Annotated in this window: 49 protein-coding genes, 1 tRNA gene and 1 pseudogene (2 of these 51 cut by a window edge); 20 read left to right on the plus strand and 31 right to left on the minus strand. The window is 69.2% G+C overall.

All coding sequences use genetic code 11. The features are described 5' to 3' along the window. The 3 genes in view from AB0J02_RS05400 to AB0J02_RS05410 are tightly spaced (each overlapping or abutting the next) and all read right to left on the minus strand, a layout consistent with a single transcriptional unit that may run on beyond the window. Positions 1-62: the beginning of a putative T7SS-secreted protein gene (locus AB0J02_RS05400; RefSeq protein WP_363192255.1), read on the minus strand. The gene continues 1930 nt to the left of window position 1, outside the view; 62 of the gene's 1992 nt are visible here — the first part of the coding sequence; its start codon is at positions 60-62; its stop codon lies off the left edge, out of view. Then, positions 62-739, minus strand: a complete 678-nt coding sequence (locus tag AB0J02_RS05405) for a hypothetical protein (protein ID WP_363192256.1) — start codon at positions 737-739, stop codon at positions 62-64. Before AB0J02_RS05405 ends, AB0J02_RS05400 begins: the two co-directional genes overlap by 1 nt. Continuing rightward, positions 736-1203, minus strand: coding sequence for a hypothetical protein (locus AB0J02_RS05410; RefSeq protein ID WP_363192257.1), 468 nt, complete (start codon positions 1201-1203; stop codon positions 736-738). The genes AB0J02_RS05405 and AB0J02_RS05410 overlap by 4 nt, the downstream gene beginning before the upstream one ends. Positions 1204-2366: 1163 nt before the next feature. Between AB0J02_RS05410 and AB0J02_RS05415 the strand changes: the two genes are divergently transcribed. After that, positions 2367-3002 carry a DUF433 domain-containing protein gene (locus AB0J02_RS05415; RefSeq protein ID WP_363192258.1) on the plus strand — a complete coding sequence of 212 codons (636 nt, stop codon included), beginning with the start codon at positions 2367-2369 and terminating at the stop codon, positions 3000-3002. Then, on the plus strand, positions 3002-3442 hold the full coding sequence (locus tag AB0J02_RS05420; protein ID WP_363192259.1) for a DUF5615 family PIN-like protein: 441 nt from the start codon (positions 3002-3004) through the stop codon (positions 3440-3442). The genes AB0J02_RS05415 and AB0J02_RS05420 overlap by 1 nt, the downstream gene beginning before the upstream one ends. Positions 3443-3586: 144 nt before the next feature. Here AB0J02_RS05420 and AB0J02_RS05425 read toward each other — a convergent pair whose 3' ends face one another. Next, positions 3587-6667, minus strand: coding sequence for an N-6 DNA methylase (locus AB0J02_RS05425; RefSeq protein WP_363192260.1), 3081 nt, complete (start codon positions 6665-6667; stop codon positions 3587-3589). A gap of 464 nt (positions 6668-7131) precedes the next feature. Between AB0J02_RS05425 and AB0J02_RS05430 the strand changes: the two genes are divergently transcribed. Both AB0J02_RS05430 and AB0J02_RS05435 read left to right on the plus strand, forming a co-directional pair. After that, complete coding sequence (locus AB0J02_RS05430) at positions 7132-7965, plus strand: hypothetical protein (protein WP_363192261.1); 834 nt, start codon at positions 7132-7134, stop codon at positions 7963-7965. Between the two features lie 241 nt (positions 7966-8206). Then, entirely contained in the window at positions 8207-8770 is a 564-nt protein-coding gene (locus tag AB0J02_RS05435; protein ID WP_363192262.1) for an HD domain-containing protein, read from the plus strand. Here the strand turns inward: AB0J02_RS05435 and AB0J02_RS05440 are convergent. Beyond that, a complete protein-coding gene (locus tag AB0J02_RS05440; RefSeq protein ID WP_363192263.1) occupies positions 8758-9225 on the minus strand; it encodes an NUDIX domain-containing protein in 468 nt (155 codons plus the stop codon). The two genes, AB0J02_RS05435 and AB0J02_RS05440, sit on opposite strands and share 13 nt — an antisense overlap. After that, positions 9212-9985 (minus strand): XRE family transcriptional regulator, encoded by a 774-nt coding sequence (locus tag AB0J02_RS05445; protein WP_363192264.1) that lies wholly within the window; start codon positions 9983-9985, stop codon positions 9212-9214. Before AB0J02_RS05445 ends, AB0J02_RS05440 begins: the two co-directional genes overlap by 14 nt. Before the next feature lie 96 nt (positions 9986-10081). On the opposite strand from AB0J02_RS05445, the gene AB0J02_RS05450 reads away from it, so the two are divergent. The 5 genes from AB0J02_RS05450 (at position 10082) to AB0J02_RS05470 (ending at position 13597) form a co-directional block, all read left to right on the plus strand. After that, a complete protein-coding gene (locus AB0J02_RS05450; RefSeq protein ID WP_363192265.1) occupies positions 10082-10774 on the plus strand; it encodes a haloacid dehalogenase-like hydrolase in 693 nt (230 codons plus the stop codon). 107 nt (positions 10775-10881) lie between these two features. After that, positions 10882-11784 carry a radical SAM protein gene (locus tag AB0J02_RS05455; protein ID WP_363192266.1) on the plus strand — a complete coding sequence of 301 codons (903 nt, stop codon included), beginning with the start codon at positions 10882-10884 and terminating at the stop codon, positions 11782-11784. Beyond that, positions 11777-12418: a hypothetical protein gene (locus AB0J02_RS05460; protein ID WP_363192267.1), complete on the plus strand. Its 642-nt coding sequence runs from the start codon at positions 11777-11779 to the stop codon at positions 12416-12418. The genes AB0J02_RS05455 and AB0J02_RS05460 overlap by 8 nt, the downstream gene beginning before the upstream one ends. Further along, a complete protein-coding gene (locus tag AB0J02_RS05465; RefSeq protein WP_363192268.1) occupies positions 12336-12989 on the plus strand; it encodes a class I SAM-dependent methyltransferase in 654 nt (217 codons plus the stop codon). The genes AB0J02_RS05460 and AB0J02_RS05465 overlap by 83 nt, the downstream gene beginning before the upstream one ends. Before the next feature lie 20 nt (positions 12990-13009). Continuing rightward, the gene (locus AB0J02_RS05470; protein ID WP_361554298.1) at positions 13010-13597 is read left to right on the plus strand and encodes a class IV adenylate cyclase; all 588 of its coding nucleotides are present in this window, start codon (positions 13010-13012) and stop codon (positions 13595-13597) included. A 532-nt stretch (positions 13598-14129) separates the two neighbouring features. On the opposite strand, the gene AB0J02_RS05475 is transcribed toward AB0J02_RS05470, so the two are convergent. The 5 genes from AB0J02_RS05475 to AB0J02_RS05495 form a co-directional block, all read right to left on the minus strand. Next, a complete protein-coding gene (locus tag AB0J02_RS05475; protein WP_363192269.1) occupies positions 14130-15863 on the minus strand; it encodes a mobilization protein in 1734 nt (577 codons plus the stop codon). A 5-nt stretch (positions 15864-15868) separates the two neighbouring features. Further along, positions 15869-16423, minus strand: a complete 555-nt coding sequence (locus AB0J02_RS05480; RefSeq protein ID WP_363192270.1) for a MobC family plasmid mobilization relaxosome protein — start codon at positions 16421-16423, stop codon at positions 15869-15871. Between the two features lie 322 nt (positions 16424-16745). After that, complete coding sequence (locus tag AB0J02_RS05485; protein WP_363192271.1) at positions 16746-17603, minus strand: DUF2637 domain-containing protein; 858 nt, start codon at positions 17601-17603, stop codon at positions 16746-16748. Between the two features lie 423 nt (positions 17604-18026). After that, the gene (locus tag AB0J02_RS05490) at positions 18027-19349 is read right to left on the minus strand and encodes a DUF3631 domain-containing protein (protein WP_363192272.1); all 1323 of its coding nucleotides are present in this window, start codon (positions 19347-19349) and stop codon (positions 18027-18029) included. Between the two features lie 233 nt (positions 19350-19582). Beyond that, on the minus strand, positions 19583-19813 hold the full coding sequence (locus tag AB0J02_RS05495) for a hypothetical protein (RefSeq protein ID WP_363192610.1): 231 nt from the start codon (positions 19811-19813) through the stop codon (positions 19583-19585). A 94-nt stretch (positions 19814-19907) separates the two neighbouring features. Here AB0J02_RS05495 and AB0J02_RS05500 point away from each other — a divergent pair, with 94 nt between their 5' ends. Next, positions 19908-20597 carry a helix-turn-helix transcriptional regulator gene (locus AB0J02_RS05500; protein WP_363192273.1) on the plus strand — a complete coding sequence of 230 codons (690 nt, stop codon included), beginning with the start codon at positions 19908-19910 and terminating at the stop codon, positions 20595-20597. Further along, positions 20594-22232 (plus strand): annotated as a pseudogene (locus tag AB0J02_RS05505) (tyrosine-type recombinase/integrase). The gene AB0J02_RS05500 and the pseudogene AB0J02_RS05505 overlap by 4 nt, the downstream one beginning before the upstream one ends. A gap of 128 nt (positions 22233-22360) precedes the next feature. Here the strand turns inward: AB0J02_RS05505 and AB0J02_RS05510 are convergent. The 3 genes from AB0J02_RS05510 to AB0J02_RS05520 all read right to left on the minus strand — a co-directional run bounded on the left by AB0J02_RS05510 (position 22361) and on the right by AB0J02_RS05520 (position 25427). Next, positions 22361-22434: transfer RNA gene (locus tag AB0J02_RS05510), tRNA-Thr, on the minus strand. Positions 22435-22538: 104 nt separating this feature from the next. Further along, on the minus strand, positions 22539-24125 hold the full coding sequence (locus AB0J02_RS05515; RefSeq protein WP_363192274.1) for an alpha/beta hydrolase: 1587 nt from the start codon (positions 24123-24125) through the stop codon (positions 22539-22541). Between the two features lie 96 nt (positions 24126-24221). After that, positions 24222-25427, minus strand: coding sequence for a DNA polymerase III subunit delta' (locus tag AB0J02_RS05520; protein WP_363192275.1), 1206 nt, complete (start codon positions 25425-25427; stop codon positions 24222-24224). An 81-nt stretch (positions 25428-25508) separates the two neighbouring features. On the opposite strand from AB0J02_RS05520, the gene AB0J02_RS05525 reads away from it, so the two are divergent. Then, the gene (locus AB0J02_RS05525) at positions 25509-25991 is read left to right on the plus strand and encodes a GNAT family N-acetyltransferase (RefSeq protein WP_363192276.1); all 483 of its coding nucleotides are present in this window, start codon (positions 25509-25511) and stop codon (positions 25989-25991) included. Positions 25992-26045: 54 nt separating this feature from the next. Here AB0J02_RS05525 and tmk read toward each other — a convergent pair whose 3' ends face one another. Beyond that, positions 26046-29213 carry a dTMP kinase gene (gene tmk / locus AB0J02_RS05530; RefSeq protein WP_363192277.1) on the minus strand — a complete coding sequence of 1056 codons (3168 nt, stop codon included), beginning with the start codon at positions 29211-29213 and terminating at the stop codon, positions 26046-26048. A gap of 165 nt (positions 29214-29378) precedes the next feature. Next, positions 29379-32201, minus strand: coding sequence for a type I DNA topoisomerase (gene topA / locus AB0J02_RS05535; protein WP_363192278.1), 2823 nt, complete (start codon positions 32199-32201; stop codon positions 29379-29381). A 384-nt stretch (positions 32202-32585) separates the two neighbouring features. Here topA and AB0J02_RS05540 point away from each other — a divergent pair, with 384 nt between their 5' ends. The 3 genes from AB0J02_RS05540 (at position 32586) to AB0J02_RS05550 (ending at position 33960) form a co-directional block, all read left to right on the plus strand. After that, positions 32586-33077 carry a TM2 domain-containing protein gene (locus tag AB0J02_RS05540; RefSeq protein ID WP_363192279.1) on the plus strand — a complete coding sequence of 164 codons (492 nt, stop codon included), beginning with the start codon at positions 32586-32588 and terminating at the stop codon, positions 33075-33077. Positions 33078-33080: 3 nt separating this feature from the next. Then, a complete protein-coding gene (locus tag AB0J02_RS05545) occupies positions 33081-33476 on the plus strand; it encodes a DUF2752 domain-containing protein (protein ID WP_363192280.1) in 396 nt (131 codons plus the stop codon). 199 nt (positions 33477-33675) lie between these two features. Further along, positions 33676-33960 carry a TM2 domain-containing protein gene (locus AB0J02_RS05550; RefSeq protein WP_363192281.1) on the plus strand — a complete coding sequence of 95 codons (285 nt, stop codon included), beginning with the start codon at positions 33676-33678 and terminating at the stop codon, positions 33958-33960. Positions 33961-34090: 130 nt separating this feature from the next. Here the strand turns inward: AB0J02_RS05550 and AB0J02_RS05555 are convergent, their stop codons facing one another. From AB0J02_RS05555 to bldG, 6 genes are all read right to left on the minus strand, one after another. After that, on the minus strand, positions 34091-34288 hold the full coding sequence (locus tag AB0J02_RS05555) for a hypothetical protein (protein WP_363192282.1): 198 nt from the start codon (positions 34286-34288) through the stop codon (positions 34091-34093). Positions 34289-34395: 107 nt separating this feature from the next. Then, positions 34396-35919, minus strand: coding sequence for a methyltransferase (locus tag AB0J02_RS05560; RefSeq protein WP_363192283.1), 1524 nt, complete (start codon positions 35917-35919; stop codon positions 34396-34398). Positions 35920-36048: 129 nt separating this feature from the next. Further along, on the minus strand, positions 36049-36630 hold the full coding sequence (locus AB0J02_RS05565) for a small secreted protein (RefSeq protein ID WP_363192284.1): 582 nt from the start codon (positions 36628-36630) through the stop codon (positions 36049-36051). A 280-nt stretch (positions 36631-36910) separates the two neighbouring features. Further along, positions 36911-39310: a sodium-translocating pyrophosphatase gene (locus AB0J02_RS05570; RefSeq protein ID WP_363192285.1), complete on the minus strand. Its 2400-nt coding sequence runs from the start codon at positions 39308-39310 to the stop codon at positions 36911-36913. Positions 39311-39689: 379 nt separating this feature from the next. After that, positions 39690-40124, minus strand: coding sequence for an ATP-binding protein (locus AB0J02_RS05575; RefSeq protein WP_363192286.1), 435 nt, complete (start codon positions 40122-40124; stop codon positions 39690-39692). A gap of 135 nt (positions 40125-40259) precedes the next feature. Further along, positions 40260-40601, minus strand: coding sequence for an anti-sigma factor antagonist BldG (gene bldG / locus AB0J02_RS05580; protein ID WP_003975386.1), 342 nt, complete (start codon positions 40599-40601; stop codon positions 40260-40262). Between the two features lie 164 nt (positions 40602-40765). On the opposite strand from bldG, the gene AB0J02_RS05585 reads away from it, so the two are divergent. Then, the gene (locus tag AB0J02_RS05585; RefSeq protein WP_363192287.1) at positions 40766-43288 is read left to right on the plus strand and encodes a DEAD/DEAH box helicase; all 2523 of its coding nucleotides are present in this window, start codon (positions 40766-40768) and stop codon (positions 43286-43288) included. 248 nt (positions 43289-43536) lie between these two features. On the opposite strand, the gene AB0J02_RS05590 is transcribed toward AB0J02_RS05585, so the two are convergent. From AB0J02_RS05590 to ssd, 7 genes are all read right to left on the minus strand, one after another. Continuing rightward, positions 43537-43998 carry an Rv3654c family TadE-like protein gene (locus tag AB0J02_RS05590; RefSeq protein WP_363192288.1) on the minus strand — a complete coding sequence of 154 codons (462 nt, stop codon included), beginning with the start codon at positions 43996-43998 and terminating at the stop codon, positions 43537-43539. Next, entirely contained in the window at positions 43995-44357 is a 363-nt protein-coding gene (locus AB0J02_RS05595) for a TadE family type IV pilus minor pilin (protein WP_363192289.1), read from the minus strand. Before AB0J02_RS05595 ends, AB0J02_RS05590 begins: the two co-directional genes overlap by 4 nt. Further along, complete coding sequence (locus AB0J02_RS05600) at positions 44344-44577, minus strand: DUF4244 domain-containing protein (RefSeq protein WP_363192290.1); 234 nt, start codon at positions 44575-44577, stop codon at positions 44344-44346. The genes AB0J02_RS05595 and AB0J02_RS05600 overlap by 14 nt, the downstream gene beginning before the upstream one ends. Before the next feature lie 74 nt (positions 44578-44651). Further along, complete coding sequence (locus tag AB0J02_RS05605; protein WP_363192291.1) at positions 44652-45440, minus strand: type II secretion system F family protein; 789 nt, start codon at positions 45438-45440, stop codon at positions 44652-44654. Between the two features lie 166 nt (positions 45441-45606). Then, the gene (locus AB0J02_RS05610; protein ID WP_363192292.1) at positions 45607-46455 is read right to left on the minus strand and encodes a type II secretion system F family protein; all 849 of its coding nucleotides are present in this window, start codon (positions 46453-46455) and stop codon (positions 45607-45609) included. A gap of 11 nt (positions 46456-46466) precedes the next feature. Beyond that, positions 46467-47606: a TadA family conjugal transfer-associated ATPase gene (locus AB0J02_RS05615; protein ID WP_363192611.1), complete on the minus strand. Its 1140-nt coding sequence runs from the start codon at positions 47604-47606 to the stop codon at positions 46467-46469. Between the two features lie 133 nt (positions 47607-47739). Next, positions 47740-48825 carry a septum site-determining protein Ssd gene (gene ssd / locus AB0J02_RS05620; RefSeq protein ID WP_363192612.1) on the minus strand — a complete coding sequence of 362 codons (1086 nt, stop codon included), beginning with the start codon at positions 48823-48825 and terminating at the stop codon, positions 47740-47742. A gap of 616 nt (positions 48826-49441) precedes the next feature. On the opposite strand from ssd, the gene AB0J02_RS05625 reads away from it, so the two are divergent. Next, positions 49442-50254, plus strand: a complete 813-nt coding sequence (locus AB0J02_RS05625; RefSeq protein WP_363192613.1) for an HAD-IB family hydrolase — start codon at positions 49442-49444, stop codon at positions 50252-50254. Between the two features lie 376 nt (positions 50255-50630). Here the strand turns inward: AB0J02_RS05625 and AB0J02_RS05630 are convergent, their stop codons facing one another. After that, positions 50631-51455: an oxidoreductase gene (locus tag AB0J02_RS05630; protein ID WP_363192293.1), complete on the minus strand. Its 825-nt coding sequence runs from the start codon at positions 51453-51455 to the stop codon at positions 50631-50633. Between the two features lie 101 nt (positions 51456-51556). Between AB0J02_RS05630 and AB0J02_RS05635 the strand changes: the two genes are divergently transcribed. Next, positions 51557-52543: an ATP-binding protein gene (locus tag AB0J02_RS05635; protein WP_363192294.1), complete on the plus strand. Its 987-nt coding sequence runs from the start codon at positions 51557-51559 to the stop codon at positions 52541-52543. A gap of 6 nt (positions 52544-52549) precedes the next feature. On the opposite strand, the gene AB0J02_RS05640 is transcribed toward AB0J02_RS05635, so the two are convergent. Beyond that, entirely contained in the window at positions 52550-53845 is a 1296-nt protein-coding gene (locus AB0J02_RS05640; RefSeq protein WP_363192295.1) for a hypothetical protein, read from the minus strand. 332 nt (positions 53846-54177) lie between these two features. On the opposite strand from AB0J02_RS05640, the gene AB0J02_RS05645 reads away from it, so the two are divergent. Together AB0J02_RS05645 and acs are read left to right on the plus strand one after the other, a co-directional pair. Further along, positions 54178-56571: a SulP family inorganic anion transporter gene (locus tag AB0J02_RS05645; protein ID WP_363192296.1), complete on the plus strand. Its 2394-nt coding sequence runs from the start codon at positions 54178-54180 to the stop codon at positions 56569-56571. Between the two features lie 182 nt (positions 56572-56753). After that, positions 56754-57435, plus strand: partial view of an acetate--CoA ligase gene (gene acs / locus AB0J02_RS05650; protein ID WP_363192297.1) — the beginning only. Its footprint extends 1277 nt past the window's final position; 682 of the gene's 1959 nt are visible here — the first part of the coding sequence; the start codon lies at positions 56754-56756; its stop codon lies off the right edge, out of view.

The raw sequence follows: 57435 nt of genomic DNA on the forward strand, positions 1-57435 counted from the left end.
AGGTCCCCGCCGGCCTTCAGGCCGTCGTTGAGGCCGTCCTTGAGGTCGCCGATGATGCCCACTACTGCTCGCCCCCGGCCTGACCGCCCTGCTGCTGTTCTGCAGCCTCGGCACGCGCCTCGGGGGAGGGGCCGAACCGATTGTCGAGCCACTGGTTGTACTCGGCGTCCGACATACCGGCATCGCTGTGCAAGTTCTGCGGGTTCAGGCCGAACAACGCGGTACGGGAGGTCATGATGTCGCGGCCCGCGTCCTTGTAGCCCTGTTCGACCTTCTCGTTGGCCTGCTGCCACGACTCGGCGCTGTAATCCGGGCCGCCGAGCACACCCGAGGTGGCGATGTCTCCCCAGCCCTGCTTCGTGACCTCGTCCTCGGTGGCGTAAGGATTGCCGATAGCGGAGTTCAGCCCGATCTTCAGGGCGCCCTCCACGTAATGGTCGGCCTCGTAGTACGTACCCGCCGACAGACCCACACCCTCCGCGAACGTGTTCCCCTCGTTGATCAGCGAGCGCACGCCCCACTCCCAGCGCTCACAGAACGAGTGGACCTTTGCCGTCACGCCCTCATGGCCCAACTCAAGTCCCGACAGGGCGATATCACTGAAGCCCCGCCCGGCACCGGCCTCGCCGACCATCCCGAGTTCCTTCAGCTGACCCAGGGCTTCAGTCAGCCCTCTCGCGATGAGATCCAGGCCCTTGGCCTGCAGATCCCTCGCACTCTTGCCGCCCCCGTCGGTCACACCTGCTTCCCCTCGTCGTCGATGTCCACCGCAGCCTCGTCGGGCACGATGCCCTTCACGGGCGGGAACACCGTCCCTCCGCCCGGGGCGTCCGCGCAGTCCAGCGCGACCCCGCACGGCACCCCAGCCGCCGGCACCGCCACATCCAGCAACTTCGCGCCCAGCACCGTCTGATACACCCACTCACGGCCGTACTCGCCGCGCGCCTGCGCATACCGGGCCAGCGCGTACTCGTCCGAAAAAGCCAGAATGAACCGGATCCCGTTGAAGTCGGCCGCCAGCCAGCCCTGTTCACCGTCGGAACCCGGCTCCACACCGAGCGGCAACAGCACCGCGGTCCGCCGGAACTCACCCAGCAGTTCCGCGAACTCCCGCCGCCTCAAGGCCACGTCTAGTTCCTCAGCGGCCGGTTCGACAGCAGACAGCTCGGTCGCGGTCTGCGCCTCCGGCGGCTCATCGGTCACCGGTACGGCGGGTCCTTCCGGTGCCTGGGTGTCCGGCGGTCCGTCGCTCTGCACCGCGCCGGGACGCGTCTTGCCCGCAGCGGACCCGGCCATCTCCCCATACTCATCGAACACGGAACGGCAAAGCGGCTCCGGTGCCTCGCTGCTTCCCCCGCTTGACGGCATGCCCAGCATCCTCACACTCACGGCTTGCCGATCGCAACGAGAGAGAGCAAGGGCCGCACTGGATACCACCGGGGTGGTCGTTGAGCCTCGCCCGACGCCCGCTGAGTACATCTCAGAGCGCGCCCTACCGGCGGTACTCCTCGGAGTCAGCAGTGAGCTCAAGCCTCCTGGCCCTGCTCCTGTTCGGTCCGTACTCAAGATCTTCCAACCCTGCGCAGAAAGACTCTTTCGTAGGCGCTGGAACCCCTCGGTTCGCTCTGTCCTCGAAAACCCCGGAGCCGGACCACGCATGACCAGCCGTGCAGAGGGTGAAGATCCGTGGCCCGGTCCCAGCCGCCTTCCCCCTTGATACCGATCAGGTCGAGGACCACGGCTGGACGCGCTCAGCAGAGTCCTGGCCGAAAAGATGCAGACGGGCGCAGAGATCTCCACCCGGCTCCTGGCAGCGCTTCAATCCGCGCGTCAGGACGTCGAAGGAAGCCCCCTGCCCATGGAACGCCATGGCCGAGGCACAAGAGGAGTACGAGCGCCGCACTCAAGAGGTCATGGGTCTCACAACGTCCCGCCGCGGACAAGGACGAGACCTGCGGGACCTGGACCCGACACCCGCGCGGCGCGCGCCCAGCACCGTCGCACCCGCCAAAGCAAAAGCCCCAGATCACGGCGAGTGAGTTCTGGGGCTTCCACAGAGCCGCCTTCGGGATTCGAACCCGAGACCTACGCATTACGAGGGCCTGCAAGATCGTGACGATGCATACCGAACCGTGGCACTGAATACTGTTTTCGCTGGTCAGCGCCGCGCAGCCGAGAGCCACGTGCTCGTCCGGTCCGGCCCATACCAGCCTGTCCGCTCACGCACGGCTCACGCAGCAAGGGCGTTTCACCGCTTCGCCGTAGAGGATCTGGAGCATCTGTGCTCTCGTCGTTCTGTAGCGTTCCTACTCGGGGAACTGGGATGATGGCACCCCACAGCACGCGACCAGGATGGGAGGCAGCAGATGGCCTACTCGACCCGCATGGCTGCTGCCCTCTCGGGAGCGACGGTCGGCCAACTGCGCACGTGGAGGCAGGACCGTGGCAACGGGCCGATCCTCCAGCCCGAGCTGGCAGCCAGGCCGGCCCTGTACTCCTTCCGCGACGTACTCGCGCTGCGCGCGTTCGCCCACCTGCGCCAGGACGTCTCACTCCAGAAAATCCGCATAGCCCTGGCCACCCTGAAAAAGATCGGAGAGGTCGAGCACCTATCCAGGTACTCCCTGGTGGCCGAGGGCGACTCGATCGTCCTCGCAGGACACGATGACCATGGCACTGATCTGGTCCAACGCCCTGGCCAACGGGTGATCGCCACCATGGCTGACATTCTCGAAGAGTTCGCTCCCAGAGCTGGCGTTGTCGTCCCCCACCTGCTCCAGCCGAAGCTGCACGTCACTGTGGATCCAGAGACCCAGGGCGGACAACCCGTGATCACGGGCACTAGGACCCCCTTCGACACCGTCGCGGAGCTAATCGAGGACGGCATCCCGCCGGAGGAGATCGCTGACTACTACCCCGGTGTCACCGCTGACGCAGCACGTGACGCTGCTTCCTTCGCGCTCTACGTGGACAGCTACAGCACGGGAGCGCGCGCTGCCTGATGCGGATCCTCATCGACGAGAACGTCCCCGTACAGGTGCTGGAGATGCTCAGACGAATCCTGCCCGGACATGAGGTCAAGCACGTCAGCGAGATCAAATGGGCGGGCAAGAAGGATCTCGCATTGCTCCCCGATGCTGCGAGAAAAGGTTTCGACGCCTTCCTGACCAGGGACGCCCGACAGCTTGAGGACCCGTCGGAGACGGAGGCCATCAAGAAGTCGGGCATGCACCACATCCGCTTCAGCCAGGCGCACAAGGGCATGTCCGGCCTCGGCCTGGCTATGGGCGCGGTGGTAGCAGCCATGCCCTTGATCGTCGGCGAACTCAACGAAGTAGACACACAGCAGCTGATTCACATCAAGGGCTTGAACCCGGCGGGCAAGCACCGCTTCGAGTGTGTGGACCCGTCCGTTTTACCGCCGTCCTATTGGCCACGCTAGACGCAGGAAGTCTCCCCTCCCATGCCAGACGCCCGGCGGGAAGGCACGACAGCCACCCGACTCGGGGCAGGACAAGTGCCCCTTCGCCCCTTCTCCGTCGGGGGGTGGCGGATGAGGGGCCAAGGGTCGAAGGGCAGCGATTTTTCAGCCGATTAGTTCGGTGACCAATTGATCCAGCTCGTCGGCGTCGGTAGAGCTGAGAAGAAAGTCGCGCAGGGCTCTGCGGATCTGGATATAGCTCTTACCGCCCTCGAACTTCAGCTCCGCGATCCGCTGGGCCTCCGCCTCACCGATCTCCGCGATTCGTGCGTGCTTGGCGTCGGTCGGATCGAAGTCGGGGATGGGCAGCTCCCATACGGCCTTGTCGATGTGCCGCTCGTCCTTGCCGTAGGACATCAGGGGGCGTACGGCTTCGGTGAGGCGTGAGGTATTGAGCAGCGCAAGGAGATACATGCCCTCCTCCCGGGTGGCGACCGTAGCCCAGTACAGGCCGTGCTCAATGACTGCATTCGGATCGTCCACCAAGGCGGCGGACATGTGCATTCCTGAGGCGCCGTACACCACCCGTAGAGGGGCGCCGGGAAGCTGCTCGGTCAGCTTCTTCCGGAAGTTGAGCTGTTCAGCCAAGGAGAGGCGGGCGCTGGAGCGGTTGTCATCCCATAGGCGTTCGGCGTCGCGCCACCACTTGGCTAGGTCCGGGTATCGGTCGAGGTGGTCATGCTCACCATCCATGATGGTGTTCGTCCCCTCGATGGGCAGGACGACCTTGCCGGCACCCATGATCCTGTAGGGAACGACGTGCTCCCCGAGCAGGATGGGGCGAACGAACTGCCTCTCGACCGTTCCTTCCCGGTCGGGCAGTTCCTTCCAGGGCTTCTTCTCCATCGCGCTGCGCTGCGAGCGGACCGAGACGCGACCGCCGCCGAGACCGAGGGGACTGGCGGCCTGTTCCTGGACGAAAAAGAGAACTTTGGGAACGACGGTAGCCCCCTGCCCAAACCGGTCCCGGTACGGCGAGCTGATCAGCCCGTCCTTGGGATAGCGCAGCTCACCTGCCTTCCGGGTGATCCAGCCCTTGGCGCGCTCCCAACGAGCGGCGCTCTTGGCGATCTTCCCCGTCCAGATTTCAGTCTGTCTGGGCAGAGCTACGGCGCTATTTCCCTGCTGACCGATGGCAAGCGAGCGGCGGCGGCCGAAAATGACGGCGGCCGCACGGGGGAAGAAGTGCGGACGTAGCCGGCGCAGGTCCCAGGAGCCGGTGAAGTTGACCTTGACGGGATGATCAGGGTCGGTCCATTCTCCGCTTCGGAAGCCGGTCCAATAGGGACGATCCAGCACGGGATTGGGGACGACGAAGGCGAAGGAACCACCCTCGCGTAGGTACTGCTGGACAGCGCGGGCGATGAACAGGCCAGAAAGGTCCTGATGGGTAGCGACTTCAAATCCCTTCCACAGGCCGCGAGCCTGCATCATCTCCTTGAAGGTCTTCTGCATATCGCTCGGCATGTGCCGGTAGGACAGCCAGGGCGGATTGCCGACTAGGACGTCAACGCGGTTCTCGGCGCGGGACAGCCACATGGGGCGGGCCAGGTTGCGAACGTAGTAGGACCAAATGTGGTTGCGGCCCTCGTCGACCAAGTCACACAGAACACGGAAGTTGTCCGTCAGCTCTTCCCGGTCATCCGAGCCGGAGACTCCGTGTCGGTTGAAGAGTGCGCTGAGGGACGGAATCCTGCCTTCACCCCGGTGCGGGTCGGCTGCCTTGTCAGCGAGCTCGTTGACGATCGCGTCAAAGCGGCTGGCGTCCTGCAACAAGGCTTCTGAGAAGCGAAGTTCGTTGGTGAAGAGCTGGTTTCCCGTGCCGGTTTGGATGACAAGGTGGCCATGGTCAATGAGGTCAGTGCGCTGGTCCCACTGAAGGCTATCGCCCAGGTAGACGGGGACGCTTATCGGGCCGCGCTCCTCAGAGGTAAGCGTCTCACGGCCGATGGCGAGGAGATAGGTGACGCGGGCAAGGGCCACGGCTACGGGGTGCAGGTCGATGCCCGCAACATGGTCGTGGAGCCCGTCCAGCGCATCTCGCAGTGGCAGTCCATTGTCCCGCGCGGCCGACAGATAACGGCGGACGCCGTGGAAGAGGAACGTGCCGGAACCACACGACGGGTCCATGATCCGCAGGTTCAGCGGATCAGGGACCGCCTCAGCCACCGTCGCTTCCGCCAACCAGTCCGGCGTGTAGTACTCCCCTTGGTTCTTGCGGGTCTCCGCGGCGATCACCGACTCGTACAGAACCTTCAGCACGTCATGCTCGACCCGTGACCAGTCGAAGCCGGCAAGACGACGAGACAGGTCCTGAACAAATCCCTCGCCACCTTCGATCTCCAGTGGCCAGCCGAAGAAGTCTGACTCGACAACACCCGAGATCCGCGCCTGTGTGAACAGCTGGCCATTGACCAGCGAGGCGGGCGGGGTGTCCTTCACGTCGATGCCCATCACAGCGTGGGCGATGATCGAGGCGGTGTTCACTAGGAGCGTGTGCTCGATGAACAAGTCGTCGCTGTCCTCGAACTGGGCGCCCAGGGCGCTGCGCAGCAGCCGCGACCACAGATCGCGCTTGAGCTGAACGGTCGGCAGATTCTTGTTCTTCTCGTACAGCGCGGCCAGGACCGCCTTGTCGATGGAGTGGGCGACGCTGTCCGCTCCAAGCCGAGTTGCGATGGCATCTGGCGTAGGCACCGCGCCCTCGGACGTAGCCAGGACGCCTTCGAGCCATCGGACCAGGTCCAGCGACTTGACGCTGCGCTCCCGTGCATCGAAATGGTTGACCTCGTCCAGCTCATTGTTGACCAGCGTGTAAGCGCGCCAGTCAGCACCGTCGGTGAGGATGCCGACGTGCCGCCGCTCGCGCTGCTCGGTACGGGCTCGCACGTACTTAGCCAGTTGCGCGACCGCGTCCTTGCGGATCTTTGGGCGGCTGATGTCTTTCTTGACCTCTATGACGGTCGCGCCCATTTCAATATCGATACGGTGGCCCGTACCACCGCCCACCTGCGCTTCCAGCACGGGGGTCAGGACATCCTGCTCACCGAGGTTCAGATCCGCATCTAGCAGGAACTGGCGGATGTCCGCCTGCAAGGTCGCTTCAGCGCGGACAGCCTTGCGCTCAATAACTCGCTTGAACACGGTTTCGAGCGCGGTAGGCGAAGAAGGGGCGGAGAGCGTCACAGCGAGAGCTCCAAGAGCATCAAGGCGTATAGGGCAACATGTGGGACGCCTGGTCCCGCCGACCATTGTCATGCAGGCGATGCGTATCAGCACAGCCCCTGCTGGACGAAACGACATTTGCCGCTTGTCGCGAGTGCACCTCTCAGCGTGTGCCTAGCCAAACAACACCCACCCGGGCCGACTGAGGCGCCACTTCGGAAGGTAGCTTGCGATGGGAGGAGCTTCACGATGCTCCGGAGGGGGAGAGCGTGTCGAGAGCTGAGCTTGGGGCGGTCATCTTCACGGCTTGGACGATGGCCGTATGGGCCCTAACCATGACGGCAACGTCGCAGCGCCGAGGCAACAGAACTCTCCTCGAACGCATCTGCTGGGCTAGCGGACGCGCGCACGCAAGGCGGCGCCGCGGCTATCTGGAGCGTCAGATCCACGACAGCCCCCTAGCAACAAGTCCAAGCTGCACAACGTTGGACTACCTGCAACGCGAAGACGTTCTCTATCAGGTGTCCAGGAGGGCACTCGCCATCAAGATGATCGTCCCCGTCGCGACATCTGTCTCAGCCGGTGGCGCCCTCGCAACAACCATCGAGCGTACAAGCTGGCATGTCTGGCGCGATGCCCTCGCTATAGGAGCTCTGCTGGCACCTATGTTGATCACCTCGGTGATCGCTTCGCTCGTCACGAATCAAGGCATGCAACGGTGGACAACCGAGGCTGTGACGCTCACGGCACGCAGGGCCTACGAGGCACTTCTCCAGCCTCTGGAGGTGACGGGTAACGAACCTCTGACAGCAAGCCCCTTCAACTCCCCACACGTCAGGGCAGTCCGCGCATTGAATGACTTCGCCATCGCCCTCGAGAGGTACGCCGTGCAGCGTGCGCTTCCTGACGGTCGCAACCCCATGCCTAGGGTCATTGCCCAGTTCTCAGCAGCCGCTGCCATCGTGCGCGAGCTTCGCGACGGGGTTGAACTTGATCGGATTGACGGACCGAAGCGTGCTCTGCTCGAAGTGGAGCGGATGCTGAAAGTCCTCGCCAGCAACCAATTCCAAGACCTTGCACCCGCGACCGAATCCGGCGACGGCTTGTTGCACAGCCACCGGGAGCGCAGGGCGTGGCGGCAGCAGGTGCTGCGAGGGGCTGCGTTCACCCTCTGTCTAACGGGCATCGTGTTTGCCCTAGCGTCATCTGCGGTGGGGGTGGCCTTGGCTACAGCCGTCGCAGCGGGGCTAGTGGCTACTTGGGACAAGATCCTTCGTCTGTCCACGAGCTCGGACGCGACCAGGTCAGCGACCAGCTGACCGTTCAAGCTCGGCGAGCACGGCTGGAAGGGCCTCCACGATCTGATGGGAGATGGCCTACGGAGCTAGCACGCTGTCCGTACGACGTCCTCGTAGAACGCCTAGGCGTATAAATTGGGCACAGCAAGATCCTCCCCGCCCGCACTACGGAACAGGCCAGTTCAGATATCACCTGACCTCACAGCAGACCCTTCTGCCCGAATCAGACTGAGCAGGGCTGTGACCGGGCAGGCACCGACCCATGAACGAAGCGATGGCGGAGTGGGCAACTGCAGTGGCCGAGGGCGAGTTAGGTGAGTCTCTTCCTCGTAGATGGGCGCACTCGCAAGGGGTCGCGCGGTGCGCAGCCGCGCTGACGGATCTCCTGGGCGCCGACGCCGACCTGATGGTGTCTGCCGCTGTGCTGCACGATGTGGGCTACGCTCCGCGGCTGGCCGTGACCGGCTTTCATCCGCTGGATGGTGCTCGGTTCCTTCGTGACGTTCACGCTGCGGACGAGCGGCTGGTCCGGTTGGTGGCAAACCACTCGATGGCCTTGCTGGAGGCCGAGGAGCGCGGGTGGCGCAGCGAGCTGGAGGCCGAGTTCCCGCTGCTCGACGATCACCGGCTCGTGGATGCCTTGGTGTACTGCGACATGACGACGACGCCCGATGGGGAACGGACCTCCGCCGAGAGCCGGCTGGCGGAGATCCGGGACCGTTACGGCGCTGACAGCCTTGTGGGGCGGTTCATCCGTCGGGCGGCGCCAGACATCCTTGCGGCCGTGGGGCGGATGGAGTCGGCGCTAGCCGCTCAGCCCAGGTAGGGGTAGGTGCCGGCGAGGAAGTCGCCGATCTGCTGGCGCATGCTGGGGTGGATGTCGTACTGGTCCAGGTCGGACGGCTGCACGTAGCGGACTCCGTCGGCTTCGTCGTTGATGGTGGGCTCGCCGCCCACCGGTCGGCCGATGTAGGTGTTCTCGTACTGCTGGCGGATCTCGCCGTCGGTGTAGGCCACGATGTGGTTGGGGTTGGTGTAGACGCCCAGGAAGCCGGTGATCTCGGCGATGATGCCGGTCTCTTCCAGGCACTCGCGCACCGCGCACTGTGCCGCTGTCTCGCCGATGTCCTGGGCGCCGCCCGGCAAGGCCCACTGGCCTGTGTCTCGACGGCGCTGGAGCAGGATGGCGCCATTCTCATCAACGACGAGCAGGTTGTTGGCGGGGATGAGCGTGTTCGCCTGGGGGGCCTTGGGATCGTTGTAGTACTCAGTCCTGCCCATGAGACGAGGACACCTCCTGGTCTGGCGTCCAAGGCCGTGCACCGGCCCAGACTGCTTCGAAACTCTGAGCGTAGTTGTCGAACCATCCGGCAGAGTCAACTCTCTTCAGGTGTAACAGAGGGTTGGCGCTGGCCGGTTGGCCCCAGACGTGCGGATTGATCAGTAGGTCGTCGTCGTAGCGGAACAACGATGTGTAGAGGGTGGTGTCGTGGAGTCTGACTTCGCAACCGGCCTCGGTCACTAGGGGACGGTAGTAGGTCAGAGAGGCGCGGATCTTGGCTGCGAGGGTGTCGCCGATGCCTTCCTCGCGTCCTCTGATCGCCGCTGCGTGACCATTCGGGTCGCCGAAGCAAAGCCGCACCCGCACCCCGGCCGCCGCGCGCTCGGCGAGCATCTTGGCGACGTGGGGGTTGGACTGTGCGAAGAACGTGCCGGAGAACACGAGGACGCTGATCTGCTCCCGAGCTCCCTGGAGTAGTGAGAGCCACATTTCACGGGGCACGCTGGCGCGATTCTGATAGGTCCCGACCAACTCCACGCCCGACCCGGCGCTGGGCCGTCCGGCACTCAGCACGGGTGCCGGCCACAGGAACAGTTCCTCCACCCGCAAATGATGGGCAACCCGGAACCTGTGGCGCGGGTGCGGTAATCGCCCACCCAGCCACCGAGTCACCGTCTTGGGATCCACCTCGCAGGCTTCGGCGAGCGACTCTGGCGAGACGCCACGCTGGGCGAGTACGGAGTGCAATCGCTCGTTCACGGTCGCCATCCAAGCTGAGACGGCCTCGCGCGGGCAAGGACGTTACTCGATGTTCCACGGCCCGCGACCTCGACCACGGAACTTACGCTTCTTGGTATGGAGCTCATCGTCCTGTGGGATATCGACCACACGCTCATCGAAAACTCCGGGGTCAGTAAGGAGATTTACGCCGCCGCCTTCACGGCGCTGGCAGGAGCTGGCCCTGCTGAGCCCGCGCGGACGGAGGGGCGAACCGATCGCCTCATCATGCGCGACATGTTCCAGCGAAACGGCCTGCCCGAGCCCGGCTGGGCTGCTGTTGAGGCGGCGCTGACCTACGCGGGAGAAGAGCGCCTTCACGAGCTCAGTCGGCGTGGGACGGCGTTGCCTGGGGTACGCGACGTCTTGAAGGCAGCCTCGGTGCGCGAGGGCTGGGTGTCGTCCGTCCTCACGGGCAACATCGCAGCCAACGCTCGCGTGAAAGTGTCGGCCTTCGGTCTTGACCCACTGCTGGATCTGTCTGTCGGCGCCTATGGTGCTGACTCCCTCGAGCGTTCCGGGTTGGTCGCTGTGGCCCGGGAGCGTGTCCAATGTCTGCGAGGCGCGCGAAGTGACGTGCCTGTCGTCCTCGTAGGCGACACCCCGAGGGATGTTGAGGCAGCCCTCGACTCCGGGTCCGGGATCGTCGCAGTCGCCTCTGGCCTGCACGGTGTCGAGGAGCTGGCCGATGCCGGCGCCCACGTAGTACTGCCCGACCTGACGGACACCCCGCGTGTCATCGGAATCCTGGAGACCTTCTCCACGCGCTGAAAACGTCCCAGGACGTCCTTGGAACGTCCAGATACGCGGTGATGCGGTCCAACGCCATTCCACGAACATCAGGTCTCCCACAAGGCAACTGCCAGAAGGAGACCAAAGTGATCGGCGAAATCACCGGGATCCGCAGGATCCGGATGCTGTATCTCCAGCTGCTGTACCGCTGCAACTTCGAGTGCCTGCACTGCTTCCACGGCAAGCGGCTACAGCACGCAGACGCGTTCACCCCGGACGAGGCGATCAACCTCCTGACGCTGATGCGCCAGCAGTACGACACAGAGGCCGTCACCCTGCTGGGCGGAGAGCCGTTCGTCTACAAGGAACTCGCCCAGGTCGTCCGGTACGCCAAGCAGGACCTGGGCATGCAGGTCGAGATCTGCACCAACGGGTACCGGATCGAACGCCGGCTCACCGAGATCGCCCCTCACCTGGACCTGCTGCGGGTATCGCTGGAGGGGATCGGCTCGACCAACGACCACATCCGTAAGTACGGGAGCTACCAGAGCGCGCTGAGCGCCCTCGGCATCGCCCGGGGGCTCGGGGTTCGCACGGGCGCAACCATGACGGTCACCTCTCGCAACATCGACGAGGTTCTCCCCCTGGCGCGCACTCTGGAGCACTACGGCGTCGAGCAGTTGAAGCTCCACCACCTCCGGCCGGTCGGCAACGCGGCAGACCACCCCGAGCTCCTCGTCTCCGACCCCGCCGCCTACGTCCGCCTCCGAGAGCAGCTCCAGGCTGCGAAGCTGACGATCGAAGTGATCGTCGACGAGGACTTGTCCGAGCACGGCGCCCCGGAGATCTGTGCCCCCACGGGGGGCCCGAAACAGATCGAGCGGATCGAGGCCGACCCGCGCGGCGCACTCACCATGTCCTGCAAGGCAGTCGGCCGGGACTCGCACGCTTTCTGGTACGACAAGCTCGCCGGCCGCATCGACCATCGACCGTCAGACAGCGACGAACTCACTCTCGCCGTCCCGGGCGTGGTGTATGGACGTGCCTGACCAGGCGCCGTTCGAGAGCCTCGAAGGGCTCCGCGGTACCGGCAAATCAACCCTCGCGCCGATGCTCGCGGCCGCCCGCGGCGCCGTACTGGTCCCGACCGTGCCGCTCACCCACCAAGCCCTGCGGCGGGAGGTGGATCGGATGGCGAACGCCGAAGCCCGAATGTGCTTCTATCTCTCGGCGCTGTTCACCGCGGCTGACCAGATCCAGCGCTACCTGTCCGCCGGCACCCCGGTTGTCGTCGAAAGCTACTTCGCACGCTGCCTGGCCAACCACCGCGCTTTCGGGGCCGATCTCTCCGTGGCCCTGCCGACCGACCTACCGCACCCCGTCACCTACTACCTCGTCTGCGAGGAAGGCGAGCGTCGGGATCGCCTCGCCAGGCGCGAGAAGCCTGTCTCTCGTTGGGATGCCCTCGCTGAAATCGCGGCCGATCAGATCACCGACGCCTACACGTCGTTCCAGATGCACCACGTGGATACCACCGGCCTCAACCCTGACGAGGTACTCCAGGCCGTCCTGACCAACAACCCGCAAGGAGAGCAAGGCAGTGCAGACACCGAGCATTTGGCGGCACACACTCACCTTCCTCCCTCAATTCCTCGCCGCGTTGAAAGAGCGTGCGGAGTCTGACTCCACCGTGACGGTCATCGGGGCGAGTGACGGCAGACTCGTCGTGCCGCTGGCCGCCGCCGGCTATCGCGTCATCGCTATCGAGCGCGACCCGATCGCCTTGCATGGCGGCGAGGTCCAACTCCCGGGTGATAAGACCGGTCACGTGATGGGGCTGATCGACCGGCTGAAGAACGAAGGGCTCTACCACCGTGTCCAGGTGGTGGAGGACGATTTCCTCGAGACTGAGCCCGCCAGTGCCAGCTGCGATGCGGTCTGGACAAGTTGCTCGTGGCATTACAGTGCCAACCACCATCAGCCTCTGAGCGAGTTCGTCGACCGCATGCAACGTCTGGTCCGGCCCGGCGGACTGTTCGGCGCGGAGTTCATGATGCCCATCACACAACGCCAACGCACGCTTGAGCACTACACATCGCCCGAGAAGCTCCGGCAGTACTTCATCGGCGACTGGGACGTCCTGCTCACCTTGCGGACCAACGAATTCGCTGAACAGGCGCACGTCGGAGCGCTGCGGGACCACACCCACCGCATGGGCCTCCTCCTCGCTGCCCGCGCATCCACCCCCTCCTAGAGCTACGGGAAGAAGGACACATGAAGCACGAGTACGAGGCGAAGTTCCTCGCCATCGACGTCGACAGCCTCCAGGCCAAACTGACTGCCCTCGGAGCCGTCCAGGCGTTTCCGCGCACGCTCCTCACCCGGAAGATCTTCGAGAACGACGCCCTTGAGGGTGGTGCCTGGATCCGTTTGAGGGATGAGGCCACCCGTTCCACTCTCACGCTGAAGCAGGTCACCGACTCCACGACGATCGACGGCACCACCGAGATCGAAACCGAGGTCTCGGACCTGCATGCCATGGCCGAGATCCTGCGCAGCGTCGGCCTGCGCGAGGTCCGCTACCAAGAGAACTACCGCGAGGAATGGCGCCTGGGCGAAGTCGCCTTCGACTTCGACACATGGCCTGATCTCCCCACATTCGTCGAGATCGAGGGGCCTGACGAGGCGTCCGTCCGTCAGGCGGCAGACCTCCTCGACCTCGACTACTCCGAAGCGCGGTTCGGCAGCGTCGACGAGATCTACAAGAGCGAGGCAGGCCGGGACATCCTCGCCGAGCCGACTCTCCTCTTCGCCGACGCCGACAAGCAGGAGTCGGCCAGGGCAGCTGCCCCAAGCGAGTGAACGGGAGCGCTGAACAGTGTTTTTAGATCTGGCCGTGACACCTCAGGTCATACCCGGCATCGCCGAGTTCGCGCGGGGCGGTCTGCCCGCGGCAGCGGACACCGATGACGGCAACGCGTGGACTGACGGGTACTGCTGGCTCTATTGCGGCCAGCGATGGACCCGTGTCCTGTGGATCGGTCCCGTAAGTGTGGCTGGCGCTCAGGCAGCGATGCACGCGTGTGGCCCGTGCATACGGTCCCTGCAGGAGCAGGTCTGGCAGGCCATACTCCTTCACGACGAACCGACGTCTCCGGCTCCGCTGGGAACGCCCATGCAGGGTGAGGAACCTGTCGCACGCCGCGTTGGGAGACATCGCGCGCGGGGCAGTCTGTTGCGTCGTGGATGAGGCCGAGGGGCTGAGCTCAGTAAGTCCGTGATGCCTCTTCGCTACGAAGGTCCGCGGACAGACGTACGCCGGTTGCGGGGCCGGTCACCATACGTGGTGACCGGCCCCGCAACGGTTGTTGCTTCGGAGTCTTGCCGTGGGCCTCTAATGACGATGACGGCGTTGTCGATCTGCGGCTGCGGCAGGGGCCTTCGACGAAGGCTCTGGCTGTGGGGCCTGCGCCACGACCACCTGTGTCGTGGTTCGGCGGCGGGCTGCTTCCGCCCGGCGGTTGGGGGCGGGGTGGCGGCTGGTGTGCTGGATGCGGCTGATCAGGACGCTGGCCGGCCTGTTGGCGGTACCGAGTTCGCGGCGACCGGCGGCTTCCTTGAGGAGCTGCCGGGGTTTGTGGCCGCTGTCTTCGGCGTCGACGAGGACGGTGGCCAGGGCGGGCCAGCCGGGGTCGGCGAGGATCCGCTCGGCGTGCTCGGGGACGATGGCACGAACGTCGTTGGCCAGGGCGCGACGAGCCTCCTCCTTAGGGCGACGAGCTTCGAGTTCGGAGAGCATCGGAGCGAGTGCGGCATCGGCTGCCGACTGGAGGTGCTGGACGGCTTGGCGGGTGGCGTCGGCCTGCTGGGCGTGGCCCTTCGCCTCGTGCCAGCGCCCGGCGATGATGGCGGCCCAGACGAGTGCCGCAACCAAGGCGGCGAGCGCGCTTCCGTCGGGACCCGTGGCGGTGTTAACGATGTCGCGGGCTGCGGTCCTCAAGGCGTGGGCAGAGCGATCCTCGGCTCGGATCTGAGAGCGTTGAGCACGGGCGAATGCCCGGCTGGCCGTTTGCAGTTGGTGACGGAGGTCGTCGGGAGCTTTCTGGGCGGTGGCTTCGATGAGTTCGCCCAGGGCCGTGATGTGCGCCTGTGCCAGAGCGTCCCGGCTACCGTCCGGGTTCGTGTCGGTGATCTCCGTGTGGAGGATGTCGAGGGCTTCGGTGGCCTGGTGCCAAGCAGTGGTGGACCGTTTGCGACGGGCTGTGGGGTGCTCCTCGGGGACGCTGGTCTCCAGGCGGGCCTTCAGCTTGGGCAGGGACAGGTCAGGGGCGATTTTCCCGCCGGGGTGGTAGATCTGTTCGCCGTCCTTGTTCAGGTCGCCGGGGCGGCCGACGGCGTAGCCGAGTAGGTCCCCGGAGGGGCCGCGGCGGGGTTTGACCAGGATGTCACCGGCTTCGAGGTAGGCGAGGAGTTCCTCGGTGTTGGTGGCGTGCGGGATGGCGGCGCGGATGCGGTCCTGGAGCCACTCGCGGCTCGTCTGCTCCCAGCCCAGGCACTCGGCTTTGTGCATCTCAGCCTGGGTTGGGCGCCGGGAGGCGGTGCGGTCGCCCTTCGCCAGGCGGCGCAGCCCGTAATCCTTCTCGATCTCCCGGCACTCGTCGCCGACACGGATGCCGCTGTCATGCAGCTTGGGGCGGCGACCGTCTTCGCGGACGGTGGTCGCGAGGATATGGATGTGGTCATCGGCGTGGCGTACGGCGATCCAGCGGCAAGCCAGATCGTCGACATCGGGGGCGATGCCGGCGGCCTGGACGACGCGCTGGGCGATCTCGCCCCACTCAGCGTCGGAGAGGTAGCGGTCTTCGGGTGCGGCACGGACGGGGCAGTGCCAGACGTGGTCGCTGACGGGTTTGCCGAACTCGCTGTTCCGCAGGCGTACTGGCTCGTCGAGGTAGTGGCCGAGTTCGGTCAGGGTGGCGTTCTCGTCGCGACCGGGGTCGGGCATGCCGAGCATGGCGAATCCGGCAACGAGGTGCGGATCGAGGTGTTCGTCGTGCCGACCTGGGCCGAAGAGGTAGGCGAGCAGGCCACGAGTGTTGGATCCGGCGGGCTTGATGGCGGCGATCACTGGGGTCAGACCTCGCGCGCGTCGGTGGGCTGCCGCAGGGCCTCGGCGATCAGGGCGAGCAGGTGGTGGAGTTCGTCGAGGCGCTGGCGGATGTCGGGCGGGGTGAGGTCGCTGTTCAAGGCGCGGGCGATCTGGTTGACGTTGATGCCGATGCGGTTGAGTTCGCGCAGTACCTGGGCGCGGAACATGTGGGTGCAGCGGCGGTCCTCGGACAGCGGCAGGTTGGCAGTGAACCGGTCGGTGAGAAAGGCCAGGACGATGTCTGCGGCGAAACCGGACTCGCCCTTGTAGCCGTGCTGTTCGGCGGTCTCCTGGAGGAGTGCGCGCTCGCCTTCAAGGAACCTCAGCGGACCGACGCGTTGGTCGCGCTTGTCGCCGGTGAAACGGCGGATCGTGGGCTGCACGCTCTTCACGGCGGACTCGTCGGCAGCGGTCTCGGCGGTCTGGGCAGGGTGCAGGATCTCGTGCTGGACGGCGTGGAGCGTGTCCAGGCAGGGGCCGCCCTCAGCGGCTCCTGCCTCATGGTCCGGCGCCCCCTGGCGCTGGGCCGTCTCCGCCACCCCCGGGGCGGAGAACCCCGAAGACCGGCCTTGAGTCGGACTCGGGGTACTACTGGCTCCGCCAGGGGCCGCCCGTCCGAACGCCTGCCGCAAACGTCCGAGCAGCGTAGGGGAGTTCGGCGAGGTACGTGGCTCCTCGAAGACGTCCTCGGGAGGGTGCTGGTCGTGCGTCAAGGAAAGTGCTCCAGGAACGGCTGGACAGGCGCGACGGAGGTACCTGTCCGGCGGGGTAGTCGTGTTGTCCACAGGTGTGGAAATCCGTGGGGAGGCTGGCCGGTGCCCGGGTGACCGGAAGGGTTCCGGTCACCCGGGCAGGTCGCGGTCAGCGCTTGGAAACCTCAATCCCGGCGGCTTCGAGTTCCGGCCGAAGAAGGTCCATCACCTCGGTCTGCCGCTCGCTCCCGATCGTCAGGTGCCGATCCTTCACCGCCGCTCGGAGCAGGACGCGCGTGAGCTTGCCGTACTGCTGACCGGTAGCCCGGCCGATGTCCGCCAGCTCCGCGATGGTCGCCTTCGGCGGTCGGCCACCGCTCGGCTTGCTCTCCGGAACCTGGGCCGCGGGTTCCGTCCGCTCAGCGCCGGAGGCATGTGGATCGTGGGAAGCGGCGACTGGCGCAGGGCGGGGGCCGAAGCCTCCGATCGACGAGTCCTGCGCCTGTACGGAACCGGTGTCCAAGGAATCTTCGAGCGGTGCGACGAGCTGGTGGATCTGCCGCATGAGTACGCCGAAGGCCACCATGGCAGCTGCGGGAGGGACCGCGGCGACCACGTAGTCGAGGAAAGGAATGGTGCGGGCGCTGCCGGTGCCGCTGACCCCGGCGACGTTCAGCGCTATGGAGCCGGTCGAGCCGACGGCGGTCACGGCGATCGCCCATAGGTCGGTGGCTCGGCGCAGAGCCGCGCGCAGCATGAGCAGCTCGCCCGCGACGATGAACGCGTCCAGGGTGGCCGGCCAGGCCCAGCGACGGATGGGCGATGCTCCGAGCCCGTGCTGGCCGGCGACGTCGGCCAGGTGCGCGTACGAGAGCCAGAACGCTCCAGCGGTCAGGGCGACGATGACGATGCCTGCCGCGCCGAGGGCGTACTGCTCGGCGTCAGCCTTCTTCCTCGGCTGCCCTTCGTCGGGCTCCTCGACTAGCGGCTGCGGCTGTGGTGGTTGCGAGAGGTGCGTGGCGGACAAGCGGAGGACTCCTGGGGGTAGTGGTGTGTGGCGTCTTGGCCGTCTCGGCCGTTGCATGTGCAGGTCAGCGCAGGACGTCAGCGCTGAAGGCGTGCCGTCTCGGCGAGCAGCACTGGCGTCTTGTCCCGAGTCGGGACAGGAATGCGGTGCGTTCGGTGCGGGGGCCGTTGCCGATCGGTGTCTCCCCTGCCGAGACGGCTGCCGTGCGCGGGCCGTCTCGGCATGCAGGGCTGTGAGCTGCGGCGATACGTCAGGGACGCCGTGGACGGGGCAAGACGGATCTGGGCAGCTTCTCCCGGCGGGCGACGCTCAGGGGCAATTACGTTGCCGTCTTGCGCCTGGCTGACGTCTTGCCGAAAGGTCGTCTGAGCTGCGAGATCACGGCAGGGACGGCAAGTACGGCAATGGGGGCGAGTGCGGGGATCAGCCCTCGTCGAGGGCGGGTTGGGCGTTCACTGAGTGAACGGACGGGCTGTCCACCGGGTGAACGGTGGGGCAGTACCGCCGCCAGGCGTCGAGGAACTTGTTGCGCATGTAGCCCTTGCGCTGTGTCCCGTCGGCCATACGCACGTTGCCGGGCCGGATGTCGAAGTCGCGCAGCATCCTGCCGAGCTCTCGGGCCGTCAGGCCATCGCGCCCTCGATCCGCCCACGGGGCTTCGGGATCCTGCCGCAGCTGATGGAGGAGCTCCTTTGTGGACAGGCTGTCCACCTCCCGCAGGGCGAAGAAGACCCGTCGGATGTCGGCGAGGATGCGCGCACCACTGGGGTGGTCCTCCTCGACCGCCACCTCGGCGGCGACCATCCGCGCGCAGGCGACCCGTGCCAGCCGGGGCCAGCGACCGCCTGCCAGGTCGGCGACGATCACCAGGGGCTCCCAGGTATCGGCGGCGCGGTCTTCAACCGGCATGTCCGGCTCCAGGTTCGCGGCATCCTCCAGCAGCGGGCGGGCCCACGCGTGGACGCGGTCGCGCAGCTCGTGCAGCGCGGGGATGTCGCGGCGGGAGCGGAAGGGCCTGACCTTCTCGCCCTCGGCCCGGCGCCGCATACGGATCACCACCGACCGGTCCATGACCGTGTCCGGCAGGTCCCCGATTCCCGCGATGGCCGCCATGGCGAACGTGGCGAACTTGTGCGGGGTGTGGTCGTTGCCGACGACCCGGGTGACGTACCGACCGCGCTGGTGACCGGCGTTGAGCAGACCGCGCGTCTCCTCGTTCTTCTCCGCGACCTTGGGGCCGAAGATGGTGTCGGCCTCGTCCACCAGCAGCGTCGGCGGCTCGTCCTCGTTGATCGAGCGGAAGATGGCCGCCGGTGTGGTGTTGATGGTGAGCATCGGCTCGTGGACCGTCTCGGTCAGCACGTCCAGCAGCCGTGACTTGCCGCACCGCTTCGCCGGCCCCACCACCGCCAGCCGTGGGGCGTGCTGCCACGCGGGCTGCAGATGCGTGGCCGCCACCCACAGAGTGATCGCGTCCAGCGCCTCCGATGAGGGCGGGATCACGAACTGCGCTATCTGTGAGCGCAGTTCGTCGAGCAACTTCGAGCCGGGCGTCGGTTCCGAGTCAGGGATGGCCTCCAGCCCGCTCGCCGGGTCCGCATCGTTGGCGCTGCCGCCGCTCAGGCCCGCCGTGGCGCTGTCGGCGTGCTCGTCCTGCGGGCGGGCGCCGGGCTGGCCGGGGATGGCCGCGGCGGGCCATGCCGCTCGGGCCGGGGCGGAATAGGGCTCGGGGTTCTCGGGTTGCACCGGGCGACTCCTCATCTGGCGGTGTCGGGCTTGCACGCCCCTGCCGCCGGGTCGGATCTCATGGGATTGCTGGGGAGTCTTGGGGCCTCCGGCGTTGCACCGCCGGAGGCTCTCCCTCTTCTCACGGCCGTCTCCGCACCGCGAGCGACCACGGACAGTACGTCCACGCCGTGCCACAGTCCAGCGTTTCTGTGTCAGCTCAGCGCAGAAGCGTCCGCTAGGGGCTGCCCCTGTCATGCGGCCAGGCCCAGCAGGGCCAGCAGATCGGCGGTCACCACCCGGTAGGCGTTGCCCAGCCTCAGCACCTTGCACGGGTACAGGCCGCGCTTGGCCAACTCGTATCCCTTGCTCCGCCCAAGCCCCAGCGCGCGGTTACCCGTATCCAGGTCAACAGCGGCGGGAAGCTCCAGCAGCTCCTCGCGGCTCATCCCCTTCACCCGGCCGACGGGTTCGTTCTCACGCATACGCGCTCCATCCATGACTGAGCCCTCGGCGAACGCGTCGATCACGCTCGTCTCCAAGCCATGGAATAAACGCTAGCCAAGCTACTGTGTCTTCATGACACAGCACCGTTCCGACCATGGATACGAGATGGACGCCGAGGTCGACGACCTCGAATGGGAGGACCACGTCATGGCCACCGTGGCCGGCGAGGTCCGCAGACGGCGGAAGGAACTGGGGTGGAGTGCGCAGGATCTGGCCGACAGGTGCGAAGAGGCCGGCTACCCGATTCCCCGCAACGTGATCGCCAACATGGAGTCCGGCCGCCGCGCCGTCCTCCCCCTGGTCGAAGTCATGGTCCTCGCGAAGGCCCTTCGCATGTCCCCGATCGGCCTGATCTACCCCGTCGGCTACGTCAAGGAGGTCCGCCAACTCCCCTACGAGGAACCGCGACCGGCCTGGGACGCCTTGCAGTGGTTCACCGGCAACTCACCTGCCGAGGGCGCCACCGATTACATGCTCGACCACTTCCTCGCCCACGACCTCGAACTCCGTTCGGCCCTGGCAGCCGTGGAGAGCGAGGACTACGAGCGCTGGAAGGTGAAGACGGCTGCAAACCGCATACAACGGGAAGCTGCCGAGCGCGCCTTGGCTCGATACGCCGACCAGGCAACCAACGCCAAGCACGAGCTGCGCCACCACCGTGATGCCATCCGCGAAGGCGGCGGTACCCCACCCCACCTGCCCTCCCCACTCGCCGACGTCGACCCGCCGGACAGCGACACCACCGAGGAGAATGATCTTTGAAGGGCTCCACCTACCGCCGCTGCTCCTGCCGCGACCCGAAGACCGGCAAGGAACTCGGCACCTCCTGCCCCAAGCGCAACAGCAGGAACCACTGCACCTACTCCGTACGCCAGGAGCTCTCACCCCGCGAGGACGGCAGCCGCCGTTCCTTCGCCCGGGGCGGGTACGGCAGTCTCAAGGCCGCCCAGGCCGACCTCGACCACGTACGCGCCCTCCTCGGGCTCGCCGACTCGGACGACCCCGAGGGCACCGAACTCATCGCCGAGATGCTGGCCGGGGTCAGCCGCGAGCGCTCGCCCCTGCCCGAGGTCGAGGAGACGCGGCGGCGCCTCAACGCCGGCCAGGACCTCATCGGCAGCCTGACCGTCACCGAATGGCTCGACCGGTGGCTGGCCGGCAAGCGCATACGCAAGTCCGGCCTCAACCGCTACGAGACCGACATCCGCGTCCACCTGAAGCCGCGCATCGGCAACCGGCGCCTGGACCGGCTACGCGTCAGCCACCTCAGCGAGATGTTCACCGACATCCGCGACGCCAACGCCCAGATCCTGGAGGACAACGCCCAACGGCGCGCCGCCGTCGACGAGCTGGCGACCGTACCGTGGAAGGGCGTGGAGAACCGAGCCCGACGCAAGGCGATGAAGGCCGCGATCGACGAGATGCCGCCCTTCCGTCGCATCACCGGCCCAGCCACTCGTCAGCACGTCAAGGCGACCCTTCGCGCGGCGCTGAATGACGCGATCGGCCAGCAGATCATCACGTTCAACCCCGCCGCCCACGTCGAGATCGACCCCGTGCGCAAGCCGAAGGCGCTCGTGTGGACCGACGAGCGGGTCGCCAAGTGGGAGCAGACGGGCGAGAAGCCGTCGCCCGTGATGGTCTGGACGCCCCAACAGACCGGCTCCTTCCTTGACTTCGTCGCCAGGGACCGGTTGTACGCGATGTGGCACCTGATCGCCTTCCGCGGCCTACGCCGAGGCGAGGCATGTGGGCAGCCCTGGTCGGAGACGAACCTCTACACCCACTCCCTCACCGTCTCCTCCCAACTCGTTCAGGACGGCTGGGAGATCGAGGCGTCCGATCCCAAGACGGACAGCGGCTATCGCGTGGTCGCACTCGACGACGACACCGTCGACGTCCTGAAGGGCCACCGCGAGCGGCAGGACAAGGCCCGCGAGAAGTGGGGCACGGCCTGGGTCGACACCGGTCACGTCTTCACGCAGGAAGACGGCTCCTGGCTCCACCCCGGCAAGGTGACCGACCTATTCGAACGGCTCGTCGCCGCCTCCGGCCTCCCGCCGATCCGGCTGCACGACCTGCGCCACGGCGCTGCCACCCTCATGCTCGCCGCCGACATCGACATCAAGATCGTGTCGGACACCCTCGGGCACAGCGACACCCGGATCACACGGGACATCTACCAGAGCGTCCTGCCTCACGTCGGCAAGAGCGCCGCCGAGGCGACCGCGAAGCTCGTCCCTCTCCAGCGCAAGGCCGAGGCCGAGAGCGGCACGCAAGGCCGCGAAGAAGAAGGCCAAGAAGGCTGCGGCCAAGAACGCCGGCAAGGCAAAGGGCAAGGCGAAAGCCCACGCCAAGGCAGGCAAGATGGCCAAGCGCCGGAAGCCCAAGAAGTAGGTCCCCGAGCGGCTCCGCTCACGCATCGCTCACGCAAGCACTTCCACGGCATCCCCGTCGTGCGGCTCGGCATCCCCCGGGCATGAAAAAACCCCAGGTCACGGCGAGTGAGTCCTGGGGTTAATCCGAGCCGCCTTCGGGATTCGAACCCGAGACCTACGCATTACGAGTGCGTTGCTCTGGCCATCTGAGCTAAGGCGGCGCCGCCGCGCGACCGGAGTGCGTCAGCAACGTCGCCAATCCTACACGCTCCCCCGGGGTGGTCCGCCCATCCTTTTATGGGCGGGGATCACCCGGGTCCACCCGTCACGAGCAGCGCTTTCCGTCCTTCGGAGGGGTGCCGGTGAGCAGGTAGGTGTCGATCGCGCCGTCGATGCAGTCGCTGCCGCGGCCGTACGCCGTGTGGCCGTCGCCTTCGTAGGTGAGGAGGCGGCCGGAGGAGAGCTGGGCGGCGAGGGACTTGGCCCAGGGGTAGGGGGTGGCCGGGTCGCGGGTGGTGCCGACCACGACGATGGGGGCGGCGCCGTCGGCGGTGATGCGGTGCGCTTCGCCGGTGGGCTTCACCGGCCAGGAGGCGCAGTTCAGGGAGGACCAGGCGAGGCCCGCGCCGAAGACCGGGGATGCCTTCTCGAAGGAGGGCAGCGCGTCCTCGACCTCCTTCGCGGAGGTGAAGGACGGCGGCTGGTCGAGGCAGTTCACGGCGGCGTTGGCGAACATCAGGTTGGTGTACGTGCCGTCGGGGTCGCGCTCGTAGTAGCTGTCGGAGAGGGCGAGCAGGCCCGCGCCGTCCTTCTTGGTCATGGCCGCGGTGAGCGCCTCGCGCAGCTGCGGCCAGGCCCCCTCGTCGTACATCGCGGCGATCACGCCGGTCGTGGCGAGGGCCTCGCCGAGCTTGCGGCCGTCGGGGTCGCCGGTGCCGAGCGGGGCGCTGTCGAGCTGGGTGAAGAAGGCCTTCAGGCGCTGCCCCGCCTGGTACGGGGTGCCGGTGCCGAGGGGGCAGCCGGAGCGGGCCACGCAGTCCTTGGCGAAGGAGGTGAACGCCGTTTCGAAGCCGGCGGTCTGCTCCCGGTTCAGGTCGCGCGCGGAGAGGGACGGGTCCATGGCCCCGTCGAGGACCAGGCGGCCCACCCGCTCCGGGTACAGGCCCGCGTACGTGGCGCCGAGGAACGTGCCGTAGGAGGCGCCGACGTAGTTCAGCTTCTCGTCGCCGACGGCCGCGCGCACGAGGTCCATGTCGCGGGCCGCCTCGACGGTGGAGACGTGCGGCAGGACACGCTTGGAGGTCCGGTCGGTCGACTCGCAGCCGTTCGCGAACTTCTTGAAGGCGGCGGAGAGTTGATCCTTCTCGCGGCTGTCGTCGGGGGTGACGTCGGTCTGCGTGTACGCGTCCATCTGCTTGCCGTCGAGGCAGGTGACGGGCTCGCTGCGGGCGACGCCGCGGGGGTCGACGGCGACCATGTCGTAGCGTGCGCGGACCTCCTTCGGGTAGCCGATGCCCGCGTACGACTGGAGGTAGCCGACCGCGGAGCCGCCGGGGCCGCCCGGGTTGACCAGGAGCGAGCCGAGGCGCTTGCCCGGGCCCGTGGCCTTTTTGCGGGAGACGGCGAGGTCGATGTCGCCGGCGGACGGCTTGTCGTAGTCGAGCGGCGCCTTGAGCGTGGCGCACTCGAACCCGGGGGCGCCGCACTTGCGCCACTTCGGGCTCTGGTCGTAGTAGGCGCTCAGCCGGGACTGGTCGGAGCTGGGCAGCGCGGCGAGCGAGGCGTCCGCGGTCTCCGAACTCCCCGGCGAACAGGCCGAGATGACCGACATGCCGGCCAGCAGCAGTCCGGTGGCGGCGGCGAGGAAGGGGGTACGGCGGCGGAGGGCGAGGGGGTGGCGCCTGAAGTACATCGAGCGAGCGTAACGCTCCGCGCGGGCCAGGTCACTTTGGGTAGCAAAGTACGCGCCATGAGGGTGGTGGGGCCCGCGCGAGATGCGGGCCGGTAGCTACCCGGCCCGCAGCGCCATGGTCATCGCCTCGACCGCCAGCAGCGGGGCCACGTTGCGGTCGAGGGCGGTCCGGCACGCCCCGATCGCCTCGATCCGCCGGAGCGTCGACTCGGGCGACGTGCCCCTCGCGAGGCGTTCCAGCGTGTCCTGGATGTCGGTGTTGGCGAGCGCCACGCGCGAGCCGAGCTGCAGCGCCAGCACATCCCGGTAGACGCCCGTCAGCTCGGTGAGCGCCAGATCGAGGGAGTCGCGCTGCGAACGCGTCCTGCGCCGCTTCTGCTTGTCCTCCAGATCCTTCATGACGCCGGCCGTGCCGCGCGGCATCCGTCCGCCGCTCTGCCCGCCGAGGGCCGCCTTCAGCTCCTCGGTCTCCTTGGTGTCGACCTCCTCGGCGAGCTGCTTGGAGTCCTCCGCGGCCGCGTCGACCAGCTCCTGCGCCGCCTTGAGGCAGCCACCGACGTCCTCGACGCGCAGCGGCATCTTCAGCACCGCCGCTCTGCGCTCCCGCGCGCGCGGGTCGGTGGCCAGGCGCCGGGCCCGGTCGATGTGGCCCTGCGTGGCGCGGGCCGCGGTCGCGGCGACAGCGGGCTCGATGCCGTCGCGTCGTACGAGCATGTCGGCGACGGCGTCCACGGCGGGCGTGCTCAGCGTCAGCAGACGGCAGCGGGAGCGGATCGTGGGCAGCGCGTCCTCCACCGAGGGCGCGCACAGCAGCCACACCGTGCGCGGGGCGGGCTCCTCCACGGCCTTCAGCACGGCGTTCGCCGACTTCTCGTTGAGCCGCTCGGCGTCCTCCACGAGGATCACCTGCCAGCGGCCGGTCGCCGGTGACGTGTACGACTTGCGGACGGTGTCGCGCATGTCCTCGGCCAGGATCTGCGTACCGACCGCGGCCACGGTCGTGACGTCCGCGTGCGTGCCGAGCAGGGCGGTGTGGCAGCCGTCGCAGAATCCGCAGCCGGGGGCGCCGCCGAGCGCTCTGTCCGGCGACACGCACTGCAGCGCCGCCGCGAAGGCCCGCGCCGCGGTGACCCGGCCCGCGCCCGGCGGCCCGGTGAACATCCAGGCGTGCGTCATCTTCGAGGCCTCGGGCGGCGGGGTGCCGGCCCGGGCGGCGGTCACCAGGGCGTCCGCGTCCCGCGCGGCCGCGTCCAGCTCCGCGACCACGCGCTCCTGACCGACCAGGTCGTCCCATACGGCCATGGGGATACCGCCCTTCCTCAAGCTGCTGCCATTGTGCCGGGCGCCACTGACAACACCGACCGCAGCGGGTTGGCTACGCGGATGACCCGTTCCCGTATTCGTACCGAGGCCCCTCTCCGCATCGAAACCCTGACCGGCGACGCGGGCACCGACGACACCCTGGTCGCCGACTGGCAGCACGTGCACAACACGGTCGTTCCGGTCGCCTCGGCGTACCTCTCGCTCGACGACGTCACCGAGCGCGCCGGACGCAACGTCCTGGAAGTCGCCTACGCCGGGGACGTCCTCATCGGCTGCTCGACCGTGCGGGCCCCCAAGGACGGGGTGGCCGCGGTGATCTCACGGGTGCTGCCGGGCCACCGCGGGCGGGGGTTCGGGGCGGCCCTGTATGAGCGCGGGCTCGGCACAGCCCGTGGCCTGGGCGCCGAGCGGATCGAGACGGTCGTCCTGGCCTCGAACGAGCCCGGGCTGCGCTTCGCGGAGCGGGCCGGGTTCACCCTGGAGGTGGACCGCTACCGGCTCGACGGGGACACAGTCGACTGGGTGGAGCTCAGACTGATCTGAACCCCGCCCAGTTTGACGACTGACCTGCACCCCGACCAGTCGACCACGACCGACCTACCGGCGTCGCCGCCGGCCCCGGCCCTCGTCCTCGTCCGCACCGTCGTCCTGCCCGCCCAGCAACTCGTCGGCCAGCGTCGGCAGATCGTCGAGCGGCGTCTCTTCCGCCCAGTCCGAGCGGGGGCGGCGGCGCGGCCGGCCGTCCTCGTCGACCTGCGGCAGCTCCGCCGTACGGTCGGCGCTGCCTTCCGACGGATCGGTCCGCTCGTCACGGAAGTACCCGCGCGGCACTCTGTCCTCGGTCACGTCGGACACCTGCGGGAGCACGGCCGTCTCGTCGGCCGCGCCGGCCGGCGGCCGCGGCAGCTGCGCCGTCTCCTCGGCCTCGCGGACCGGCGGCAGCACCGCGGTCTCCTCGGCGTCCCTGACGGGCGGCAGCACCGCCGTCTCCTCGGACTCGGACGGCGCCTGCGGCCGCACCATCGGGGTCTGGAGCGTCGTCTCGTTGTCCTGCTCCGGGGCCGCGCCGGACGTACGCGGGTCGGCCGGACGGGAGTCGGCCTTGCGCGTATCGGCCTTGCGGGGATTCGCAGCCCGCGTCGGTACGGACGGGGACGTGGCCGCGGAGGCGCTCACCTGCGCCGCCTGTGCGGCCTGGGCCGCGAGCCGCCGCGCCTCCTCCGCGCGCAGCAGGGCCTCTTCGGCCTTGCGCTGCTTCTCGAGGCGCCGCTCCTCGGCCTCGGCCCGGAGCCGCGCCTCTTCCTCGGCCTGCTTGCGGCGGCGCTCTTCCTCCACGGCGCGGGCCTGCTCCTCGGCGAGGAGACGGGCCTGCTCGGCCTCGGCCTTCTTGCGGGCCTCCTCGGCGCGCTGCCGGGCCTCCTCCGCCTGGCGCTCGGCCTCGATGCGCTGCGCCTCCTCCATCTCGCGGCGCGTGCGCTCCTCCTCCTCGGCGCGCAGCTTGGCGAGCTGCTCCTGGCGCTCGCGCTCGACGCGCTCCTCCTCGGCCTTGCGCGCGGCCTCTTCCTCGGCCTTGCGCCGCGCCTCTTCCTCGGCGGCCCTGCGGGCCTCCTCCTGTGCCTTGATCTCCGCTTCGGACAGCGGCAGGAGGAGGTCGAGGCGGTGGCGTACGACCGTGGTCACGGCCTCCGGCTCCTGGCCCGCGTCGACCACGAGGTAGCGGCCCGGGTCGCTGGCGGCCAGCGTCAGGAAACCGGAGCGCACGCGCGCGTGGAACTCCATCGGCTCCGACTCGAGGCGGTCCGGCGCCTCGGTGAACCGCTCGCGCGCGGTTTCCGGGTCCACGTCGAGCAGCACCGTCAGATGCGGCACGAGCCCGCTGGTGGCCCACCGGTTGATGCGGGCGACCTCGGTCGGCGACAGGTCGCGGCCCGCGCCCTGGTAGGCGACGGACGAATCGATGTAGCGGTCGGAGATGACGATCGCGCCGCGCTCAAGGGCGGGGCGAACGACGGTGTCGACGTGCTCGGCGCGGTCGGCGGCGTACAGCAGCGCCTCTGCGCGGTGCGACAGGCCGGCGGACGAGACGTCCAGCAGGATCGAGCGCAGTCGCTTGCCGACGGGTGTGGCCCCCGGCTCGCGCGTGACCACGACTTCGTGGCCCTTGCCGCGGATCCACTCCGCGAGGGCCTCCGCCTGGGTCGACTTCCCGGCGCCGTCGCCACCTTCGAGGGCGATGAAGAATCCGGTCGCGGCCGTGGCCTGCGCCGGGTCGTTCCCCTTGAGCAGCGCGTCCCTCAGGTCGTGCCGCAGCGGGACGCCGCTGCGGTCGTCGGCCTTGGCGAGGACCAGCGCGGCGACGGGCAGCAGCAGCGCGCCCACCAGCATCAGCGTGAACGCGGCGCCGCCGTGCGCGAACACGAACTTGCCGTTCTCCAGGCGGTGCGGCCCGATGAGCGCGGCGAGCAGCGGCGCGATCAGAGCGCCGAGGGCGAGGCTGACGCGGACGACGGCTTGGAGGTGCTCGGTGATGCGGGCCCGCCGGTACTCCTCGGCCTCTTGGTCGAGCAGGGCGTGCCCGGTGTTGGCCGCGACGCCGGCGGCGACTCCGGCCACCGTGACGAGCAGGATCACGCTGGTGACGTCCGGGTCGAGCCCGGCGCCCAGCAGCGCGATGCCGGTGAGGGCGATGACGAGCGCGAGCAGCCGGCGCCTGGACAGCGCGGGCAGCACGGTCGGCGCGGCGCGGATGCCGATGACGGTGCCCCCGGTCAGGCCGAGGACGAGCAGCCCGAACGTCACCGGGCCGCCGCCCAGGTCCTTGGCGTGCAGTACGGAGACGGCGACGGCCGCGGCGATGGCCCCGGCGACGGCGGCGCAGGCGAGGACGAGCAGCGGGATCGCGCCCGTACGTCCCTTGTCGATACCGCTGCCGGTCTTCGGGCGGCGCAGTCCTTCGAGCGGGGAGCGCGCGCGGGGGGTCTGGGCGCCGGGCAGTTCGAGGAAGAAGACGACGGACAGCGAGGCGGCGAAGAGCCCCGCGCCCACGTAGGAGGAGAGCGCCACTTGGTGCTGCGCGAACCAGTCGACACCCGCGCCGATCAGGTTCTGCACGAGCGTCACGATCACGAGCACGGCCGCGGCCAGCGGGATCGCCACGAAGCCGGTACGCAGCGAGAGGCGGCGCAGCGCGTCCATGTGGTCCGGCAACGGCCGCACGGCCGCGCCCTCCAGCGGCGGCGCGGGCAGCAGTGAAGGCGCCGCGCTCTCCTTGGCGACGGTCCAGAACCGCTCGGCGACCCCGATGACGAACGCCGTCACGAGGAGCAGCGCCATCGCGTTGTCCGGGGTCCAGTCGATCCACAGCGGGGCGACGATCAGCAGCGCGGCCCGCAGTCCGTCGGCGACGACCATGGTCCAGCGCCGGTCGAGCGGTCCGCCGGGGGTCGTCAGCGAGGTCAGCGGTCCGAGCAGGACAGCGCCGAACAGCAGCGTCGACAGGATGCGGGCCCCGAACACGGCGGCGACGGCGAAGGCCACGCCCCGGTACCCGCCGCCGAACGACCCTTCGGAAATGGCCGCCTGCAGCGCGAGCACCACGAGCACAAGCAGCCCGAGTACATCACCGACCCCGCCTACGAGTTGCGCGGACCACAGCCGCTTCAGCTGGGGTACACGCAGAAGTGCGCGCACGGCGCGCTCTCGGGAGTCCGCTACCAGGGCGTCGTCCGGGGCCGTGTGGGGGGTCGGCTGCTCGGCACGGGTCATTCGTCCAGCCTATCGGGAGGGGCCGACACTCCAAGCGCCCACCCGAACAAACGGACGCCCCCGGGTACAGGTCCCGGGGGCGTCCGCCTACATAAGCCGCGTACTGCCTACTACTTACTGCTCTGCTAACTGCTCCGCTTGCTGCTCTACCTACTGCTCTGCCTACTACTCTGCGGGAGCCGCCTTCTTGGCGGGCGCCTTCTTGGCAGCGGTCTTCTTGGCGGTGGTCGTCTTCGCCGCGGTCTTCTTGGCAGCCGTCTTCTTGGCAGCCGTCTTCTTTGCGGGGGCCTTCTTGGCAGCCGCCTTCTTGGCGGTCTTCTTGGCCGGACCCTTGGCCCGCTTCTCCGCGAGAAGCTCGTACCCGCGTTCGGGCGTGATCTCCTCCACGGAGTCGTCGGAGCGCAACGTGGCGTTCGTCTCGCCATCGGTGACGTACGCGCCGAAGCGGCCGTCCTTCACGACGACCGGCTTCCCGCTGACCGGGTCCTCGCCGAGCTCCTTCAGCGGCGGCTTGGCGGCCGCGCGCCCGCGCTGCTTGGGCTGGGAGTAGATCTCCAGGGCCTCTTCGAGCGTGATGGTGAAGAGCTGGTCCTCGGTCTGCAGCGAGCGGGAGTCCGTGCCCTTCTTCAGGTACGGCCCGTACCGCCCGTTCTGCGCGGTGATCTCGACGCCCTCGGCGTCGGCACCCACCACGCGCGGCAGCGACATCAGCTTCAGGGCGTCGGCCAGTGTCACCGTGTCCAGCGACATGGACTTGAAGAGCGAGGCGGTACGCGGCTTGACCGCGTTCTTGCCGGTCTTCGGGGTGCCCTCGGGGAGCACCTCGGTGACGTACGGACCGTAGCGCCCGTCCTTGGCGATGATCTGGTGGCCGCTCGTCGGGTCCGCGCCCAGCTCGAAGTCACCGCTCGGCTTGGCGAGCAGTTCCTCGGCGTACTCGACCGAGAGCTCGTCGGGTGCGATGTCCTCGGGGACGTCCGCGCGCTGGTGGTTCTCGGAGTCGCGCTCGCCGCGCTCGATGTAGGGGCCGTAGCGCCCGACGCGCAGCATGATGTCGCTGCCGACCGGGAAGGACGAGATCTCGCGGGCGTCGATCGCGCCCAGGTCCGTCACGAGCTCCTTGAGGCCGCCGAGGTGGTCCCCGTCGCCGTTGCCCGCGTCGGCCGCGCTGGCGTCGCCCGACCCTTCACCGAAGTAGAAGCGCCGCAGCCACGGCACGGACTGCGCCTCGCCGCGCGCGATGCGGTCGAGGTCGTCCTCCATCTTGGCGGTGAAGTCGTAGTCGACGAGCCGCCCGAAGTGCTTCTCCAGCAGGTTGACGACGGCGAACGACAAGAAGGAGGGCACAAGAGCCGTCCCCTTCTTGAAGACGTAACCGCGGTCGAGGATCGTGCCGAGAATCGACGCATACGTAGAGGGGCGGCCGATCTCGCGCTCTTCCAGCTCCTTGACCAGCGAGGCCTCGGTGTACCGGGCCGGCGGCTTGGTCGCGTGGCCGTCGACCGTGAGCTCCTCGGCGGAGAGCGGGTCGCCCTCGGCGACCTGCGGAAGGCGGCGCTCGCGGTCGTCCAGCTCCGCGTTCGGGTCGTCGGCGCCCTCGACGTAGGCCTTGAGGAAGCCGTGGAAGGTGATGGTCTTGCCGGACGCGCTGAACTCGGCGTCGCGACCGTCGCTGGAACGGCCGGCGATCTTCACGGTGACCGAGTTGCCGACCGCGTCCTTCATCTGGGAGGCGACGGTGCGCTTCCAGATCAGCTCGTAGAGCTTGAACTGGTCGCCGGTCAGGCCGGTCTCGGCAGGCGTGCGGAAGCGGTCGCCGGACGGGCGGATCGCCTCGTGCGCCTCCTGCGCGTTCTTCACCTTGCCGGCATACGTACGCGGCTTGTCCGGCAGGTAGTCGCCGCCGTACAACTGCGTGACCTGGGCACGGGCGGCCGAGACCGCCGTGTCCGAGAGCGTCGTGGAGTCCGTACGCATATAGGTGATGAAGCCGTTCTCATACAGCTTCTGCGCCACCTGCATGGTCGACTTCGCACCGAAGCCCAGCTTGCGCGAGGCCTCCTGCTGCAGCGTCGTCGTACGGAAGGGCGCGTACGGGGAGCGACGGTACGGCTTGGACTCGACCGAGCGGACCGCGAACGCCGTGTCCTGAAGGGCGGCGGCGAGCGCTCGCGCGTTCGCCTCGTCCAGGTGCAGGGTGTTCGCCGAGTTGCCGCCCTTGATCTGGCCGAGCGAGTCGAAGTCGCGGCCCTGGGCGATGCGCTTGCCGTCGACCGCGCTGAGGCGGGCGACCAGCGACGAGGGGTCGGAGGAGTCACCGGCCCGGCCGGTCGCGAACGTGCCCGTCAGGTCCCAGTACTCGGCGGAGCGGAAGGCGATGCGCTCGCGCTCCCGCTCGACGACGAGCCGGGTGGCCACGGACTGTACGCGGCCCGCCGACAGACGCGGCATGACCTTCTTCCACAGGACCGGCGAGACCTCGTAGCCGTAGAGACGGTCGAGGATGCGGCGGGTCTCCTGGGCGTCGACCATCCGCTTGTTGAGCTCGCGGGGGTTGGCGACGGCGCTGCGGATCGCGTCCTTGGTGATCTCGTGGAAGACCATCCGGTGGACGGGGACCTTGGGCTTCAGGACCTCCAGGAGGTGCCACGCGATGGCTTCGCCCTCGCGGTCCTCATCGGTGGCCAGGAAGAGTTCGTCGGAGTCCTTCAGCAGGTCCTTGAGCTTCTTGACCTGTGCCTTCTTGTCGGCGTTGACGACATAGATGGGTGCGAAGTCGTGCTCGACGTCGACGCCCAGGCGGCGCACCTCACCGGTGTACTTCTCGGGGACCTCGGCCGCTCCGCTGGGGAGGTCGCGGATGTGCCCGACGCTCGCTTCGACGACGTACCCAGGGCCGAGATAGCCCTTGATCGTCTTCGCCTTGGCGGGCGACTCGACGATGACGAGTCGGCGGCCGCCCTGTGCGGTCTCGCTGGTCGGGGACAACTTCGCTCTTCTCTCCGGTCGGCGGTCGAGACTGTTCCTGTCGGTGTCTCGTCGGTATTCATTGGGCACTGCTGCGGAGTGTGACGGTACCTCCCGCCGGTGTGTCAAACGGGAAAAGCACGCAGCAGCCACTCGGAACGGTAACCCGACTCCTCGTGATCCTGCCCCCGCACCGGAGAGCGGACGCCTCGCCTCCGCGTAACCGGAGGCTCACCGTGTGTGCCGGGCGGGGCCACATTCCTGTCACGAGCGTCCCCATTGCGCACCTATCGCGCTCCCTCGCTTAACTCCCTTATCTGCTCCTGACAAGATGGCGGATGGCTGGGGGAGCCCGAGGGAAGCCCCGGCTCGTCCCCACCGGCATCCCGACCCAGGAGCATCCCCATGTCCGACAGCAACCCCTACGGTCAGCAGCCCCCGCAGGAGCAGCCGGGCGGAAACCCGTACGGCTACCCGCAGCAGGGCGCACAGCCCGGTTACGGCGCCGCTCCGGGGCAGCCCGGTCAGCCGCCGCAGGGCGGCCAGCCCAACTACGGATACCCGTACCCCGGCTCCGCGCCGGCCGGCGGCGGCTACCCGCCCCAGCCGCAGCCGGGCATGCCCGCCCCCTACGACCCGATGGCGCCCTACGGTTACGACCCGTACGGACGTCCGTACTCGGACAAGCAGAAGCTCACGGCCGGTCTGCTCGGCATCTTCCTCGGCGGATTCGGCGTCGGCCGCTTCTACACGGGTCACACCGGTCTCGCCGTGGGCCAGTTGATCGTCTCGCTGGTCACCTGTGGCGCGGGCGCGCTGTGGGGCTTCATCGACGGCATCGTCATGCTCGCCGGTAGCAACCCGACCGACGCGCAGGGCCGCATCCTGCGTCCGTAAGTCATGGTCACCGCTCGCACCGCCCGCCGCGCCCCGGCCACAGCACCCCTCGCGGTGCTCGTCGCCGGGGCCGCCGGGACCGCGTACCTCTACGGCACGAACCCGCACGAGCCCGGACACTGGCTGCCCGGCTGCCCGTTCCGCGCGCTCACCGGGCTGCTCTGCCCCGGCTGCGGCGGCACCCGCATGGTGTACGACGTGCTGCACGGCCGGTTCGGCGCCGCCTGGCACGACAACGCGCTGCTGCTGGCCGCTTCCCCGTTCGTCCTTTACCTACTGGGGCGTTGGCTGTACGAAGGGCTGCGCGGGCGCAGGTGGCGACCCGTCCCGAGCACCCGCACCCAGGTCGCTCTGCTCGGCGTCGCCGCGGTCTGGACCGTGCTGCGCAACGTGATCTGACCGCACGTCACCGCCGTACGCGCAAGGTCACGAACTCGCCACGATCGGTGCCCCGGGCCCGTATCACCCCCGGGTCCCCCTCTACGCTTCGGACTTCCGAGACCACGCCGTGTCCCCACCGGTGCGTCGCTCTCGGCATCTTCCGCTCATCGGCCCGGCCTCGCCCGCGTCGGCTTTTACGTCCCTAGGAGCAACTCCCATGTCCCAGCCCTTCCCTGGCGCCACGCCCGAGGCCCCGTTCGGCCTCGACCCGCAGGGCCGCCCGTACTCGGACAAGCAGAAGCTCGTCGCGGGTCTGCTCGGTATCTTCCTCGGCTCGTTCGGCGTCGGGCGCTTCTACGTGGGCGACACCAAGATCGGTGTCTGGCAGCTCGTCGTCTCCATCCTGACCTGCGGCGCCGGCGGTCTGTGGGGCTTCATCGACGGCATCCTGTTCCTCACCAGCAACGACCGGACGGACGCCCAGGGCCGCGTCCTGCGCTGACGCCCCGCGCCGTACGTGCCTGTACGCGCTCGTTCGTTCCTGTACGCGCCGACGCCCGCCCCGGATCACTCCGGAGGCGGGCGTCGTCGTACGTACCGCGGTTCCTGAGCCCGCGTCACGCCCGGCCGTGTCACACCTGACCGAAACACCACGCGGCGAGCGCCAGGCAGCCCACGCCGACCGCCCCGGCGAGCACCGCCGACGCCACCGGGCGCGCGCCGTCCGCCACCGGTTCCCGGTGCGCCGCGCGCGCGCCGGTCCACACCACAAGGCCCGCGCCGAACAACGCGAACACCGTGCCCGCGAAGACCGCAGGTGCACTCTCCATCGCCTTGCCTCCCCGACTCCTGGGCGGCTCGCGCCGCCCAGGCGGTGACGCTGGCACGGGTGGGGGAACCCCGGGTGAACTCCCGGGCAGCGCAAGGCGAAGAGCAGCTATCCGGCGAGCCCGACGGGGTCCAGGAATCCCTGCTCGACCAGCGTACGGATCTGCGCGGGCGTACGGTCGCGCAGCAAAACCTGCTCCTCGCCCACGAGTTGGGCGATGGCGTCCAGGATCCGCCCGGCGCTCAGCGTCCCGTCGCAGACGCCCGCGAAGCCGGCGCCGACCGTGTCCACCTTCGTCGCCCGGCGCATCCCGCGCCCCTGCCGCAGCACGACGTGCTCGGGGTCCTCGGCGCCCGGCAGCCCGACCTGCTCCTGCACCACTTCTCCGGCGAGCCTGAAGGAGGATTCGAGCAGCGCCGCGTCGTCGTGCGTGCGGAGCCAGTCGACCCGCTCGAAGTGCGCCCGCACCGCATCGCCGAGCGGCTGCTCGACCGGGTGCGGCCACTCCTCTACGACGATCGAGGGCTCCGCGGCCGAGCTCTTCCTGAGCGTGATCCACCCGAACCCGACGGCCCGCACCTTGCGCGCCTCGAACTCGTCGAGCCACGCGTCGTACCGGGCGGCGTACGCGGCCGGGTCCGTGCGGTGGTCACCGGCGTCGCGCAGCCACAGCTCGGCGTACTGCGTGATGTCCTGCACCTCGCGCTGCACGATCCAGGCGTCGCAGCCGCGCGGCACCCACGAGCGCAGCCGCTCGGTCCACTCCTCCCCCTCCACGTGCTGCCAGTTGGCGAGGAACTGGGCGTATCCCCCGTCGTTCAGGTGCTCCCCCGATTCCTGAACGAGCGTGCGGCACAGATCGTCCCCGCCCATCCCGCCGTCGCGGTACGTGAGGCGCGCCCCGGGAGAGATGACGAAGGGCGGGTTCGACACGATCAGGTCGTACGTCGCGTCGCCCACGGGCTCGTACAGCGACCCCTGGCGCAGGTCGGCGGCGCCCACGCCGGACAGCGCGAGCGTGAGCGCGGTGATGTGCAGGGCGCGGGAGTTGAGGTCGGTCGCGGTGACCTGCGTGGCGTGCCGTGCCGCGTGCAGCGCCTGGATCCCGGAGCCGGTGCCGAGGTCGAGGGCCGACGCGACGGGCGTACGGACGGTGATGCCGGCGAGCGTGGTGGACGCCCCGCCGACGCCGAGCACGACGCCCTCCTCATGGCTGCCGACACCACCGGCGCCGCCGACCGCGCAGCCCAGGTCCGACACGATGAACCAGTCCTCGCCGTCGGGTCCGCCGTACGGGCGTACGTCGACGGTCGCGGCCACCTCCTCGCCGCTCTCGCGCAGCCAGCCGCTGTCCCGGCACGCGTCGAGGGGCAGCACCCCGGCGGCGCGCTCCCGCGGCACGGGCTGTTGCAGCAGGAAGAGCCGGACGAGCGTCTCCAGGGGAGAGTCCCCCCGGGTGGCGCGCAGGGCGGGCACGGTCTCGCTGCGGGCGAGCGCCGCGTAGGCGGGCGCCCCGAGCAGTTCGAGCAGCCCGTCGGCGGTGAACTCGGCGTCGATCAGGGCGTCGCGCAGGAGGGCGGCGACGTCGTTGCGGTCAGCGGCGGGCAGGGCGGCGGAAACGGAAGAACTCACGCCTCCATTGTGACGCCGTCCGGCTGCGGGCGGGCGACGTACGCCCGGCACTGGCGCGGGTACGCCCCCGACGCGGCGGCGGAACCGCGGCGTCGAGGGCGCTGAAGGACAGACCGGACACGGACCGGACTAGGAGCCCGACGGCGTGGCGGAGGCGCTCTTGCAGCTCTCCTGCTTGGCCATCGCCTTGCCCACGTCCCCCTCCTCCAGGTTCTTCAGGGCATCGCTGCCGGACTGGCTCAGCTTGTCGAGCGAGCCCGCGATCCCCTTCAGTCCCTCGGCGAACTTCGCCTGGTCGTCGGTGTCCAACTTGTCGACCTGCTTCTTCAGGTCGGCGTAGGAGGTGGAGATCTTGTCCAGCTCCTTGACGGCGTCCTGCTGCTTCTTCTCGCCGCCGTCGACGTTCGGGGCGCCCGCCTTGTCGACGGCGTCACCGATCGCCTTGTACGCGTCGGACATGTCCTGGAACGCCTTCGAGTCCGTCTTCTGGACGTCGGCCGGCGCGCTGTTGTCCGACGTCTCCTTCTGGATCGCCGCGTTGGCAGACTCGATCTTCTTCGCCTGCGGCTGGACCTTGTCGCAGACCTGCTTGGCCCAGGAGTTCAGCTTGTCGTTGCTGTCGTCGCTGCAGCCCGACAAGGCCAGTACCAGTACCGCACCGCCGGACAGCGCGGCTGCAAGCTTCTTGTTCACCGGATCGGTCCCTTCCATGGCTCTCGGCCCCGGAACTTACACGCCGAGCACACGACAATCGCACCTCGGGCGTCCCATAAGACCGCTTTATTGACCTTTAGCAGCCATTTGCACCAAGGGAGAGAAGGCTCACGGAAGAAGTACGCACGAATCCCAGAGAAGTTCAGAAGTCACAGGTGTCACAGAAGCGGACACAAGGGTGGGCGGACAGCCCGTCAAGAGCCGCTGCCCGCCCACCCGTTGAGATCACCGCTGCATATGCCGCTACGTATGCGCTACGTACGGCCTACGTATGCCGCTAGGTACGGGACGGCGCCACGGCCGGATCCGCCGGCTTCGGCACCCGCCCCGACTTGCTGTCGCCGTTCCCGTCCTCGTCACTGACCGCGATGCCGCGCCGCTTGGAGACGTACACCGCGCCGATGATGACGCCGAGCGAGATGACGGCGACCACGACCCGTACGGGCACGCTCGCATCGCTCCCGTAACTGAACTTGACGACCGCGGGCGCGATGAGCAGCGCGACGAGGTTCATCACCTTCAGCAGCGGGTTGATGGCGGGCCCCGCGGTGTCCTTGAACGGGTCCCCGATCGTGTCACCGATCACGGTGGCCTCATGGGCCTCACTGCCCTTGCCGCCGTGGTGCCCGTCCTCGACGAGCTTCTTCGCGTTGTCCCAGGCGCCACCGGAGTTGGCGAGGAAGACCGCCATCAGCGTGCCGGTGCCGATCGCCCCGGCGAGATAGGCGCCCAGCGCGCCCACGCCGAGCGTGAAGCCGATCGCGATCGGCGCCATCACGGCGAGCAGACCGGGCGTGGCCAGCTCCCTGAGCGCGTCCTTCGTGCAGATGTCGACGACGCGCCCGTACTCCGGCTCCTCCGTGTAGTCCATGATCCCGGGGTGTTCGCGGAACTGCCGGCGCACCTCGTAGACCACCGAACCCGCGGACCGGGACACGGCGTTGATGGCCAGCCCGGAGAAGAGGAACACCACCGCGGCTCCGGCGATGAGCCCCACCAGGTTGTTGGGCTGCGAGATGTCCATCACCAGGTTCATCGGCCCGCCCTCGCCGACCTTCTCGCCCACGTCGCTCGCGGCGGTGAGAATCGCGTCACGGTACGACCCGAACAGCGCCGCGGCCGCGAGCACGGCCGTGGCGATGGCGATGCCCTTGGTGATGGCCTTCGTCGTGTTGCCGACCGCGTCCAGGTCGGTGAGCACCTTCGCGCCCGATCCCTGTACGTCGCCGGACATCTCGGCGATGCCCTGCGCGTTGTCGGAGACCGGTCCGAAGGTGTCCATGGCCACGATGACGCCGACGGTGGTGAGCAGCCCGGTGCCGGCCAGCGCGACCGCGAACAGCGCGAGCATGATCGACGTACCGCCGAGCAGGAACGCCCCGTAGACACCGAGCCCGATCAGCACCGCCGTGTACACCGCCGATTCGAGGCCGAGGGAGATCCCCGCGAGCACGACGGTCGCGGGCCCGGTCAGCGACGTCTTCCCGATGTCCTTGACCGGGCGCCGGGTCGTCTCGGTGAAATAGCCGGTGAGCTGCTGGATCAGCGCGGCGAGCACGATGCCGATCGCCACCGCGACGACCGCGAGAATCCGCGGATCGCCGTCCTTGGCCTGGATCACCTTGTCGGTTACGCCGTCCAGGTCACCGTACGAGGACGGCAGGTACACGAAGACCGCCGCGGCCACGAGGGCGAGCGAGATCAGCGCGGAGATGAAGAAGCCGCGGTTGATGGCGCTCATCCCGCTGCGGTCGGCCCGCCGGGGTGCGACGGCGAAGATGCCGATCATCGCCGTGACGACCCCGATCGCGGGCACGATCAGCGGGAACGCGAGCCCGGCGTCGCCGAAGGCCGCCTTGCCGAGGATCAGCGCGGCGACCAGCGTGACGGCGTAGGACTCGAAGAGGTCGGCGGCCATACCGGCGCAGTCTCCGACGTTGTCGCCCACGTTGTCGGCGATGGTCGCGGCATTGCGCGGATCGTCCTCCGGAATGCCCTGCTCGACCTTGCCGACCAGGTCGGCGCCGACGTCGGCGGCCTTGGTGAAGATGCCGCCCCCGACGCGCATGAACATCGCGATCAGCGCGGCTCCGAGCCCGAAACCCTCCAGGACCTTGGGCGCGTCGGCCGCGTAGACGAGCACGACACAGGAGGCGCCGAGCAGACCGAGCCCCACCGTGAACATGCCGACGACGCCGCCCGTACGAAAAGCGATCTTCATGGCTTTGTGCGAGACGGCGGTGAGATCCTTTTCCGGCTCGCCTTCCGCCGGCGTCGCCTCCCGGGCCGCGGCGGCGACGCGCACATTGCTGCGCACCGCGAGCCACATTCCGATATAGCCGGTGGTCGCCGAGAACCCGGCGCCGATCAAGAAGAAGATCGAACGCCCGGCACGCTGATTCCAGTCGTCCGCCGGAAGCAGCATGAGCAGGAAGAACACCACGACCGCGAATACGGCGAGGGTACGCAACTGTCGGCCCAGATAGGCTTTCGCACCTTCCTGGATCGCGGTCGCGATCTTCTTCATGGAATCCGTTCCCTCACCCGCCGCGAGCACCTGGCGCACCAGGACTCCGGCTACGGCGAGCGCCGCGAGTGCGACGACGGCGATGACGATCACGATCAGACGGTTGTCGTCCGTCAGGACTGCGGCTGCGAAGGTAGAGGGCTCCGCCATTCGTCCTCCTTGACGCTGCGGGCTGAGCTCAAGATGTGGACGGATTGTAAGTAGCGGAACCTGATCAAAACAGTACGCCGCAAACGGAAATGTTCTTGGAGGAGGAATCAATAACGCCCCCGAGGCATTACCGATAGATCACCGAGGCACTATCAAAGATCGCTGATCCAGAAATCCACAGAGATCAATCCACAAAGATCAATTCGCGAGATGCACCGGGTTAGCTAGGGCCTAAACGGATCTACGCAAGACCACCGAGAACCTACGAGGATCTACGAGGATCTACGAGGATCTACGAGGGAAGGTGCCGGTGAACACAGAAGAGGCCCTGTTCCCCCACGGCGTGGGCGAACAGGACCTCTTGAAAGATCGGCAGAAACTACGGCAACGTCAACGGCGCGGTCGGCCATGTCATCCGAAGGAGACCTCCGGACTCGTCGGCGCTGACCTCGACATCGTCCACGAGGCCGCTGATGACGGCGAGGCCCATCTCGTCCTCGCCCTCGGCCTCGAGATCGTCCGCGGCGCCAGGGGCACCAGGGACCTCGGGAGTGACCACCGTGCGCGGCGCCTCGTCAGCGACCTCGATGGAGAACTGCTTCTCCTCCTCGATCAGCGCCACCCGCACCGGCGCCGAGATGCCGCTGGTCTGGTGCAGCCCCACGGCCCGCGTACACGCCTCGCCGACGGCGAGCCTGACCTCGTCGAGCACGGCTTCGTCCACGCCCGCCCTGCGCGCCACCGCGGCCGCCACGAGACGGGCGGTCCTGACGTGCTCGGGCAGAGGGCTGAAGCGGAGTTCGACAGTGGCCATGCATCCCCCTCGGACGTGGGCGTGCTTGTGGGGGTCGGGCCGGCCAAGACCCGATCCCCACCATCAACCGGATCTACCGGATCGACCAGGGCTGCCGGATCAACCGGAGCCACCGGATCGGCCTGATCAGGCCGATCAGTCGGTCGCCGCTACGGCTTCCTCGACCGAGGTGTGAATCGGGAACACCTTGGTCAGACCTGTGATCCGGAAGATCTTGAGAATGCGCTCCTGGTTGCAGACCAGGCGCAGCGAGCCCTCGTGGGCCCGCACCCGCTTCAGGCCACCGACCAGCACGCCGAGCCCGGTGGAGTCGAGGAAGTCCACGCCCTCCATGTCGACGACCAGGTGGAAACTGCCGTCGTTCACCAGCTCGACCAGCTGCTCGCGCAGCTTGGGCGCGGTATATACATCGATTTCGCCACCGACCTCGACGACCGTACGATCGCCGACGGTACGGGTCGACAGGGACAGGTCCACGGATCCTCCAGCACCTTGCTATCGAGCGGTCGCCCCTTGGGGATACCTCGGCTTGACCCCCCGGGACGGTTCGCCAGCCGCGATGGCATTCAATCACTTACCGGCAGGCATGCACGACGCCTTGGAAGCATTGTCCGTCATCCCGAGTGACACACTCGGTGTCGATGGCCAAGAATCACCGACCCGATCGACCCTCGCCGTCCGCTGCCTCCCGCCCCTCTCCGGGGGCGGTCCTGGAGCGGCTCGCCTCGGGTCCGACCAGGGCTGCGCGCGTCACTCATACGGAGCACTTGCCCCCTCGCCCCGGCCGTCATGCAGTCTGGCCCGATCGGATCCGATCGGAGGTCATCGCGGCTGTACAGAACGCGGGAATCGAGCACCCCTGGGCTCATCAGGCCCTCGCTGCGGAGCACGCCCTGGACGGCGAATCGGTGATCGTCGCCACCGGCACGGCCTCCGGCAAGTCCCTCGCCTACCTGACCCCGGTCCTGTCGACACTGCTCGACGGATCGGAGGCTCCCAACGGGCGCGGCGCGACCGCCCTGTACCTCGCTCCGACGAAGGCGCTCGCGGCGGACCAGTGCCGATCGGTGAAGGAACTTTCACAACCTCTGGGTGCAACGATCCGCCCCGCGGTCTACGACGGCGACACCCCGTTCGAGGAACGTGAATGGGTACGTCAGTTCGGCAACTACGTCCTCACCAACCCCGACATGCTGCACCGCGGGATATTGCCCTCCCACCCGCGCTGGTCCTCCTTCCTGAAAGCACTCAAGTACGTCGTCATCGACGAGTGCCACACCTACCGCGGCGTCTTCGGTTCGCACGTCGCCCAGATCCTGCGCCGCCTGCGCCGCCTCTGCGCCCGCTACGGCTCCTCCCCGGTCTTCCTCCTCGCCTCCGCCACGGCCGCCGAACCGGCTGTCGCCGCCCGCCGGCTCACGGGCCTGCCGGTCGTCGAGGTCGCCGACGACGCCTCACCCCGCGGCGAACTGGTCTTCGCCCTCTGGGAACCCCCTCTCACCGAGATGCAGGGCGAGAAGGGCGCCCCGGTCCGGCGCACCGCCACCGCCGAGACCGCGGACCTGCTCACCGACCTGACCGTGCAGGGCGTCCGCTCGGTCGCCTTCGTACGTTCCCGCCGCGGCGCCGAACTGATCTCGGTGATCGCCAAGGAACGCCTTTCCGAGATCGACCGCTCACTGGCCCCCCGCGTGGCCGCCTACCGGGGCGGCTATCTCTCGGAGGAGCGCCGGGCCCTCGAAGCCGCCCTGCACTCCGGTGAACTCCTCGGTCTCGCCGCCACCACCGCCCTCGAACTCGGCATCGACGTCTCAGGGTTGGACGCCGTCGTGATCGCCGGCTACCCGGGTACGCGGGCCTCGCTGTGGCAACAGGCGGGCCGCGCCGGACGGACAGGCCAAGGCGCTCTCGCCGTCCTCGTGGCCCGCGACGACCCCCTGGACACCTACCTGGTCCACCACCCCGAGGCCCTCTTCGACCAGCCGGTCGAATCGACGGTCCTGGACCCCGACAACCCGTACGTACTGGCCCCGCACCTGTGCGCGGCCGCCGCCGAACTCCCGCTCACCGAAGCGGACTTGGACCTCTTCGGCCCGGCGACGACAGAACTCCTCCCGCAGTTGGAAGCGGCGAAACTGCTGCGCCGCCGGGTGAAGGCCTGGCACTGGACGCGCCGCGAGTCCGCCGCCGACCTCGCCGACATCCGCGGCGAGGGCGGCAACCCCGTCCAGATCGTCGAAGCCGCCACGGGCCGCCTTCTCGGCACGGTCGACGCCGGCTCCGCGCACACCACCGTCCACGACGGCGCGGTCCATCTCCACCAGGGCCGGACCTACGTGGTGAAGCACCTCGACCTCGACGACGACGTCGCCCTCGTAGAGCCGGGCAACCCCACCTACTCCACCACCGCCCGCGACACCACGGCCATCTCCATCCTGGAAACGGACGTCGAAGTCCCCTGGGGCGAGGGCCGGTTGTGCTACGGCTCGGTCGAGGTCACCAACCAAGTCGTCGGCTATCTCCGCCGCCGCCTCATCACCGGCGAAGTCCTCGGCGAGACAAAACTCGACCTCCCTCCCCGCACCCTGCGCACCCGCGCCGTGTGGTGGACGGTCACGGAGGACCAGCTCGACGCCGCCCGGATCAACCCCGAGATCCTCGGCGGCGCCCTGCACGCCGCCGAACACGCCTCCATCGGCATGCTCCCCCTCTTCGCCACCTGCGACCGCTGGGACATCGGCGGCGTCTCGATCCCCCTCCACCCGGACACGCTGCTCCCCACGGTCTTCGTCTACGACGGCCACCCCGGCGGGGCGGGCTTCGCCGAACGCGCCTTCCACACCGCCCGGGAATGGCTGACCGCCACCCGCGCGGCCATCGCCTCCTGCGAATGCGAAGCGGGTTGCCCCTCCTGCATCCAGTCCCCCAAGTGCGGCAACGGCAACGACCCGTTGCACAAACGCGGAGCAGTACGACTCCTGTCCACCCTCCTCAAGGAAGCAGCGGAAACCGCCACACCGAAAACGTCTGCTCCAGCCCCAGCTCCGGCTCCGGCTCCGGCTCCGGCTCCGGCTCCGGCTCCGGCTCCGGGAACGTCCATGCCCGAGGCGTGTGAGCCGGAGGCAGGGACGGATTGTGGTGAGGTGCCAGCGGTCAGGCCCTGAGGCCGGGCCTCACCGCGCGCTGTCTCCATCTGCGACGCAGGACGCGCAGGCGGCGTCGGGAGCGACGCTGGGCAGCGCCTGGGGCCGTGACGGGGCTATTGCGCGCGGTCGTGGCTGCGACAGGGCCCGCCGGTCGGCCCGCGACGTCACCGCCCGGCATCCTCCCGTCGACCCTCGACGTCACCGCCCGGCACCCTCCCGTCGACCCTCGACGTCACCGCCCGGCACCCTCCCGTCGGCCCGCGACGTCACCGCCGGCCCGGCGTCGCGGGCTCGGGTGCCCGAGCCTCGGGCCCCGTCGGCCCCGTCGGCCCCGTCGGCCCCGCAGGACCCGCAGGACCCGCAGGACCCGCCCGGGCTCTTACCTGCGCCGCGAACACCCCGGCCCCCGCCGTCGCCGTCACGTCGGACACCTCCCCGCGCACGGCGCACCGCGCGATCCTCGCCCCCTGGGCCCGGGCCACTCTCCCGGCCAGAGCGCACGCGTCCACCCTTCCCTCCGCCCAGTGGTCGGCGGCAGCCAGCGCCGCCAAGTCGGCCGCGCCGCCCGCCCGGTGCCGGGCCTCGACCGCTCGTCCCATCGCCAGTACGCCGCCGAAGATCACCCCGATCGAGGCCAGCGCCACGACCACCCACACCGTCGCGGACCCGCGGTCCGAACCCGCCCGGCCGGACCACCACGCCCCGCGTTTTACGCCCCGGCCCCTCATGCCTCCTCCGCCGCCGCCACGGCCTGCGCGCCCAGCTCCACGCCGAGCGGGCCCGGCCCCGCCGACCGGGCCCGCACCGACACTCGGACCAGGTCGCCCTCCCGGCTCACCTCGATCCGCGCGTCGGGCGGAGCCGCCTGGCGTGCGGCGGCGAGCGCGGCGTCCCGCGGTTCCTGCCGGGCAACCGCCCTGGCCCCGGCCCGCGCCGCGTCCACGCATCTGATCTGCGCCGACGCCGCGAGGACGGCCCAGATCAACGCCATCGTGAACGCCACCAGCACCGGCAGCACCACGGCAGCCTCGGCTGTCACCAGGCCCCGGTCGCGCCGGAGCCCGCGCAGCGCCTCAGAACGACCCATGGAGTGCCTTCGCCACCAGGGACTGCAACGCCGACTGCACCACATCGCTCGTCACCACCTGGTACAGCAGCCCGGCGAACCCCACCGCCGCGATCAGCCCCACGGCGTACTCGGCGCTGACCATGCCCGCGTCCCGGCGTGCCGACCGCACCGCCCGAATCCAGCGCCGCACGCCCTTCCGCAACCGCCCGTACGTCCGTCCCTCACTCGTTCCAGCCATCACAACCCCCTTGAGAATCAACGGTGTTCACCACTCACTCGCCCGTACGGTCGGGCCACACCGCCGGCCCCGCCTCAGCGGCCGCCCAGCACCCCGTCCGCGAGGCCGATCACCACGGGCAGGACGCCGATCACCAGGAACGCGGGCAGGAAGCACAGCCCCACCGGAGCCGTGATGACCACTGCCGCCCGGCGCGCGACCGCCGTGGCCCGGCGCCCCCGCTCGGCTCTGCACTCGGCCGCGAACTGCGCCACGGGTGCCGCCGCCGGCGCCCCGGAGTCACCCGCCCGCTCCAACAGCCGGACCAGCGCACCGGCTCCCGGTATCGCCGCCAACTCCCGCCAAGCCACCCCCGGTTCACCCCCGAGCCGCACCTGCGCGGCGCCCCGAGCCATGGCCCGGCCGACGGGGCCTCCTGCCGACTCCCCCACGGCCCGCGCCGCCCCCACCGGCTCCGCACCGGCGGCGAGACATGCGGCCAAGAGGTCCGCGATCAGGGGGAGTTGCCGCTCCGCTTCGGCCCGCGCGAACGCACCCCCGCCCGCCGACGCTCTCGCCCGCGCCTCCCTCTCCCTCCACCACCGCCACACGGCGACCCCCGCGATCGCCCCGACCGCCAGCCCCGCCCCGCCACCGACGAACACATATCCGGTGCTCACCGCACCGGCCACCGGCGCCCATCGCCGCACCACTACGGGCACTCCCCAGGAGCGGCGGCCCGGTCGGGCCGCGGCTACGGCCAGCACGAGCCTCATCCGCCGCCGCGCCTCCCGTTCCCGGCGCCGCGCCTCGATCTCCTCCACCAGCCACGCCACCAGAACGGCGACGCACAGCACTACCCCCAGCCTGTGGACAACGTCCATTGCCCCTCACTCCCCGATCCCTCACGGCCTGCGACGGCACAACCAGCCCCGCCCCACGCACTCCCCATCACCCGGCAACCCCGCATCTCGGCCCCCGCCGTCTTCCCAGCGGACCCGAACCCCGTCCCAGCGCCGGCCCCGGTCCCAACACCCAGCACCACCCCCCTCACGCCTCCGCCCCGCGCACAATCCGCACGGCCCACCACATCCCCGCCGCCTCCAACGCCCCTCCCACCACCAGGCACCCCACCCCGGCCCCGGTATGCAGCAGCACCCGCAACGGCCGTGCGCCCAGCGCCGAACCGAGCAACAACCCGAGCACCGGCAGCCCGGCGAGCATCACCGCAGTCGACCAGGGGCCGGCCAACTGGGCTCTCAGATCGGCCCGTTGATCCCGCTCCGCCCGCAACGCCCCCGCGAGCCGCTCGAGCCCCGCCGCGAGCCCGGCACCCCGGTCCACGGCCACTCGCCAGCACGCCGCGAGTCCGTGCAACCCCTCCGCGCCCGGCTGGCGCGCCGCCTCCCGCAGTGCGCCGGACACATCGCCGCCGAACCGTGCGGCAGCCACTACGGCGGCGCTGCCCGCGCCGGACAGCGCCGCCGACTCCCGCACCGCGACAGCCAGCGCCTCCCCCGGTTGCCGTCCGGCCCGCACCTCCCCCGCCATCAGCCCGCACAACCGGATCACCGCATCCCCGCGCCCCTCCCGGTCCCGCCGTGCCTCCTGCGCCCGCCGCACCCGCGCCGCCCCGGGCACGGCGCACGCGCCGAGCACCAGGGGCACCACGGAGGCCCCGACGAGCCCGACCAGCAGGCCGGCAACCACGCATCCCCCTTCCGGCCGCGCCCGACACCACCTCCACCACCGCTCGACAGCACACCGCCACCCCGACGCCGCCCCCTCGTCCGCGCCGACCCCCAGCACCGCCCGAACCCGCCGCACCTCGGCGTCCCGCCGGCCGACAGCCCACAACACAGCCACCACTCCCAGCACCCCCACGACCGCTCCCGACACCACCCCGCCCCTCACGGCGACCGCACCCCCAACAGCTCTCCGAGCCGCGCCCACCCCTCCCCCGGCACGAACCCCCGCTCGCCCCACTCCAACGCCGACACCGTCCGCACCCACCCCGCCGCGTCCCGCTCCAACACGTGCACCTGCGCGACCCGACGCCGCCCGCTCCGATCCCGTACGAGATGCAGCACCACGGAGACCCCCGCCGCCACCTGACTGTGCAGCGCCGCCCGGTCGAGCCCGGCCGCCGTCCCCAGTGCCTCCAGGCGGGCCGGAACGTCACTTGCCGCGTTGGCATGCACCGTCCCGCAGCCGCCTTGGTGCCCGGTGTTGAGCGCCGCGAGCAACGAGACGACCTCGGCGCCTCGGACCTCGCCCACCACGAGCCGGTCCGGCCTCATCCGCAGGGCCTGCCGCACCAGGTCCTCCAGGCCGACGGCCCCGGCACCCTCCTGATTGGCGGGCCGCGCCTCCAGCCGCACCACGTGGGGGTGGTCCGGCCGCAACTCGGCGGAGTCCTCGGCCAGTACGATCCGCTCCTGCGGCCCGACCAGGCCCAGCAGCGCGCTCAGCAGCGTCGTCTTGCCGCTCCCCGTGCCACCGCTGATCAGGTACGACAGGCGCGCGTCGAGCAGCGCCCGCAGCACCCGGCCGCCGCCCGGTGGCACGGTCCCCGCCGCCACCAGTTCCTCCAGGGTGAAAGCGCGTGGCCGTACGACGCGCAGCGACAGACAGGTGCAGCCCACCGCGATCGGTGGCAGCACCGCGTGCAGCCGCGTCCCGTCGGGCATCCTCGCGTCCACCCAGGGCCGGGCGTCGTCGAGCCGCCGCCCCACCACGGCCGCGAGCCGCTGCGCCAACCTCCTTACGGAGGCGGCGTTTTCGAAGGTCACCCCGGTCAGCTCCAGGCCACCGCCACGGTCGACCCACACCTGATCCGGCGCCGACACCAGGACATCCGTCACCGACGCGTCCGCGAGCAACGGTTCGAGCGGCCCGGCTCCCACCAGCTCCGAGCGCAACTTCCCTGCTGCGCCCAGCACTTCGGCGTCTCCGAGAATCCGTCCCTGAGCCCGTAGCGCCTCGGCCACCCGGGCGGGCGTCGCCTCCACCCCGTTTTCCGCGAGCCACTGGCGTACGCCGTCCAGCATCCGTGCCCCGACCACCGCGCTCACCGCAGGCCCCCCGCGTCCATCTCGCACCACGACACCCACATCGCGATCTCCCCGATCACCTCGACCACCCAGGTCACTCCAGCCACCTCAGGGCCCCGCTCATGGACTCTCACAGCCCGCCCCCGTCCTCCGGTCCCACCGGCACCCGCTCCCAGAACTCCGCGCAGAACCGCCCCAGCGGACCACCCGAGTCAGACCCGGCCCTACTCCCCGGGCCTTCCAAAATCCTTCCGGCAACGGGGAGTTCGCCGGCAAGGGGCAGGCCAAGCAGCCGCGCCACCTCGTCCCCGTCGAGTGCCTCGGTCCCGGCTCCGGGCGCCGTCACCACGCGCAGGTCCCGCAGCACCATCCCCACTGCGCCGGCCACCCTCCGGGCCGCCGCGACGGCCCGCAGTTCCGGTGGCACGACGAGCAGCCCCAGGTCGAGCTGGGCCAGCGCCTCCACCGACCCGGCATCGACCCGGCGCGGCAGATCCACCACGACGACGCCGCCTCTGCGCCGGGCCGCCGCCAGTACGGCCCGTACGGCCTCGGGCGGCACCGCCGCGAGCTCACCGCGGTCCCAGCTGAGCAGCCGCAGATCGTGCAGCCGGGGCAGCGACTCCTCCAGCGCGGTGCTGCCGACCCGGCCGCGCGACTCGGCAAACGCCGGCCAGCGCAGACCGTCCACCGCCTCACCGCCGAGCAGGACGTCGAGTCCGCCGCCGAGCGGATCCGCGTCGACCAGGAGCGTGCGCCGCCCGGCCCCCGCGGATGCCATCGCCAGCGCGCAGGCCAGCGTCGAGGCGCCCGCGCCGCCGCGGCCGCCGATCACCCCGACGGTCAGCGCGGGCCGTCCCACCCCCTCGGCGACGTCGGCGATCCGGTCCATCAGCCATTGCTCGCCGTCGGGAAGCATCAGCACGTGGTCCGCGCCGATCTCCACGGCCCGCTGCCACACCCCCGAGTCGTCCTGATCACGCCCGACCAGAACGACGCCGCGCCGTCGGGCTACCCCGCGCAGCCGCCCCGCGGCGTCGTCCCCGACCAGCACCAGGGGCGCCGCCTCCCAGCTGCCTCTGCCCGCGGGCACCCCGTGTCCGACCTCGGGCCGCACGCCCGCCGCGGCGCACAGCCGCAGCAGGTCGTCCAGCAGTTCCACGTCCTCCGTCACGATCAACGGCGCGCGTCGCACACCCCGCACATCACATGCCATGGCCTCCGCCACGATCCGATCCCCCTTCACTCCGCACACACCCGCACCCGCGGGCGATCCGATCCCGGCGCGAAGCCCGGCGCCGAAGCGCCGAATACCGGCTGTCAGCACAGCGCGGCCATAACGAACCGGCCATGAACACCGATCCGAACTTCGCGTCCGGAATCACCGTGCAGCGATCCCGAAAATCGTGTGGATCTTGGTCAATAACTGTGGACGCGAGAGGGCTTGTGAATATCCCCATCACTCATACCAGTGACACTGTGAAGTTGAGGTCGGCCTTCCGCAGAGCATCCCGACACTCACACAGCGTGACGCAACCGTCGCAGGGCAACTCCCGTGCACAGGACCGGAATCACGGGGATGAGGGCAAGAAAAAAGGACCCGAAAACGGGTCCGGACATGCGACGACCCCCGCCGGGGGGGAGAGCGGGGGTCGTCCCCACGGTCCGACTCGGGGGGGGAGGAGCCAGACCGGGTACGCACGGTCGCGAACGATCCGTGACTTCCATGGTGTACCCGAGAGCCTTCTCAAGCAAACCCACGCGCCACAGCTTACGCCGAATGGTGGGCGCCTATGCTCAAACTCGTGGAAATCCAGTCCTTGCCCCACTCCATGCCGCGCACAGCGGCCTTCTTTGACCTGGACAAGACGGTCATCGCAAAGTCGAGCACGCTCACCTTCAGCAAGTCGTTCTACCAAGGCGGTCTGATCAACCGCAGGGCCGTGCTGCGCACCGCGTACGCGCAGTTCGTGTTCCTCGCCGGCGGCGCCGACCACGACCAGATGGAACGGATGCGGGCGTACCTCTCGGCGCTGTGCCGCGGCTGGAACGTGCAGCAGGTGAAGGAGATCGTCGCCGAGACGCTGCACGACCTGATCGACCCGATCATCTACGACGAGGCGGCGTCCCTCATCGAGGAGCACCACACCGCCGGACGCGACGTCGTCATCGTCTCCACTTCGGGCGCGGAGGTCGTCGAGCCGATCGGTGAGCTGCTCGGCGCGGACCGGGTGGTGGCCACGCGCATGGTCGTCGGGGCCGACGGGTGTTTCACGGGCGAGGTGGAGTACTACGCGTACGGGCCGACGAAGGCGGACGCGGTCAAAGAACTCGCCGCCTCCGAGGGCTACGACCTCGCACGCTGCTACGCGTACAGCGACTCCGCGACGGACCTGCCGATGCTGGGCGCCGTGGGGCACCCGTACGCGGTCAACCCGGACCGGGCGCTGCGCCGCGAAGCCCTTGTGCGCGAGTGGCCGATTCTGGACTTCCACAAGCCGGTCAGGCTCAAGCAGCGGCTGCCGAACCTCTCCGCTCCGTCGCGTCCGGCGCTGGTCGCGGCGGCGGCACTGGGGGCAGCGGCCGCCACGGCGGGCCTCGTCTGGTACGCCAGCCGCCGCCGCGCGCAGACCGTCCTTCACTAGAAGGCCCGGCCGGTCTCCGTGGAACCCCGGTAGACCCCAGGAAGAGCTGTCCATTTCGTCCATATTTGAATATAAAAGTAAAGAAGTGCAGTCAGGGCTTCCGCTTCCTCCGGGCGAGGAGTACAAAGGAGTCAACGGCCCGCGAGACCAGGGACATCCGAGAGGATCACCTTCAACCGCAACCAAGGCCCCACGGACCGAAGCATGAACACTGGGCACCCACGCGACGTCGACCCGTCGATTACGGGCCAGCCGCACCAGGTAACGGGCAATGTCCCGACCTGATGGGCATATATCGAGGACGCTTGGTAACCCGGCGCGTCATGCCAGCGGCGGTACGACAACTCGTACCGCCGCAACCCTGTTCAGGGACGTATCAAGCGGCGCCGCGCTGCAGTGCCTCGCACACCGCGGTCGATTCCCGCACACCGAGTTCAACGGCCTTGCCGCAGTGCGCGATCCACGCCGCCATCCCCTCCGGCGTACCGGAGACATAACCTTCGAGCGCGGCCACATATGCGGCGCGCCCCAGCTCCGCGTGCCCCACCTCGGCAGGGCAGATCGACTTGGGGTCCAGGCCGCTGCCCACCAGGACGACGCGCTCGGCGGCGCGCGCGACCAGCCCGTTGTGCGAACCGAAGGGGCGCAGCGCCAGCAGTTCGCCGTGCACCACGGCGGCGCTCACCAGAGCAGGCGCCGCACTCCCGGCGATGATCAGCTGCGAGAGCCCTTCGAGCCGGCCCGCCACCTCGTCCGCGTCCGGCACCGGAAGCTCGATGAGCGGCTCGTCGACCGGCTCGCCCGGTGTGCGCGGTCGCCCGACCCCGTCGCCCCGGTCGGCGGCCGCGACCAGGTGCAGCCGCGCCAGCACCCGAAGCGGCGATTGCCGCCAGATGGACAGGAGTTGACCCGCCTCGGCGGTCAGCCGCAGCGCGGCGCCGACCGTGGGCGCCTCGCCGTCACCGTCCACACCGCTGAAGTCGGTGCGCCTGCGCACCTCTTCGAGCGCCCAGTCCGCGCCGGACAGCGCCGCGCTGCCGCGCGCGCCGCGCAGTGCGGCCTCGGAGGTGACCTCGTTGCTGCGGCGCCGCATGACCCGGTGTCCGTAGACCCGGTCCACGGCCTTGCGCACGGAGTCCACGGAGTCGCTCACGCCGGGAAGCGTGCCGAGCGTGGCAAGGGGATCGGCTGTCGTACTCATGAGTACGACATTACGGGCCGCGCGCCTCCGCCCCACGAAGGAGTGGTGTTCTTCACGCGGGCCCTGCACGCAGAGCACGCGTCCGACTACGCTACGTGAACATGAAGATCGCTTTCGTGGGGAAGGGCGGCAGCGGCAAGACGACGCTGTCCTCGCTCTTCATCCGCCACCTCGCCACCACCGGATCCCAGGTCGTCGCCGTCGACGCCGATATCAACCAGCACCTCGGAGCCGCGCTCGGGCTCGACGAGGGCGTCGCCGCCGAGCTGCCCGCCATGGGCGCGCGACTGCCACTCATCAAGGACTACCTGCGCGGTTCGAACCCGCGCATCGCCTCGGCCGACACCATGATCAAGACGACACCGCCCGGAAAGGGCTCACGGCTGATGCGCGTGGGTGAGAACAATCCGGTGTACGACGCCTGCGCGCGTCCCGTGGAACTCGACGGCGGGGCCGTGCGTTTGATGGTCACCGGGCCCTTCACCGAGGCCGACCTCGGTGTCTCCTGCTACCACTCCAAGACCGGAGCGGTGGAGCTGTGCCTGAACCACCTCGTCGACGGCAGAGGTGAGTACGTGGTGGTCGACATGACTGCGGGCTCCGACTCCTTCGCCTCGGGCCTGTTCACCCGCTTCGACATGACCTTCCTCGTCGCCGAGCCGACACGGAAGGGAGTCTCGGTCTACCGCCAGTACAAGGAGTACGCCCGGGACTTCGGCGTCGCCCTGAAGGTCGTGGGCAACAAGGTGCGGGACGAGGACGACGCCGATCTCGACTTCCTGCGCTCCGAGATGGGAGACGACCTGCTCGTCACCGTCGGGCAGTCGGACTGGGTGCGCGCCATGGAGAAGGGGCGCCCGCCGCGCTTCGACCTCCTGGAGGAGTCCAACAGGAGCGCCCTGCAGGCGCTTCAGGCAGCGGCCGACGCGACGTACGAGACCCGGGACTGGGAGCGCTACATGCGCCAGATGGTGCACTTCCACCAGAAGAACGCGCAGAGCTGGGGCAACGAGAGGACCGGGGCCGACCTGGCTGCGCAGATCGACCCCGGTTTCGTCCTTCAGGAGAGCGTCACCGCAACTGCCTGACGGGGCTCACGACTTGGTGGCCGGTGCGCCCGGTACCCCCTTGGGTGCCGGGGCGGCCGGCCGGCCGGTGAGGAAGGACGTCCAGCCCTGCTTGGGCGCCTGCCCCACGTCGAGGTGGGTGAGTTTGGCCAGGGTCGTGGGGTCCTGCGCGTCGAGCCAGTCGGCGAGCTGCCGGAAGGAGACGCAGCGGACCTCGGGCTTGTTGCAGACCGTGTGGACCGTCTCCTCGACGGCGCGCATGTAGACGCCGCCGTTCCAGGACTCGAAGTGGTTACCGATGATCAGCGGGGCGCGGTTGCCCTTGTAGGCGCGCTCGAAGCCCGCTACCAGACTGTCGCGCATCTGGTCGCCCCAGTACTCGCGTTTGTCGGGGTCGCCCTGCGTCGTGGTGCCCGACTGGTTGACCATGAAGTTGTAGTCCATGGTGAGTTGCTCGTAGGAGTGCCCGCGGAAGGGGACGAGTTGCATGGACAGGTCCCACAGACCGTTCTTCTTCTTGGGCCACACCTGGTTGTCGACACCGCTGGTGTCGTAGCGGAAGCCCAGGTCGTGGGCCGCGCGCATGAAGTTCTTCTGGCCCTCCAGGCAGGGGGTGCGGGCGCCGACGAGTTCCTTGTCGTAGTCGAAGGGCAGCGGGGCCGCCTTCTTCAGGCCCGTGTTGGTCTTCCACGCCTTCACGAAGGACTTGGCCTGCTGGATCTCGCTCTTCCACTCGGCCACCGACCACTGGCCGACGCCGCCGTCGGCGCCGCAGAAGTGGCCGTTGAAGTGGGTGCCGATCTCATTGCCCTCGAGCCAGGCGCCACGCAGCTGCTCGACGGTGGCCTTGATCCCCTTGGTGTCATTGAAGCCGATGTCCGAGCGGCCCGGCGAGTGCTGCGGCGCGTGGTAGAGGTCCTTCTTGTCCTCGGGGAGCATGTAGACGCCGCTGAGGAAGTACGTCATCGTCGCGTTGTTCTTCTTGGCGACCTCGCGGAAGTGCGAGAAGAGTTTCTGGCTGTCCTCGCCCGCGCCGTCCCAGGAGAAGACCACGAACTGCGGTGGTTTCTGGCCGGGTCTGAGTCGCTCGGCTCTCGGCAGGCGGGGCTGCTGACCGGTGTACGCGGTCGAGCCGTCGCCGATCGTCCGGAACACGCTGCCGGGTGCGGCGGGGGGCGCGGCCTTCTTCGGACCGGGGACGCCGTGCTCGGGCGCGGCGCGGGTGTCACCGTTCGCGCAACCGGCGAGGACCGCGGCGCATGCCGCGGCGGCGGCGATGGCCGCGGTGATCCTCAAGGTGACGATCCTTTGGGTGGCGGCCATCTTCCGCCCACCTACTTCCTTGGAGTCGGACTACAAGACGGGGCATGCCAGAAATGCCCGCTATGCGCGGGTGGCGCCGTCAAGGTCGCACGAGGTCCGAGCGGGATTTGTACGACAAGCCGACCGGGATTCTTATTCACTCCCCGGGGTGAACCATTGCCCCATTTGCCCGGTAAATCCGGCCACAACCTTTACTCTGCATTACGATCCATTTACCGAGAGTTGTTTTATCCCGCCGCTGCACGCCGTGAACCACGGCCGCGATCGACCCCGGTCACCCCAGGGGTCCCCCACATTCCGCGACCGCGCTGCATCCTGGAGGAGACGGGAACATGTCAGCCTGCGTACCCACCCGCGCCAGTGGCCCCGATCGAGCGGACGTGCCGACGCCCGCCGCCCGTAAGGCCCACAGCCCACCACCGCCCCGCCGCCGCTTCCGGATCGCGGGCGCCGACGTGTCGGCGTCCATCGCGGTCTTCCTGATCGCTCTGCCCTTGTCCCTCGGCATCGCCCTGGCGACCGGCGCGCCCCTGGAGTCGGGGCTCGTCGCCGCCGCGGTCGGCGGCCTCGTCGCCGGTCTGCTGGGCGGGTCCCCGCTCCAGGTCAGCGGCCCGGCCGCGGGCCTGACCGTGGTCACCGCCGAGCTGATCCAGCGCTTCGGATGGCGGACCACCTGCGCCATCACCGTCCTCGCCGGAATCGCTCAACTCGGGCTCGGCTGCCTGCGGGTGGCCCGCACGGCGCTCGCCGTCAGCCCCGCCGTCGTGCACGGCATGCTCGCCGGCATCGGCATCACCATCGCCGTCGCCCAGCTGCACATCGTCCTCGGCGGCACCCCGGAGAGCGCGGTGCTCGACAACGTGGTGGCGCTACCCGCCCAGTTGGCCAACGCGCAGCCGGCCGCCCTCGGAATGAGCGCCCTCACGCTCGCCGTCCTCTTCGCCTGGCCCCGCGTCCCGGGCCGCGTCGGCCGCATCACCCGCAAAGTGCCCGCGGCCCTCGTCGCGGTGACCTCCGCGACCGTGGTCACCGCGCTGTTCGGACTGACCCTGCCCGAGGTCGACCTGCCGTCCTGGAGCAGCCACGCGCTGGCCGGGCTGCCGGACGGCCCCGTGCTCGGAATCGCCGCCGCGGTACTGACGACCACCCTGGTGTGCAGCGTGCAGTCGCTGCTGGGCGCCGTCGCCACCGACAAGATGGCCTCCGCGCGGCACGATCTGCCCCCCGAGGCGCGCCGGTCGAACCTGGACCGGGAGCTGCTCGGCCAGGGCGCCGCGAACATCGTGTCCGGAACGCTCGGCGGGCTGCCCGTCGCCGGGGTCGCGGTGCGCTCGACGACGAATGTGCACGCGGGCGGCGTCAGCCGGAACTCCACGATGCTGCACGGCGTTTGGGTAGTAGCGGCCACCATCCTCCTGGTCCCCGTCCTGGAGATGATTCCGCTCGCCTCGCTCGCCGCCCTGGTCATGGCGGTCGGCCTCCAGATGGTGTCCCTCCACCACATCCGCACGGTCACCCGCCACCGCGAGGTCCTCGTATACATCGTGACCACGCTCGGCGTCGTCGTCTTCGGCGTGCTCCAAGGCGTGGGGCTCGGTGTCGCGGTCGCCGTCGCCGTCGCGCTGCACCGCCTCGCCCGCACCCGCATCACGCACGAGGAGGACAAGCGCGGCACCCACCATGTGCGCGTACGGGGCCAGTTGACCTTCCTCGCGGTGCCACGGCTGAGCCGGGTGCTGCATCAGGTACCTCAAGGAGGCAGTTGCGTAGTGGAGTTGGACGGTTCCTTCATGGACCATGCCGCGTACGAAGCGCTGCAGGGCTGGGAGAAGTCGCACACCGCGCAGGGCGGGCAGGTCGAGCTGACCGGCCGCGCGGGGAACCGGATCGCGGAGCTCGCGAGCGCGAGCCACTCGTGCTGCCGGCCCTGGACACCGTGGCGCAACCATCACTGCGACCGGCCCGGCACCCCCACGCCCGAGACCGGCACCGGGTCCGAGACCAGTACCGAGGACGCCGCACCGCGTCGCGGAGGGCATCAACTGGTCACCGGGATCAGCGCGTTCCAGCGCAACACGGCGCCCTTGGTGCGCGGTGAGCTGGCCCGGCTGGCACGGGAGGGGCAGAAGCCCACGCAGTTGTTCCTGACCTGCGCCGACTCACGGCTCGTCACCTCGATGATCACGTCCAGCGGGCCGGGCGACCTCTTCGTCGTACGGAACGTGGGCAATCTCGTGCCGCTGCCCGGCGCCGAGAGCGGGGACGACTCGGTCGCGGCCGCCATCGAGTACGCCGTCGACGTGCTGAAGGTCCGGTCGATCACGGTGTGCGGGCATTCCGGATGCGGCGCCATGCAGGCGCTGTTGAGCAGCCCGCCCACCGGATCCGGCGCGCTCACGCCCCTCAAGCGGTGGCTGCGACACGGTATGCCGAGCCTGGAGCGGATGGCCGACAACGGCCTGCCGTGGGCCCGGCTCGCCGGACGGGCACCCGCCGACACCGTCGAGCAGCTCTGTCTGACCAATGTGGTCCAGCAGTTGGAGCACCTGCGGGCGCACGAGTCGGTGGCCGAAGCCCTGCGGCAGGGCGCGCTCGAACTGCACGGGATGTACTTCCACGTCGGTGAGGCGCAGGCCTATCTGCTGGAGGAGTCGGATCCCGTCTTCGGGGAGGTCGCGGCCGCGTCCTTCGACGACAGCGACGTCAATACCGCCACGCGGGCCTGAACCATCGCTTTCCCTCTCCCGTAGAACAGATGACACCGTACGGCTCCCGGCTGAACCCGCCGGGAGCCGTCTACAGGTCTAAACCAATTGCCGGACCCCCCTTGTCACCAGGGGTCGGCGTCTGATGAGCTGTGGTTTGGGACACAACGGTCGCCCCGGCAAAGCACCGTAAGGGAGATGTCGTGAGCAACGAAAGCCTGGCCAACCTCTTGAAGGAGGAGCGTCGCTTTGCGCCGCCGGCTGACCTGGCCGAAAACGCCAACGTCACGGCCGAGGCGTATGAGCAGGCCAAGGCTGACCGGCTCGGTTTCTGGGCCGAGCAGGCGCGCCGCCTGACCTGGGACACCGAGCCGACCGAGACGCTGGACTGGTCGAACCCGCCGTTCGCGAAGTGGTTCAAGGACGGCAAGCTGAACGTCGCGTACAACTGCGTCGACCGGCACGTGGAGGCCGGGAACGGCGACCGCGTCGCGATCCACTTCGAGGGTGAGCCGGGCGACAGCCGGGCCATCACCTACGCCGAACTCAAGGACGAGGTCAGCCGGGCCGCCAACGCGCTGACCGAGCTGGGCGTGCGGACCGGCGACCGGGTCGCGGTCTATCTGCCGATGATCCCGGAAGCCGTCATCTCGATGCTGGCCTGCGCGCGCATCGGCGCCGCGCACTCGGTGGTCTTCGGCGGGTTCTCCGCCGACGCGATCGCCAAGCGCATCGAGGACGCGGACGCCAAGGTCGTCATCACTTCCGACGGCGGTTACCGCCGCGGCAAGCCCTCCGCGCTCAAGCCGGCCGTCGACGACGCGCTGACCCGCGTGGACGGCGTCGAGAAGGTCCTCGTCGTGCAGCGCACGAAGCAGGACGTGG

Origin of the sequence: Streptomyces sp. NPDC050264 (assembly GCF_040655895.1) — a bacterium.
Lineage (GTDB): Bacteria > Actinomycetota > Actinomycetes > Streptomycetales > Streptomycetaceae > Streptomyces.

Coding starts and splice junctions, on each gene's coding strand:
- AB0J02_RS05585 (WP_363192287.1), top strand. CDS start 40,766: ATGGCCAAGAATCACCGACCCGATCGACCCTCGCCGTCCGCTGCCTCC.
- AB0J02_RS05565 (WP_363192284.1), bottom strand. CDS start 36,630: ATGGAAGGGACCGATCCGGTGAACAAGAAGCTTGCAGCCGCGCTGTCC.
- AB0J02_RS05605 (WP_363192291.1), bottom strand. CDS start 45,440: ATGGACGTTGTCCACAGGCTGGGGGTAGTGCTGTGCGTCGCCGTTCTG.
- AB0J02_RS05470 (WP_361554298.1), top strand. CDS start 13,010: ATGAAGCACGAGTACGAGGCGAAGTTCCTCGCCATCGACGTCGACAGC.
- AB0J02_RS05435 (WP_363192262.1), top strand. CDS start 8,207: ATGAACGAAGCGATGGCGGAGTGGGCAACTGCAGTGGCCGAGGGCGAG.
- AB0J02_RS05595 (WP_363192289.1), bottom strand. CDS start 44,357: ATGGGTCGTTCTGAGGCGCTGCGCGGGCTCCGGCGCGACCGGGGCCTG.
- AB0J02_RS05440 (WP_363192263.1), bottom strand. CDS start 9,225: ATGGGCAGGACTGAGTACTACAACGATCCCAAGGCCCCCCAGGCGAAC.
- tmk (WP_363192277.1), bottom strand. CDS start 29,213: ATGACCCGTGCCGAGCAGCCGACCCCCCACACGGCCCCGGACGACGCC.
- AB0J02_RS05500 (WP_363192273.1), top strand. CDS start 19,908: ATGACACAGCACCGTTCCGACCATGGATACGAGATGGACGCCGAGGTC.
- AB0J02_RS05630 (WP_363192293.1), bottom strand. CDS start 51,455: ATGAGTACGACAGCCGATCCCCTTGCCACGCTCGGCACGCTTCCCGGC.
- AB0J02_RS05575 (WP_363192286.1), bottom strand. CDS start 40,124: ATGGCCACTGTCGAACTCCGCTTCAGCCCTCTGCCCGAGCACGTCAGG.
- AB0J02_RS05555 (WP_363192282.1), bottom strand. CDS start 34,288: ATGGAGAGTGCACCTGCGGTCTTCGCGGGCACGGTGTTCGCGTTGTTC.
- AB0J02_RS05415 (WP_363192258.1), top strand. CDS start 2,367: ATGGCCTACTCGACCCGCATGGCTGCTGCCCTCTCGGGAGCGACGGTC.
- AB0J02_RS05450 (WP_363192265.1), top strand. CDS start 10,082: ATGGAGCTCATCGTCCTGTGGGATATCGACCACACGCTCATCGAAAAC.
- AB0J02_RS05635 (WP_363192294.1), top strand. CDS start 51,557: ATGAAGATCGCTTTCGTGGGGAAGGGCGGCAGCGGCAAGACGACGCTG.
- AB0J02_RS05615 (WP_363192611.1), bottom strand. CDS start 47,606: ATGCTGGACGGCGTACGCCAGTGGCTCGCGGAAAACGGGGTGGAGGCG.
- AB0J02_RS05570 (WP_363192285.1), bottom strand. CDS start 39,310: ATGGCGGAGCCCTCTACCTTCGCAGCCGCAGTCCTGACGGACGACAAC.
- AB0J02_RS05600 (WP_363192290.1), bottom strand. CDS start 44,577: ATGGCTGGAACGAGTGAGGGACGGACGTACGGGCGGTTGCGGAAGGGC.
- AB0J02_RS05420 (WP_363192259.1), top strand. CDS start 3,002: ATGCGGATCCTCATCGACGAGAACGTCCCCGTACAGGTGCTGGAGATG.
- AB0J02_RS05520 (WP_363192275.1), bottom strand. CDS start 25,427: ATGGCCGTATGGGACGACCTGGTCGGTCAGGAGCGCGTGGTCGCGGAG.
- AB0J02_RS05625 (WP_363192613.1), top strand. CDS start 49,442: ATGCCGCGCACAGCGGCCTTCTTTGACCTGGACAAGACGGTCATCGCA.
- AB0J02_RS05590 (WP_363192288.1), bottom strand. CDS start 43,998: ATGAGGGGCCGGGGCGTAAAACGCGGGGCGTGGTGGTCCGGCCGGGCG.
- AB0J02_RS05645 (WP_363192296.1), top strand. CDS start 54,178: ATGTCAGCCTGCGTACCCACCCGCGCCAGTGGCCCCGATCGAGCGGAC.
- ssd (WP_363192612.1), bottom strand. CDS start 48,825: ATGGCATGTGATGTGCGGGGTGTGCGACGCGCGCCGTTGATCGTGACG.
- AB0J02_RS05550 (WP_363192281.1), top strand. CDS start 33,676: ATGTCCCAGCCCTTCCCTGGCGCCACGCCCGAGGCCCCGTTCGGCCTC.
- AB0J02_RS05525 (WP_363192276.1), top strand. CDS start 25,509: ATGACCCGTTCCCGTATTCGTACCGAGGCCCCTCTCCGCATCGAAACC.
- AB0J02_RS05515 (WP_363192274.1), bottom strand. CDS start 24,125: ATGTACTTCAGGCGCCACCCCCTCGCCCTCCGCCGCCGTACCCCCTTC.
- AB0J02_RS05495 (WP_363192610.1), bottom strand. CDS start 19,813: ATGCGTGAGAACGAACCCGTCGGCCGGGTGAAGGGGATGAGCCGCGAG.
- AB0J02_RS05545 (WP_363192280.1), top strand. CDS start 33,081: ATGGTCACCGCTCGCACCGCCCGCCGCGCCCCGGCCACAGCACCCCTC.
- AB0J02_RS05640 (WP_363192295.1), bottom strand. CDS start 53,845: ATGGCCGCCACCCAAAGGATCGTCACCTTGAGGATCACCGCGGCCATC.
- AB0J02_RS05540 (WP_363192279.1), top strand. CDS start 32,586: ATGTCCGACAGCAACCCCTACGGTCAGCAGCCCCCGCAGGAGCAGCCG.